37 protein-coding genes and 2 pseudogenes are annotated in these 42,808 nt (G+C 42.8%); 10 read left to right on the top strand and 29 right to left on the bottom strand.

Going from position 1 to position 42,808, the window contains the following annotated elements; genetic code table 11:
- Nucleotides 1-444: 444 nt before the first annotated feature.
- The 9 genes from BLS16_RS20640 to BLS16_RS20600 form a co-directional block, all read right to left on the bottom strand.
- Complete coding sequence (locus BLS16_RS20640) at nt 445-852, bottom strand: tetratricopeptide repeat protein (protein WP_092335515.1); 408 nt, start codon at nt 850-852, stop codon at nt 445-447.
- A 206-nt stretch (nt 853-1,058) separates the two neighbouring features.
- The gene (locus BLS16_RS20635) at nt 1,059-3,062 is read right to left on the bottom strand and encodes a sensor histidine kinase (RefSeq protein ID WP_092335514.1); all 2,004 of its coding nucleotides are present in this window, start codon (nt 3,060-3,062) and stop codon (nt 1,059-1,061) included.
- Nucleotides 3,063-3,076: 14 nt separating this feature from the next.
- A complete protein-coding gene (kdpC, locus tag BLS16_RS20630; protein ID WP_092335513.1) occupies nt 3,077-3,649 on the bottom strand; it encodes a potassium-transporting ATPase subunit KdpC in 573 nt (190 codons plus the stop codon).
- Nucleotides 3,650-3,754: 105 nt separating this feature from the next.
- Nucleotides 3,755-5,782 carry a potassium-transporting ATPase subunit KdpB gene (gene kdpB, locus BLS16_RS20625; RefSeq protein ID WP_092335512.1) on the bottom strand — a complete coding sequence of 676 codons (2,028 nt, stop codon included), beginning with the start codon at nt 5,780-5,782 and terminating at the stop codon, nt 3,755-3,757.
- 17 nt (nt 5,783-5,799) lie between these two features.
- On the bottom strand, nt 5,800-7,503 hold the full coding sequence (gene kdpA, locus BLS16_RS20620) for a potassium-transporting ATPase subunit KdpA (protein ID WP_207649783.1): 1,704 nt from the start codon (nt 7,501-7,503) through the stop codon (nt 5,800-5,802).
- 2 nt (nt 7,504-7,505) lie between these two features.
- Nucleotides 7,506-7,583 (bottom strand): potassium-transporting ATPase subunit F, encoded by a 78-nt coding sequence (locus tag BLS16_RS24915; protein WP_427846392.1) that lies wholly within the window; start codon nt 7,581-7,583, stop codon nt 7,506-7,508.
- Nucleotides 7,584-7,913: 330 nt separating this feature from the next.
- Complete coding sequence (locus tag BLS16_RS20610) at nt 7,914-8,615, bottom strand: response regulator (protein ID WP_092335509.1); 702 nt, start codon at nt 8,613-8,615, stop codon at nt 7,914-7,916.
- Nucleotides 8,615-10,204, bottom strand: a complete 1,590-nt coding sequence (locus tag BLS16_RS20605) for an ATP-binding protein (RefSeq protein ID WP_176786246.1) — start codon at nt 10,202-10,204, stop codon at nt 8,615-8,617. The genes BLS16_RS20610 and BLS16_RS20605 overlap by 1 nt, the downstream gene beginning before the upstream one ends.
- A gap of 304 nt (nt 10,205-10,508) precedes the next feature.
- Nucleotides 10,509-12,569 carry a methyl-accepting chemotaxis protein gene (locus BLS16_RS20600; protein WP_092335507.1) on the bottom strand — a complete coding sequence of 687 codons (2,061 nt, stop codon included), beginning with the start codon at nt 12,567-12,569 and terminating at the stop codon, nt 10,509-10,511.
- A gap of 432 nt (nt 12,570-13,001) precedes the next feature.
- Between BLS16_RS20600 and BLS16_RS20595 the strand changes: the two genes are divergently transcribed.
- Nucleotides 13,002-13,898: a helix-turn-helix transcriptional regulator gene (locus BLS16_RS20595; RefSeq protein ID WP_092335506.1), complete on the top strand. Its 897-nt coding sequence runs from the start codon at nt 13,002-13,004 to the stop codon at nt 13,896-13,898.
- A 356-nt stretch (nt 13,899-14,254) separates the two neighbouring features.
- Here BLS16_RS20595 and BLS16_RS20590 read toward each other — a convergent pair whose 3' ends face one another.
- The gene (locus tag BLS16_RS20590) at nt 14,255-14,845 is read right to left on the bottom strand and encodes a V-type ATP synthase subunit I domain-containing protein (protein WP_092335505.1); all 591 of its coding nucleotides are present in this window, start codon (nt 14,843-14,845) and stop codon (nt 14,255-14,257) included.
- Between the two features lie 201 nt (nt 14,846-15,046).
- Between BLS16_RS20590 and BLS16_RS20585 the strand changes: the two genes are divergently transcribed.
- From BLS16_RS20585 to BLS16_RS20555, 7 genes are all read left to right on the top strand, one after another.
- Nucleotides 15,047-15,739, top strand: a complete 693-nt coding sequence (locus tag BLS16_RS20585) for a response regulator transcription factor (RefSeq protein ID WP_092335504.1) — start codon at nt 15,047-15,049, stop codon at nt 15,737-15,739.
- A 3-nt stretch (nt 15,740-15,742) separates the two neighbouring features.
- Complete coding sequence (locus BLS16_RS20580; RefSeq protein WP_092335503.1) at nt 15,743-17,149, top strand: sensor histidine kinase; 1,407 nt, start codon at nt 15,743-15,745, stop codon at nt 17,147-17,149.
- A 322-nt stretch (nt 17,150-17,471) separates the two neighbouring features.
- Nucleotides 17,472-18,158, top strand: coding sequence for a response regulator transcription factor (locus tag BLS16_RS20575; protein ID WP_092335502.1), 687 nt, complete (start codon nt 17,472-17,474; stop codon nt 18,156-18,158).
- The gene (locus BLS16_RS20570) at nt 18,151-19,446 is read left to right on the top strand and encodes a sensor histidine kinase (protein WP_092335501.1); all 1,296 of its coding nucleotides are present in this window, start codon (nt 18,151-18,153) and stop codon (nt 19,444-19,446) included. The genes BLS16_RS20575 and BLS16_RS20570 overlap by 8 nt, the downstream gene beginning before the upstream one ends.
- Nucleotides 19,447-19,617: 171 nt before the next feature.
- The gene (locus tag BLS16_RS20565) at nt 19,618-20,649 is read left to right on the top strand and encodes an efflux RND transporter periplasmic adaptor subunit (RefSeq protein WP_092335500.1); all 1,032 of its coding nucleotides are present in this window, start codon (nt 19,618-19,620) and stop codon (nt 20,647-20,649) included.
- Between the two features lie 63 nt (nt 20,650-20,712).
- On the top strand, nt 20,713-21,387 hold the full coding sequence (locus BLS16_RS20560; protein WP_092335499.1) for an ABC transporter ATP-binding protein: 675 nt from the start codon (nt 20,713-20,715) through the stop codon (nt 21,385-21,387).
- Nucleotides 21,388-21,390: 3 nt separating this feature from the next.
- Complete coding sequence (locus tag BLS16_RS20555; RefSeq protein WP_092335498.1) at nt 21,391-22,554, top strand: ABC transporter permease; 1,164 nt, start codon at nt 21,391-21,393, stop codon at nt 22,552-22,554.
- A gap of 811 nt (nt 22,555-23,365) precedes the next feature.
- Here BLS16_RS20555 and BLS16_RS20550 read toward each other — a convergent pair.
- The 9 genes and pseudogenes from BLS16_RS20550 to BLS16_RS20510 all read right to left on the bottom strand — a co-directional run bounded on the left by BLS16_RS20550 (nt 23,366) and on the right by BLS16_RS20510 (nt 32,570).
- On the bottom strand, nt 23,366-23,845 hold the full coding sequence (locus tag BLS16_RS20550) for a hypothetical protein (RefSeq protein WP_092335497.1): 480 nt from the start codon (nt 23,843-23,845) through the stop codon (nt 23,366-23,368).
- 438 nt (nt 23,846-24,283) lie between these two features.
- The gene (gene pdxR / locus BLS16_RS20545; protein WP_092335496.1) at nt 24,284-25,726 is read right to left on the bottom strand and encodes a MocR-like pyridoxine biosynthesis transcription factor PdxR; all 1,443 of its coding nucleotides are present in this window, start codon (nt 25,724-25,726) and stop codon (nt 24,284-24,286) included.
- Nucleotides 25,727-25,921: 195 nt separating this feature from the next.
- Nucleotides 25,922-26,626, bottom strand: a complete 705-nt coding sequence (locus BLS16_RS20540) for a vitamin B12 dependent methionine synthase (protein ID WP_242876388.1) — start codon at nt 26,624-26,626, stop codon at nt 25,922-25,924.
- Nucleotides 26,627-26,688: 62 nt separating this feature from the next.
- Nucleotides 26,689-27,018, bottom strand: a complete 330-nt coding sequence (gene pylSn, locus BLS16_RS20535) for a pyrrolysine--tRNA(Pyl) ligase small subunit (protein ID WP_092335516.1) — start codon at nt 27,016-27,018, stop codon at nt 26,689-26,691.
- Nucleotides 27,019-27,021: 3 nt separating this feature from the next.
- Nucleotides 27,022-27,837 carry a 3-methylornithyl-N6-L-lysine dehydrogenase PylD gene (pylD, locus tag BLS16_RS20530; protein ID WP_092335494.1) on the bottom strand — a complete coding sequence of 272 codons (816 nt, stop codon included), beginning with the start codon at nt 27,835-27,837 and terminating at the stop codon, nt 27,022-27,024.
- 18 nt (nt 27,838-27,855) lie between these two features.
- Complete coding sequence (pylC, locus tag BLS16_RS20525) at nt 27,856-29,001, bottom strand: 3-methylornithine--L-lysine ligase PylC (RefSeq protein WP_092335493.1); 1,146 nt, start codon at nt 28,999-29,001, stop codon at nt 27,856-27,858.
- Between the two features lie 12 nt (nt 29,002-29,013).
- Nucleotides 29,014-30,102 (bottom strand): methylornithine synthase PylB, encoded by a 1,089-nt coding sequence (gene pylB / locus BLS16_RS20520; RefSeq protein ID WP_092335492.1) that lies wholly within the window; start codon nt 30,100-30,102, stop codon nt 29,014-29,016.
- 413 nt (nt 30,103-30,515) lie between these two features.
- A pseudogene (locus tag BLS16_RS24445) lies at nt 30,516-31,907 on the bottom strand (monomethylamine:corrinoid methyltransferase).
- Between the two features lie 3 nt (nt 31,908-31,910).
- Nucleotides 31,911-32,570: a cobalamin B12-binding domain-containing protein gene (locus tag BLS16_RS20510; protein ID WP_092335491.1), complete on the bottom strand. Its 660-nt coding sequence runs from the start codon at nt 32,568-32,570 to the stop codon at nt 31,911-31,913.
- A gap of 525 nt (nt 32,571-33,095) precedes the next feature.
- Between BLS16_RS20510 and BLS16_RS20505 the strand changes: the two genes are divergently transcribed.
- Both BLS16_RS20505 and BLS16_RS20500 read left to right on the top strand, forming a co-directional pair.
- Nucleotides 33,096-34,472 (top strand): uroporphyrinogen decarboxylase family protein, encoded by a 1,377-nt coding sequence (locus tag BLS16_RS20505; RefSeq protein WP_092335490.1) that lies wholly within the window; start codon nt 33,096-33,098, stop codon nt 34,470-34,472.
- Nucleotides 34,473-34,513: 41 nt separating this feature from the next.
- On the top strand, nt 34,514-35,431 hold the full coding sequence (locus BLS16_RS20500; protein ID WP_092335489.1) for a CobW family GTP-binding protein: 918 nt from the start codon (nt 34,514-34,516) through the stop codon (nt 35,429-35,431).
- A gap of 146 nt (nt 35,432-35,577) precedes the next feature.
- Here BLS16_RS20500 and BLS16_RS20495 read toward each other — a convergent pair whose 3' ends face one another.
- The 10 genes and pseudogenes from BLS16_RS20495 to BLS16_RS24090 all read right to left on the bottom strand — a co-directional run.
- On the bottom strand, nt 35,578-36,243 hold the full coding sequence (locus tag BLS16_RS20495; RefSeq protein ID WP_092335488.1) for an acetate uptake transporter: 666 nt from the start codon (nt 36,241-36,243) through the stop codon (nt 35,578-35,580).
- A gap of 486 nt (nt 36,244-36,729) precedes the next feature.
- Complete coding sequence (locus tag BLS16_RS20490) at nt 36,730-37,248, bottom strand: PadR family transcriptional regulator (RefSeq protein WP_092335487.1); 519 nt, start codon at nt 37,246-37,248, stop codon at nt 36,730-36,732.
- An 11-nt stretch (nt 37,249-37,259) separates the two neighbouring features.
- Nucleotides 37,260-38,087 carry a sialate O-acetylesterase gene (locus BLS16_RS20485; RefSeq protein WP_092335486.1) on the bottom strand — a complete coding sequence of 276 codons (828 nt, stop codon included), beginning with the start codon at nt 38,085-38,087 and terminating at the stop codon, nt 37,260-37,262.
- A gap of 477 nt (nt 38,088-38,564) precedes the next feature.
- Nucleotides 38,565-39,206, bottom strand: a complete 642-nt coding sequence (locus BLS16_RS20480) for a class I SAM-dependent methyltransferase (RefSeq protein WP_092335485.1) — start codon at nt 39,204-39,206, stop codon at nt 38,565-38,567.
- 191 nt (nt 39,207-39,397) lie between these two features.
- Entirely contained in the window at nt 39,398-39,847 is a 450-nt protein-coding gene (locus tag BLS16_RS20475) for a MarR family winged helix-turn-helix transcriptional regulator (protein ID WP_092335484.1), read from the bottom strand.
- A 144-nt stretch (nt 39,848-39,991) separates the two neighbouring features.
- Nucleotides 39,992-40,266 (bottom strand): annotated as a pseudogene (locus BLS16_RS24440) (CtkA family protein); the annotation flags it as partial.
- A 267-nt stretch (nt 40,267-40,533) separates the two neighbouring features.
- Nucleotides 40,534-40,689 carry a hypothetical protein gene (locus BLS16_RS24095; protein WP_207649784.1) on the bottom strand — a complete coding sequence of 52 codons (156 nt, stop codon included), beginning with the start codon at nt 40,687-40,689 and terminating at the stop codon, nt 40,534-40,536.
- Nucleotides 40,690-40,809: 120 nt separating this feature from the next.
- Nucleotides 40,810-42,072, bottom strand: coding sequence for a beta-propeller fold lactonase family protein (locus BLS16_RS20465; RefSeq protein WP_092335483.1), 1,263 nt, complete (start codon nt 42,070-42,072; stop codon nt 40,810-40,812).
- Nucleotides 42,073-42,254: 182 nt separating this feature from the next.
- A complete protein-coding gene (locus BLS16_RS23865; RefSeq protein ID WP_176786245.1) occupies nt 42,255-42,419 on the bottom strand; it encodes a ParB N-terminal domain-containing protein in 165 nt (54 codons plus the stop codon).
- Nucleotides 42,420-42,588: 169 nt separating this feature from the next.
- On the bottom strand, nt 42,589-42,808 hold a 220-nt coding region (locus BLS16_RS24090; protein WP_207649780.1), incomplete at its 5' end, for a hypothetical protein.

Genomic DNA, 42,808 nt, shown 5'->3' with positions numbered 1-42,808 from the left:
AAACCTGAAATAATAGGACATTTTTAAAATAGCCGAATCGCTTGTGCTCCAAGCGATTCAGCTATTTTTCACCCCTCTAACTTCTAAAGTCAGGATTTATATGTAATGCATAAATAAAACATAAAAATTCTATAGATCATTTATCAATACTTTCTGTATGCTACTATGCGAATTTTTAGCTCTAACTAGTGATAAATTAGAAGGATAGAAGGTAGAAAAGGACTGTAAGAAACTTTAGTTTCCTTACTGTCCTTTTTCTACTGCATGTAGTGCATTTGACTATAGTACAAGATCCTTCTTCCTAGAAACTTTTTTGAAGTTGTACTATTGATGATCTCATGTTTATTTAGTAACAACTATGACCTTGGCATCCTTAAAAAACTTGATAACAGCAATTAATATGACATAAATCTCAAGTCTGTACTTGCAGTTGTTTTTTTTATTTTACTGGCTCCTTTTTCTCAGATTCCCAATAGTCTCGTTGTCAAACTCAAGGGCATCGTTTATGCTTTGTTCCGGTTCCGATTCGGTCTTGTCGCCAAAATCCGGGTTCACATTCGCAATATTGTAGTAAAACGAGGTAATTCTCTCTAAATTTCTGCTTGCCGGTTTATAGGTCGGGTCAAGAGCATAAGCAGCCCGGTAATGCTTGCCAGCCAAGCTCAAATCACCTGTAAATTCTGCCAGCGCACCATAGAGATTGTGAACCTCGGGAGCACTATTATTCTCATTTTCAAACATAGCATATTTGAGATACTCCTGTGCGGCTGCATAGTCCTTTGTTTTCAAGGCTTTTACAGTCTGTTGAATCTTCTGTTCAAAGACACTCAGTGCGCCTTCGCTGCTTTTCATCACGTTCACCTCGTATTTTCTTAATACATAACTATCTGCAATTCATATTTTGACAGATAACATATAAAGACAGTGTTAAGAACACCCTAACCCGTATAAATTCTGTGTTAAGATTTTTTAGGCATAAAAAAAAGCCTTATACAAGGCTTTTTAAAGAACCATTTTTACTCGACTATTCGTCCGCCAGTCGATATCCCACATCAACCTCAGTCAGTTAATAGGGTTCGCCTCGCCTGTTCTGACAATTTGATCCTGTTAATTGCCATAGCAGTTAACCCGGCAAAAGCCTCTAATAAGCGAATACGCTCTGAGTCGAATTGCGCTTCTGTTGTATTAAAACAAATACCCAGAACCCCTTGAACTCCCTGTTCTGTGCTCAGGGGCAAATACAAAGCCGTAGCAGCGCCTAAAGTTTCCGTTCCTTTCCCCGCTTTTCGCCCTTTATCAAAAACCCAACTAGCAACTGCCAACTCGCTATCATTTAAGAAGTTATTCAATCCCGAGTCTCTTTGCAATATTAATTTTCCCTTTTCATTGGGCAGTAGCAATACAACTTGCCCCTCCAATGTGCTCGAAACATTATTTACAATACTCTCCAGCACATCATCTAATTGACTCACTGCTGCAATATCCCGACTTAGAGCATACAGAGCCGAAACCCTATTCTCTCGCTGCCGTGAATAATTGATTTGCTTCTTCAAGCGATCAGAAAGAGTTCCCGTAATGATGCCCACCAGCATAAAGATCGCGAAACTTAGCACATAACGGATATCAGCAACAGTAAACGTAAAAATAGGCGGAACGAAAAAGAAATCCAAGGTTATCACTCCCATAGCTGCTGTGATAACTGCAGGAAGTCTTCCCCAGCGGGCAGCACTGAATAAGACAGGTAGGAGAAAGAGCATGGAAATATTTACGATTCCAAGAAAGGAACTTATGGGGGTAATAATTGAAATCATCAATATCATTAGCAAAGGCGCTAAAATATAAGGCACTGATGAAGAATGCACTAATTGAGGACTGATCCCCTTTTTCCTTACCCTTTCTGCAGGGTAATTTCTTTGCCCTGTTTCTTGTTGACTCCCTGGGATAACGTGAATACTAATACCTTGACTATATCGTATCACTTTGTCAACGACCGAACCGTGGACAAAAGTCCAAAAGCGAGTATGCTCCGGTTTACCAATAATTATCTGTGATACATTGCGCTTTGCAGCTAAATGCAAAATCTCTTCGGCTATGTCATCCCCTGTAAGACCAATGATTTCGGCACCTAATTGTTCTGCCAAACGAAGGTTTTTGGCCATAGAATCTCTATCAGCTTCATTTCCGGAAAGGCGGTGAAGGTGAGGTTCCACATGTACCGCAAACCATTCCGCATTTTGACTTGCCGCCATCCTTTTGGCTACACGAATTAACTTAGCGGAAAAAGGGCTGGCACTTATACATACTAAAACCTTTTCCCCAGTAGGCCAGGGACCGGCGATTCCATGGACCCGCATATAAGATTCCAACTGGCGATCTACTTTTTTGGCAGTATAACGAAGGGCTAACTCCCTTAGCGCATTAATGTTCCCTGGGCGAAAAAAGTTTTTCAAGGCCTCAGTCGCCTGTCCGGCGACATAGACCTTACCATCTTTAAGTCGTTGAATTAACTCTTCAGGAGGTATATCAATAAGTTGGATTTGGAACGCGGTTTCTAGGATCTGGTCAGGAACAGTTTCCCGCACCGTTACTCCTGTGATCTGAGCTACTATATCGTTTAGAGTCTCTAAGTGTTGGATGTTTAAAGTAGTATATACGTTGATTCCCGCTGCCAACAATTCTTGAACATCCATGAAACGTTTTTTATGCCGGGAGCCTGCTACATTGGTATGGGCAAGTTCGTCAACCAAGGCAATTTGGGGACGTCTTGCTAAAATGGCATCTAAGTCCATTTCATAAAAAGTCTTGCCTTTATAATCCTGAGGTTTTGTGGGAATTACGGGTAACCCTTCAAGCAGCGCCTTAGTTTCCGCTCTCCCGTGAGTTTCTGCCAAACCCACAACTACATCCATTCCTTCTGACAACTTTTCCTTAGCTGCTTCGAGCATAGCATAGGTTTTTCCGACCCCGGCGGCTGCTCCCAGGAAAATCGTAAGTTTCCCGAGACCCTCCTTCTCAAGGCTGGCCAGCAGCTCATCGGGGTCTATTCGTTTCTCCTTTTCCATTTAACATCACCAACTTATAAAGAATCTAAAGCGATGTTTATTTTTAACACGTTTACCCGTGGTTCACCTAAAAATCCGAACTGCCTACCCTCAGTATACTGGTCTACAAGTGCCTGAACCTGTTGAACACTTAAATTCCTAGCTTTGGCTACCCTAGCTATTTGAATTTGAGCAGCATCTGGACTAATATGCGGATCCAAGCCGCTAGCTGAAGCTGTAATCAAGTCTCCAGGAACGGAAGCATTCGCAGATAACTCGTTCTCTGTTCTCACCTTTTCTGCTCGTTGGGCTACAGAGTCTAAAAACGCTTTGTTCGTTGGTCCTAAATTAGAACCACTTGAACTGGCTGCATCGTATCCATCCTTGCCTGCCGCTGAGGGACGACTATAGAAATAGCGAGGATCGCTAAAGTTTTGCCCGATTAGGACAGAACCTATAGGTTGACCATCTTTATAAACCAGAGATCCCTCAGATTGTTTAGGAAAGACCACCTTCGCTAAGCCTGTTACCCCTAATGGATAGACAATCCCCGTCAACAAGGTCATTGCCAGCAACAACCTAAAGGCCCTGCCCATTGTTTTAAACATAAATATTCACACCCTTCCCTAATATCCAAGACTATCGATTATGGTATTCAAGCCCCAGTTAACTCATAGACTCCGGCTTCCGGCCTCTGACTTCTGATCTCCGTTCTAGCTTAAACCCAGCATAACCAGCAGCATGTCAATCAGTTTAATTCCAATAAAGGGAACAATTAGACCACCTAAACCGTAGATTAAGAGATTGCGCCTTAAGATTACATTAGCTCCCAAAGGACGGTAGGCAATCCCACGTAAGGCTAGAGGCACCAAGGCAACGATAATCAACGCGTTAAAAATCACCGCTGAGAGGATGGCGCTTTGAGGTGTCGCTAGTCCCATAATATTTAACACGCCTAATTCGGGATAGGTCACTACAAACAAAGCTGGGATAATCGCAAAGTACTTGGCTATGTCATTTGCGATACTAAATGTTGTCAGCGATCCCCTGGTCATTAACAACTGTTTTCCGATTTCCACAATCTCAATAAGTTTTGTTGGGTTACTGTCCAGATCCACCATGTTGCCGGCTTCTTTGGCTGCCTGGGTGCCACTGTTCATAGCCACTCCTACGTCAGACTGGGCCAAGGCAGGAGCGTCATTGGTTCCATCCCCGGTCATAGCCACTAATTGGCCTTTAGCTTGATACTCTCTAATTAGTTTTAGTTTTTGTTCCGGTGTTGCCTCCGCCAGAAAATCATCCACCCCGGCCTCTGCAGCAATAGCAGCTGCAGTTAATGGGTTATCCCCGGTAATCATCACTGTCGCAATACCCATGCGGCGAAGTTGAGAAAACCTTTCATTAATTCCACCCTTAACAACGTCTTTAAGGTAAATGACGCCTAACGCTTGATTTCCCTCTGCCACAACTAGCGGAGTGCCACCTTTTTTAGCGATCCCCTCAATGGCTGTTTTCACCTCAGGGGCCATTTCTCCCCCTTTTTCACGCAAGTATTTTTCAATTGTGTCCATAGCTCCTTTGCGGATTTCCCGACCCTGTAAATCAACCCCACTCATCCGGGTTTGGGCGCTGAAGGGAACAAAATTTGCTCCTAAATCAGTGATGTCTCGTTCTCTTAGGTTAAATTTTTCCTTGGCCAAAATTACAATACTTCGGCCTTCAGGGGTCTCGTCCGCGAGAGATGACAATTGGGCGGCATCGGCTAACTTTTCCGGTGATACACCTGGAGCGGGTACAAATTCCGTGGCCATCCTGTTCCCAAGGGTAATAGTTCCGGTCTTATCCAGAAGCAATACTCCCACATCACCAGCCGCTTCCACTGCCCGGCCGGACATTGCTAAGACATTTCGCTTTAACAGACGATCCATTCCGGCTATACCAATAGCACTGAGCAAGCCTCCGATGGTGGTAGGGATCAAACAAACCAGCAGAGCAGCAAGCACAGGGATGGATAACGTTGCTCCGGAGTAGATGGCATAAGCCTCTAAAGTAGCAACTGCCAGTAAGAAGACAATGGTCAAACCGAGCAACAATATGGTTAAGGCTATTTCATTCGGAGTTTTCCGACGCTTAGCCCCTTCGACCAGGCTGATCATGCGATCCAGAAACGTTTCACCCGGATTGGCTGTAATCTTCACCTTGATCCAGTCCGATAGAACCCTAGTGCCGCCGGTGACGGCATTGCGGTCACCGCCCGATTCCCGGATCACGGGAGCAGATTCGCCGGTGACCGCACTTTCATCGACGGAAGCAATGCCCTCAATAATTTCCCCATCGCCAGGGATCATCTCCCCTGTCTCAACAAGAACGATATCACCCTTAGCTAATTGCGAAGCAGAAATATTTTCTACTTTTTCTCTGACCAACTTTTTAGCGATGGTTTCACTCCTTGTTTTCCGAAGGGAATCAGCCTGTGCCTTCCCTCTTCCCTCAGCTAGAGCTTCTGCAAAATTGGCAAAAAGAACAGTAATCCATAACCAGGCTGCGATCTGCACGTCAAATCCAAATGTTTTAGACTGCAAAGCAATATCTCTAAGGGTAAAATAAGTGGTCAATACCGCCAAGATTTCTACCACTAACATGACGGGATTAGTCCATAAGACCCGAGGATTTAATTTTGTAAATGATTCTTTAATAGCCCTTGCTAAGATTGAACGGTTAAAACTTGAACTTGTACTCATAGTTTGCTCACTCCTCCTTAAAAGGCCTTGCCAGCCAACATTAATAGGTGCTCAACGATGGGCCCCAGAGCTAGAGCGGGAAAAAAGGTCAAGGCTCCCACAATCAAAACCACACCTGCCAAGAGACCGGAAAATAAGCCTCCCGTTGTCTGAAAAGTCCCAGCACCAGCTGGGGTTATTTTTTTGCCGGCCATACTACCCGCGATGGCCAAAACCAGCACAATTGGGCTAAAGCGGCCTATGAGCATACATACGCTAAGGATGATATTGTAAAAAACAGTGTTGACGTTTAGCCCGGCGAAGGCGCTCCCGTTATTGCCTGTTGCAGAAGAAAAAGCATAAAGCATTTCACTTAAACCATGAGGTCCGGGGTTGAGGATGGAAGAGGTACCTGCCGTAATTAGCACAGCCAAGGCGCTGCCTAATAAAATGCAGGCCGAAGGAATAAGCACAGCCAGGATGGCCATCTTCATCTCAAAAGACTCTATCTTTTTGCCTACGTATTCCGGCGTTCGGCCGACCATAAGACCAATTATAAATACCGTCAAAATCACAAACAGCAGCATAGCATATAAACCTGACCCGACACCGCCGAACACAACTTCACCCAACATCATCTGAAGCATAGGCGACAGTCCTCCAAGAGGAGTAAGGCTATCATGCATAGCATTGACCGCACCGCAGGATGTCGCAGTGGTTATAGTGGCCCACAAGGCCGAGTTGACAACTCCAAACCGGACTTCCTTTCCTTCCATTACAGAAGAACCAGTTATTCCAATCTTGCTAACCAAAGGGTTGCCCGCTATTTCGGCACTATAGGTCGTGCCCAGGGTTAAGACCAACAAAATCAACATCGCCCCAAAGATGACCTTCCCCTGCTTGGCATCCTTTAACATCTTGCCAAAGGAAAACGTTAAGCCTACCGGGATAAGCAGCAATAACAGCATCTCTACAAGATTGCTAAAGGGGGTAGGGTTTTCGAAAGGATGCGCCGAGTTAGCGTTCATGAATCCGCCACCATTGGTACCTAACATTTTGATCGCTTCCTGAGAGGCCACCGGCCCCATAGCTAAGGTCTGATTCGCTCCTTGAAGAGTTTTGACTGTGAGATAGGGAGATAAGTTTTGAATCACCCCTTGTGAAACCAATAACATTCCTCCCACCAAGGATATCGGTAATAGTATCCACAATATAGTACGAGTTAGATCTGCCCAGAAGTTACCTATTGTTTTAGCTTGGTGGCGGCTTAGACCCCGTATCAGAGCGACCACAACAGCTATTCCGGCGGCAGCCGAAACAAAGTTATGAACCGTTAAGCCAGCCATTTGACTCAGATAACTCATTGTGGATTCACCGCCATAGGCCTGCCAGTTGGTGTTAGTTGTGAAACTCACTGCTGTATTCCAGGCTAAATCCCATTTCAGCCCTCCAAACCCTTGTGGGTTAAGAGGCAAGTACCCTTGACCCAGTTGAAGGATAAATAGAGTGAACAGACCAACAAAACTAAAGGCCAAAAGGGATAAAGCATACTCCCACCAATTCATTTCCTTTTGGGCATCAATTCCACATATTCGGTAGATAAACGCTTCCAACGGTCCCATGATCGGATCCAAAAAGGTCTTCTCACCCTGGAATACCTTAGCCATATACAGACCAAGCGGAATGGCCAAAGCAAAGAGAACTACAAAAAACACGATCAGTTGAATAAAATCGTTACTCATCATTACAATTCCTCCGCTTTCATCAGTGTGTAACTTAGATATATTAAAAGACCTATAGCTACAATGCCGCCCAAGATCATATCCCCCATGGCTCTCCCTCCTTCTGAAGTTATAGCAAATATGCTTATTTGCTTTTTGTATGACCTTACTCGAGAACTTGTTATTCTAATTGCACCCTTATTATAGAACTATAGTTCGTAAAAATAGTGATAAATAAACATTGATAGCTATAAAAAAACCGTAAAGATTTTCTTCCCAAAATAAATAATATCTGCATTTCATATTTTGACAGATAACCTATAAAGACAGTGTTAAGAACACCATAACTCGTATAAATACGGTGTTAAGGTTTTTAAGCATAAAAAAAAAAGCCTTTATACAAGGCTTGTTATAGAACCATCTTTATTCGACTATTCGTCCGCCAGTCGATATCCCACCCCAACCTCAGTCAGTATATATCTCGGTTGAGCTGGATCCCTTTCAATTTTTCTGCGGATATTCGCCATAAAGACCCGAAGTGATTGCGTGTCATTCCCCGAAAATGTACCCCAAATTTCTTCCAGAATAAATTTATGAGTTAAAACCCGTCCTGGGTATTTGACCATGAGCGTTAATAGTTTATATTCCATAGGTGTTAAGTGTATTTCATCGTCAGCAAGAAAAACACGGCGTTTTTCGAGGTCAATCTTTAAGTCCTTCATTAAAAAAACAGAAGCAGATGGATCTTCAGGTTGACGACCTTGATTTGAATGTCTAAGTGCTACTCTGATCCGGGCCAAAAGCTCTATTACACTAAAAGGCTTTGTCAAATAGTCATCTGCGCCACAATCTAAGGCTTCAACTTTTTCCCGTTCATGTCCACGTGCCGATACGACAATGATTGCTGCTTTAGTAAGCGGCCTTACCATTCCAATTACCTCGATACCATCAATGTCCGGAAGTCCCAGATCAATAATGATAATTTCGGGATTATGCGCAGCTACAAGGGAAACAACTGTTTTACCGTGCTGTGTATCAATGCACTTATAGCCCTGAGCTTCAAGGGATACACACATAAAATTGCGAATAGGCTTTTCGTCCTCAACTACTAGAATTAGTGGTTTGTTTTTCATTAATATCCTTCTTTCAAAGGTAGTGTAAATCTAAACGTTGCGCCACCAGATGGATTATTACATGCAGATATTTCTCCACCATGGGCAGTTACAATTGATTTACAGATCGCCAGCCCCAGCCCTGTGCCACGCCTGCCCATATTTATCGTTGGAGCAGTATAGAACCTGTCAAAGATAAAAGGTATGTCTGCTTCCTGAATACCATTTCCGTTGTCAGAAACCTCGAAGATAGCCTTTTCTCCCTCAATCTGAGTTTTAATTCTTATGCATGCGCCATGTGGGGTATACTTTAGCGCATTGTCAACAAGGTTAATAAGCACTTGCTCAATAAGGATCCCATCCATCGGCAGAAGGATTAAATCAGCAGGGATATCTATCTCAATAATATGATTTGATGCGAATTTTTTAATCCTTGATATTGCTTCGGCGATAATTTCCTCTACCGCTTCCATATTCTTTTTCAGAGCAATTCCTTCATCAATCCGAGTGATATTCAACATATTTTCTACAGAATGAATAAGCCAACTCGCCTCTTCTTGAACGCTCTGCAGAAGCTCTCTTTTAACTTTTTTGTCAAGTACCTCGTCGTTATCAAGGATTGTAGCAGTAGAGCCCAATATTCCGGTCAAAGGGGTTCTTAGATCATGGGATATCGCCCTTAATAGATTGCTGCGCAATCGTTCCCGCTCTACGTCCAATTTAGCCTTCTGTTGTTTTTCTGACAAGCGTTCCCGTTCCATAGCCAGGGCAATTTGTGTCGTCACTGCCTCTAACAGTCTTACTTGCTCGTCTGTCAGGAGTTTCCCAGCAAAGCAAGAAACACCAACAACACCGAGGGTACCGCTTTGTCCTCTAATCGGTAGATAATAGGCGGAACTGTCAGCATATTTCTCGGTACCGATTCCCACCGGACTACCTGTTTCAAATGACTCTGCTGCCGCCCGTCTTTCCTGGAAGGATTTGAAAATAGCGGCACGGTCATGATTATCATAGGTGTAAATAAAAGGTTCATTCAGATTATTTAATGAATTAGCAGTTGCCATGATGACCGAACAGTTAAATATCTTAGCAAGTGCCATTCCTCCAACCTCAGATATCTGATTAATGCTTCTAACTTTTAACAGCCCTTTGGAAATTTCATAAAGGACTTGCGTTCTTTTTTCGCGTAGAGATGATAGCCTTGCCTCTTGTTTAGCCTTGGCGGTTAACGTACTTGTAATGCTTGCTACTATGAGCATAATCAAAAAGGTCACCGGATAATCCGGTCTGTAGGTTGCAAAAGTGTAATAAGGCTCTGTGAAAAAGAAATTAAAGGACGAAACCCCGATCACAGATGCTAAGATACCATAAATATAACCGTCTGTTTGTTTTGCTACGATTAACACACCCAAGATATAGGCCATGATAAAGTTGGATTCGTGAAAACCTATATACCTGAAGTAAACGGATAATAAGGTTGCCAATGTCATAATGCCTAAGGTTACGATCACATTGATGATTGCTGACCTCACTCTATCCTGCTTAGTAGGATTAGAATATTCCTCTTTCCCTAAAATGTCCATGGAATTATTGATTTGTCTCTTGTTCATGCAGTTCTCCCTCATAGACAATAGAAACCTCTCCATGGTTTCTTCTCTCACTGAAATTCCACTCTTCATACAACACACCTTAACCATTATACTACGTTTTAATGGTTAAGGTGTGACATGCTGAAAGCGGGTATCAATTTATGAAATTTAAAAGAACCCAAATGAATTTTTGCTTTAGGATAGTAGAAATCTCATTTTTCTGATAGACATTAAGCCACCTTAATTTTCTTGTTATATTAAAGGTTTTCGATTATAGTTACCTCGCACGATATTGCAAGGGCATTTAAGTCTCCGTGACAGATAGTTATAGTTTAAACATTGTGACACTACCTTGAAAGTCTGTTGCCATTTGAGCCAGAGAATTTGCCGCCCTACGGATTTCCTCCATAGAAGCACTCTGTTCTTCTGTCCCCGCCACCACATTTTCCAGACTCCCTGCAATTTCCTTAGGAATGTTTGCAACCTCCATGATTGAGGTAACAATTGTCTCAGTACTTGCCCCGACTTCCTGAACTACGTCAGCAACGGCCTGGGCTTGTTTTGAAAAGTCGTTGACTCCCTGCAAGATATCTTGGAAAGCTTCACCCGCGGAATTAATCATGTCAATCCCCTCTTGGGCCGCAACAGTTCCATTGTTCATGGTGTTAACTGCCTTCGTAGTTTCCTTTTGAATCTCGTTAACCAATCCACTAATTTTTCCGGCTGCATCACTGGACTGTTCGGCAAGTTTTCGAACTTCGTCAGCAACCACCGCAAACCCTCGTCCTTGCTCCCCTGCCCGTGCTGCTTCAATCGCCGCATTTAGAGCCAGCAGATTCGTTTGGGAAGCAATATTGGTGATAAGTGCTACTATCTGACCAATCTCTCCGGATTTTACTCCCAGATTATTGACAACATCAGCTGCTTCCTTGACGGTACTACTTATCGCTTGCATCTCGTCAACGGCTTTCCCAACGACACTATTACCTATGGTAGCCTTCTCGGAGGTCGCACGCGCTCCTTCTGTAACTTTTTGGATATCCAGAGTTATAGTGTGCATATGCGCAGAAACTTGTTGAGCTGAAAATACCGTAGCATCGACTCCCGTCAGCTTTTGTTGTACTCCGTCGGAAACTTCCTGAATGGATCGCACAATTTGTTCAGTCGTTTTGCCACCCTCGTCGGCACTGGCGTTTAACTCTTCTGCTGAAGCAGCTAACTGCTGTGAACTGTTGACAATTTCCAGGATAATTGTCTTGAAATTTCCCATCATAATGTTAAGGTTTTCTGTCATCTGGCCAAACTCATCTTTAGATCGAACCATAATGCTGTGGCTCAAATCGCCTTGTACGAGAGCCTCTGCAAACTGGTTCACCAATTTAATATTCTTAACGATATAGCGGCTATATAGAAAAAGAGCTGTACTGGCAATTAAGATTGTTAGTATAAATATGATGAGCATCTGATATAACAAAGCATTCAAAGGAGCTAATAAATCAGCCTCTGAAACATCAATAGCTAGTGTCCAGCCGAATCCTGGAACAGGTGCATAATAAACCTGTCTTGCCCCGTCTCGTGAGTATGTAAACGATCCTTCTTGACCACTTAACATGGTTTTGGCGGCATCGCTCAAGCTTTTGTTAGTGTCCTCCGTAATCTTCCCCGTCATTACTTTCGATGGGTCTGGATTGGCCAGATACTGCCCCTCTTTGTTCAAAAGGTACACGTCCGCCTTTATATTTAAACGGATCTCACCAATTAGTTTTTGCAAAGTAACAAAATCAAGATCTCCTGTAGCTACCCCTATAAAAGCTCCTTGCTTATCGTACAACGGTGCGACGGCAGTGAGCATTGTGACCTTTGTAACATCATCAAAGTATGGATCTGTCCATGCAATCTTTTCTTTTGAGTTCTTACCGGTTTTATACCAGTCTTGGCTAGGGTAGTCATATTTATCATCACTATATTCATCTGTATAGATCACTTTATCTTTTTCCTTATAAACATAGGGGCCATAATACTTAACGTCTTCCCTGTAGGCATAAGGCTCATAAAACACGCCCATCCCAAAGGTTACGTTACCGGATGCGATAGTTTTCTTGAATAAATCAGTATACTGCTCTTGGCTTAGACTACCACCGACAGAGTCTACGGTACTGACCATACCTTGAACTAAAGTACCATGTTCCGTTAATTGTTTCTCGATACCCTCTATTGTTCCCTGTAATTTAGCGCTCATCTTATTTTGGATCTCATTACTAAGCAGTGATTCAGAATACTTGTAACTAATCCCGGACATAGCTACGAAGGTTAATACGATTATCGGTAAAATTGTAAGCATCGTCTTGCCTCGAACACTATAAACATCGAAAATCCTTTTAAACACTAGATCAGCTCCTTCATAGCTGTTTTTTAGACATATTTTTTTAAAATAGTATTTTATATCCTTCATATTACCAGAACATTGTTAAGCCATTATTATTACAATGTAAATTGTACGTTACTTGCAAAATATTCGACATTTCTGGATTCTGAGTATATTTGATCTTGCTTTTAAGAGATCTTGGAAATATTACATCTTTTCATTGGTTTTTCCCTCCATGCACCAGCTCGAATCTCCGACAAAGGCATTTCACCTTATCTCCTCAAAAAGAAAAAGAGCCTTAGTGGCTCTAATAATCTTTATTTTTTCGGCCATTGCCCATCATTCAAAAACAAGTTACTTCTGTAATCTTTTGTAGCAGGCAGATACAGTTACCAAATAACTTGACATACTATTGTCAGGTTATCTGTTTTATAATGTGATTGGGGTGATCAAATGCAGATAAACAGACTATTTGAAATCATATATATTTTACTTAACAAAAAGTCGATAACTGCCAAAGAACTGGCTGAACGCTTTGAGGTATCCGTAAGAACAATTTACCGTGATATTGATACCCTGTCTTCAGCAGGGATCCCAATTTACGCAAGCCAGGGTAAAGGCGGCGGTATTTCATTGCTCGACGATTATGTGCTCAATAAATCAGTTCTTTCAGAACGGGAACAAAACGAGATATTATACGCATTGCAAAGTCTGTCAATCACGCTGACTCCTGAAACGGATAAAGTTCTGGCAAGACTGAGTAGTCTGTTCAACAGAAACACAACAAATTGGATTGAAGTAGATTTCAGTCCCTGGGGCAGCAACGAAAAAGGAACCTGCCAATTTACAATGATTAAAAACGCCATTCTAAGCCGCCAAATCATTGAATTTAATTATTTTGGCTCTTCCGGTGAAAAAAGCATCCGCAAAGTCGAACCGGTAAAACTTATCTTCAAAGTAAATGCCTGGTATCTGCAAGCCTTCTGCTTAACCAGAAACACATATAGAACCTTCAAAATTACACGAATGTCTGATCTCCAGATGACGCCGGAATCTTTCTCAGAGAGGGATTTTGAAGGAATCAAAGAAAATGAACAGGCGCAAACAACTCAAATCGATGTGTGCCTAAATATATCTGCCGAAGGTGCATATCGGGTATACGATGAGTTTGACGAGGAAGATATAACCAAAAATAACGATGGCTCCTATATGGTTAAGGCCTCTCTGCCGAGGGGTGATTGGATATATAATTATCTATTTTCTTATGGACCCCTTCTTGAAGTAATAGAACCTAAAGAACTACGGCGGGAGATGAAGAATCGGATTAAAGTCATGACCAATAAATATTAATACTTTAACCTGACGTACTGTCGTCAGGTTTTGTTCTATATAATTACCCTGGCCTCTCTGTGTTATGAGGTGAAATAGCAAAACATTTCACGCACTGATTAATTAATCAGTGCGTGCTTTTTTCGGAACAATATCATCCCGGTAACATCATATTCAGTATAGCTTTTATAACCTGACACACTGCTGTCAGGTTATAAAAGCTATACTGAAGTTGTAAATAAAACTCAAAACAGGAGGTTTCATTGATGGAGAATAGGGGAGGCAAGCGGAGCATACAATTGACGGCGGCATTGTCCGCATAATATAACAGAGAGTGCTGAACAGCCTGCTTAAGTTGATGGGGAATGAAAAGCAGATTATAGTAAATTATTCATTTCCTGCAGAATGCTGTTGATCTGGTTAAGTATGTCTAAGCGGTTGGTCTGGATGGAAGTTATTTCAGCAAAGGTCGTATCCATGGCAGCATAATCCTCTTCTTTGATCAAGCCTTTGTATTCCTCTCTAATATCTTTGATTTGGCCTTTTGTATCTTTTAACGAGTTCGCCAGTTCAGCGATTTGTGCCTTGTAAGCTTTTAACTGCGTGGCTGTTTCTTCCGGAACTACTGAGCCACTGTCTTTTAACGCTTCTAGCTTTTGAACCAGGGTTAAGCGGAGTTGATTGTTTAGCTCGACAACGCCGAGGTTGTTTTCACGATTTTCAAGTACCTCCTGCCTGTGCTCTGCTAAATCCAGTTTGAACCCTTCGAATCCCTCTTTCTTGGTTGCTAGCTTTGACTGTTTTTCCAGATTGCGGGCTTTGATTTCTTCAATCTTCTGCTGCTTTTCCTCCAATTTTAGAATGCGTTTGTCTAATTTGCTTCCGTCACCCGGAGTGGCGGCAAATACTGAAGTACTCGTAACAAGGGTAAGCATTAAAGCTAGTACGGTTACCGTTATTTTTTTCATTTTTAAAACCTCTTTTCTTTATTATGGGTTTGGGATATTAATTCCTCACTTGATACACCCGGTTTTCCGCAATTTGTTACCTCCCTGCTTTATCTTAACGTTTTTCGTTTGCGCAAAACAAAGGTTAAACTGTGGCAAAGCTGTGGCAATTCTTTTTATCTGGCAAAGAATAGTCTACAATAGGGGCAAGGAAGTGATACAATGAGAAAATTAATCTACTTGGCGGATGATGATGAAAATATCCGCGGCTTAATTAATATGTTTCTGTCTAATGAAGGATTTGAAGTGAGATCTTTTGCCAATGGGGATGACTTACTGGCGGCGTTTTTGCAAAAGCCTGCCGATTTAGTCATTCTTGACATCATGATGCCGGGGACTGACGGACTTTCTGTATGTACACAGATTCGAAATTGCAGTAATACCCTGATTATTATTGTGTCCGCAAGAGACAATGAAATCGACCGGATAACTGGGATTACACTTGGTTCGGATGATTACATGACAAAACCTTTTTCTCCTATGGAACTGATGGCCAGAGTCAAAGCATTGTTCCGTAGATTGGAATTAGATACAGGCGGCACTTCCAAGCACATTTTGACAGCCGGCAATTTGAATATCAATGCCGCCACCCGAGAAGCAAAGGTAGATGGAAGTCAGTTTGATCTGACTCCAACAGAGTTGGCTTTAATGGTATATCTAATGCAAAACAGCACACGTGCCGTATCCCGGGATGAGCTCTTGAAAAATGTTTGGAAGTTTGATTTTGAGGTTGACTCCCGGGCCACAGATGATGTGGTGAAACGTCTGCGCAAAAAGCTTGCCGCAGTCAGGTGCAGTGCAAAAATCGAATCTGTCTGGGGATTTGGATTCAAACTAAGCGAAGGGGGAGAATAATTTGTGAAGCCGATTAAAAACGCTATTGTTACTCCCTTTGTCATCATGATCACGGTCTTTCCACTCATAACACTGCTCTTATTCAATCTCTCAGTTAAATATTATTTAGATCGCAATGCCAGGACTGAACTGCGCGGTGTTGTGAAGACCATGGAAGGCGTGGTGAAAAAAGAACTGCCGGATATCCGAAACACTGCCTCGGCAAATTTGGCTGCTCCTTTTGCCAAACTCTACAGAGCTCTGCGTTCTTCTCAATTAGCAGCGAACACTGAGATGCTTTTCTACAGTCAAAATCAGGAGCTTTTCTCTCCGCTCAGGGATGGGTACATTTCCGGTAGTTTTATCAACAATCAGTTATTGAAACGACTCAGTGGGAAGTTACCTTCGATGGAGGATAACCAAGTATATACCATCCGCATCGGAGGAGATAAATACTTTGTCCTGTCATACCCGATCACAAATGCCGGGAGTCCGGCTGTTGTTTTTGTATCCCATGGGGATAAGGAGATCGCCTTAGTCCGTTTTATCAATCTTATATTAATAAGCATTATGCTGATCGGAGCCTTACTGGCTGTGTGGCTGGCTCATCGTTTATCACTCCGGATTACACGCCCCGTCAGCGAGCTGTGCAGACTAACCAGAGACATCGGTTCGGGGGACTTCTCCGCTCCGCTTCAGACCAGTAATCATGATATTCTTGAACTGCATATGCTTAAACAAAGTATTGGGGAGATGTCCGCTCAGCTTGTAACCTATGATAAATCGCAAAAAGCATTCCTGCAGAATGCTTCTCATGAACTGAAAACTCCTCTTATGTCTATCCAGGGATATGCAGAAGGTGTTATTAACGGGGTGCTTCCAGATGTAAAACACGCCTCTCAAATCATTCACAGCGAAAGCCAACGGCTGGGTAAATTAGTCGAAGAACTCCTGACACTGTCACGGATTGAAAGCCAGACGTACAGCAAAGAACTCAGCCAAGTTGACTTGGGGAATATCCTCAAGGAATATGTCCAGCGTCTCGGCGGCCTTGCTGCAAAACATCAATGTGAACTGGCACTTGTCCTGCCAAATAAGCCTGTATACGTACCGGCGGATGATACCCTTTTATCACAAGCAGTAATTAACATCGTATCGAATTGTCTGCGTTACGCCAAATCTACGGTGCGCATAACTTTACTGGAAGATGAAAATTCCGCAGTCATTCGTTTAGAGGATGATGGTGACGGCATACCGGAAGCGGATTTACCCCATATTTTCGAAAGGTTTTATAAGGGTAAAGGAGGAAATTTCGGTCTCGGGTTAGCCATTGCTAAATCTGCCGTAGAGTTTATGGGTGGAAGCATCCGGGCAGGTAACGGTCAAACAGGAGCCGTATTCGAAATAACACTAAGTAGCAGCCCCGGCTAACCAGTCAGCCCTGTTTAAACACTGGTTAAGAAAGAGCTTAAGCCCTTTCGATGCAGTTTACTTTGTATAGGAACAACAATAGCAGCTTTATAGAGGAATATGGCTACTATTAACAATGCAAGTATCCACACTTTTGAAGTCGGTAAATATACATCGAAATCAATGGTTTGACTATGGTTGATGCTAAAGTGCTAACGGCCGACCAGAATTGTCCCTTCAATTCGAATACCAATGAGAATAATTTCCACTCAACCGCGCATGCTATACAAAACATTTTGAAAGCAAAGTAGCCGGTTTAATATCGGTGCGGGAGAAATAGCCTATGCGCGTACTTGTTGTCGAAGACGACCGCGTTCTATCCAATACTATATGTGGGAGTCTGGGCAGTGTGTTTGACTATGACCAGGCTTTTGACGGCGAGGAAGGCCTGTATTTGGCAGAACAGGATATTTATGACGTTATCATTCTTGATGTCATGATGCCCAAAATGGATGGCTACCAGGTTCTGTCTGAGCTAAAGGAAAAAAGTGTTTCCACGCCGGTCCTCTTGCTGACGGCCAAAGACAGTATCGATGATAAGGTGAAGGGCTTTAAGCTGGGAGCGGATGATTACCTGGTCAAGCCCTTTTACCGCCAGGAACTGCTGGTGAGACTAGAGTCACTGATCCGGCGCTCCGGGGGCGCTTTAAAAGAAAATACCCTCAGCTTTCGCGACCTCACTTTAAATCTAAGCAACCGAAAGGCCTCAATCGGTCAAGAGGAATTATCGTTTGCCGGGAAGCAGTTTGATGTCCTGGAATACCTGGTCCGTAACAAAAACAGCATAGTGCTGAAGAAGCAGATTTTCGACAGGATTTGGGGGTTTGATTCGGATACCACGCTGACCGTTGTGGATGTCTATACCAGCAACATCCGCAAAAACCTGCAAAAATGCGGCTATGATAAATACATCAAAACGATCCGGGGACTGGGATATATGATGACAGACAACGGGGATGCCGATGAGTGAACCGAATATTATCCGCAAACAACAGTTAAAAAATATGCTCTATAACTTGGTGGCCTTTGCGCTTATCTTTACCGCGTTCGGTTTGATCGTTTTCAATCAGGTGCGGCTTTCCCTCTATTCCAAGCTGGATAGTGAGCTGACCGTGTCACAGAAGACGATGGAAAATCTATTGCAAAACCAGACCATTGACTCGGTGCAAAAGCCCACGCCGGAAAACAGGCCGAGCGGCGATAATTTAATTGACCCCAGGAGCCCGAGAGTAATCCCCATCTTGAGGGACCTGGAAGGCCGGATCATTAACTTCGGCAGTGTCAACGATGTTTATTATACACAGTACCTGCAATTCTTGTCTTTTAACCAAGAAGAACTGAATAAAATAGTTTCTTTAAAAATCCAAAACCAGTACGATTTCCGGAGTCTGCTAGTTTTCCTGCAAACTTCAAAGAACGAAAAGATGTATCTGCAGCTGCTGATTAACGCGGACAGCGAAAACGCTTTAGTGCAGCAAATGTCTTATATTATAGCGGTCTCCATCGTCTTATTCACCGCTTTATCCATCTTGGCCAGCTATATTTTATCTCAAAAGGCGATGAGGCCGGTTAAAAAAGCATGGCAAAAGCAGGTGGAATTCGTGGAAAACGTCTCGCATGAACTGCGAACCCCCCTGACCATCATCCAAAATTCCCTGGAAAACCTGTTGATTGCGCCTGAACAAAAAATCATTAGTCATTCCGAAACCTTGGCCATGGTTTTAAACGAGATTTCTCGGCTGTCCAGGCTGGTAACCGATATGCTGACCCTGGCCCGCTCGGACGGCACCATGACAGAGTTGTCCCCGCAACTTTTTTCGCTGGACATGCTGGTCAAACAGGTCAGCGAACCCTACCTTGAACTCGCTGAAAGCCAGCAGAAGGACTTTCAGCTGGATCTGAACTACCCGGGCAATATCCGGGCCGATAAGAGCCGGATCCACCAATTGCTGGTCATCCTTTTCGACAACGCCCTGAAGTATACCGGTCCGTCAGACCGGATTATGGTGCAAACCGAATTGAAAGAGAATAAGGCCTATCTTAACGTGGCCGACACGGGGATTGGCATCAGTGAGGCAGCCCGGGAGAAGATCTTCGACCGTTTTTACCGGGAAGACAGGGCCAGGGCCCACGACAGAAACGGAACGGGCTTGGGTTTATCTATCGCTGCTTGGATTGTAGACAAACATAACGGCGTTATTAAAGTAAAGCCAAACCAACCAAAAGGTTCAGTCTTTATTGTCAAACTTCCGAAGTGAACTCGTTCAACTAACGTTGAGCATCGAGTCTTCGGTAGATAAAAGATTTCCATTATTTAACTATCGTTTTTATGGTTATTTTAATACTCGCTTTATAATTGTTTAAGACTTCTTCCGTATAATTGCCCTTGTCAACATCGCAGCAAGCGAAAATGAAAGGGGCAATTTTTTATGAGTTTACAGAGTTCACCAAGAAAAAGTAAGAAAAAGACACTGGTTATCTTAAGCACCATTCTTCTCCTGGCCCTGGCGGGAGCCATAGCCGTTCCCCGTTATCTCAACGCTCAAAATACTAACAAAATAGACCCGAGCGCGGGCGAGACCCGAACGGTTACGGTGGGAACTCAGGATATCCGCAAAGTGATTTCCGGTTCGGGTCAAATCGTAACCGGCGACGAAGAGACGCTGACCCTCGACGAAGATAAGACGGTGGACGAAGTTCTGGTTGCAGTGGGAGAGGCCGTAAAAACAGGCCAAGCTTTAGTCACTTATACCAATGGGACGGAATTGGATTCCACGTGTAACGGTGTAGTGGGAACCATAGCCATCTCAGACAGCAGCGCAAGCAGTACAGGCAACGGGTCGAATTCCGGCAATGCTGCCGCCGACGACACCATCACCATTCAGAGTACTGATACCCTGGTTACCCAGCTCTCCGTAAATGAAACCGATCTCCAGAACCTAAAAATTGACCAGGCGGCGGAGATCACCATTAACGCCCTGACTGATACGACGTATACCGGAAAAGTGAGCAAAATCAGTGAAACTGGAACCTATGCCAACGGCAGCTCCACCTTTACCGTAACCATCACCCTGGATAAGACGGAGAATGTGAAAATTGGGATGTCAACTGATGTTGAAATTGTTACTGCCAGCGTGACAAGTGCTGTAGCTGTGCCCATTGAAGCGGTCAGCGGTTCCGGTGACAAAGCCGTCGTGACTGTCGTCAAGAGCGACGGTACCACAAGTGCTGTTTCCGTTAAACTTGGCCTGGCCAATGATGCCTATGTGCAGATTACCAGCGGCGTGGTTGCCGGCGATACTATCCAATATACGGTGAAGACCAGTGCTGCCTCAGGAAATGCAGGCGGATTCGGCGGCTTTGGCAGCGGCGGCACGGGTATGCAGGGTATGGGGGAAAATATGCCGGAGCGCAGCGGCAACAGTGGCAATCAACCCTCCAGAGCAAACCAAGCCCAGTAGTATGTCAACCAGAATCCCAGAATCCTAAAATCCCCTTAATCTACCGAGAGGAGTGACGAACGCATGATTGAAATGAAAAATGTATCCAAGACCTATATGATCGGAGATACCGAAGTCAAGGCTCTGGACCAGATCCATTTTCAGATCGGCAAAGGTGAATTTGTCGCCATCGTCGGTCCGTCCGGATCCGGTAAATCTACGCTGATGAACATGCTGGGCTGTCTGGATGTCCCTGACGAAGGGGAATATTTTCTGGACGGTATCGATATCAATAATTCTTCAGATAACGATCTTGCCCAAATCAGGAATACGAAAATCGGCTTTGTCTTTCAGAACTTTAATCTCCTGTCCAAGCTGAATGCCTTGGAAAATGTCGAAGTGCCTATGATGTACAAGGGGGTGTCGGCCGGAGAATCCAAACGCTTAGCGTCTGCCTATCTGGAAAGAGTCGGCTTACAAGACAGAGGGAAGCATACCCCCAAAGAGCTTTCGGGCGGGCAGCAGCAGCGCGTGGCCATTGCCCGGGCCTTATCCTGCGAACCCCAGATTATCCTAGCCGATGAACCCACCGGCGCCCTTGACCAGAAAACAGGACGGGAGATCATTTGCCTGCTTAAAGAACTCAACGCCCAAGGGCAAACGATTATTCTGATTACCCACGATAACAATATCGCCCAGCAGGCCAACCGGCAGATCTGTATTATCGACGGACAAATTTCTGAGGAACCGAGGTTATAAGAAATGAAAATAATGCGGACCATCAGACTGGCATTGAAAAACATCAGGAGTAACAAACTGCGCTCCGCGCTCACCATGCTTGGCCTCATCATCGGAATTTCCTCGGTCATTGTGTTGGTGGGCATCGGAACGGGAGCAACCACGAACATCACTTCCGAAGTGGCCTCTCTGGGAACGGATATTCTGACCGTCTCCGTTAACACCGATCAGGGTTTAACCTTGGACGAGGTGAGTGAACTGTCTGAACTGTCGGGTATCAAGCAAGCCGCTCCCTTTGCCAATGTCAGTGCCACCGTCTCTAAAGGTGCTTCGACAGGCAGTATGCTCTCCGTCCTCGGGGTTGATGGGAATTACCTGGACGTCAGGAATTATACCCTGTCCGCAGGCCGTGAGATATCCTTCATCGACCTGGATAATCAGAGCAAGGTCTGTATCATCGGCGCCGACGTCAGCCAGGACTTATTTAACAATGAAAACCCGGTTGACCAGACAATTAAAATCGGCGGGGACAATTATACGGTCATCGGAACCTTGACGGAACAGGGTTCCTCAATGGGGACCAACGCCGACAGTATGGTGCTGATGCCGGTTACCACCGCCCAATCTCTTGCGGGAAGCGGTGATATCAAATCACTGTATGTTCAAACCGAGAATGAAGATGCGGTCAATTTCACCCAGCTGGCGACCGAGAATTATCTGAAAACCACGCTGGACGCTTCCAGTGACGAGATCAGCGTCACCACCCAGCAGTCCATGCTGGACACCATGAGCAGCGTTCAAGACACCCTGATTCTTCTCTTAGCCGGAATCGCCAGTATTTCGCTGCTCGTCGGGGGCATCGGCGTCATGAATGTCATGCTGGTTTCGGTCACCGAGCGAACAAAAGAAATCGGCATCAGAAAATCCCTGGGCGCACGCAAAAGCAATATTCTGGTTCAATTTCTTATCGAGGCCCTGATCCTCTGTCTCCTGGGCGGAATCACCGGAATTTTGCTTGGGTTAGGGGTTGGCAGCGCAGCCGAACTTTTAGGCTATACCTTCACTTACTCTCTTAATATAGTGGGGATTGCTTTCGGATTTGCTGCAGTCATCGGGCTGGTATTCGGAATTTTCCCGGCCTACCGGGCATCCTGCCTGAACCCGATTGAAGCTTTACGGATGGATTAAGATGTGACTATCTCTAACAAAAAAATAAAATCTTCTTCTCTATCCTAAATGTAACAGTTATATTTGTAACCTTGAAGCTAACCGATTCCGATATATAAAGGGGCGTCTTCTCTAAGCGGAGACGCTCTTTCTTTTGTCCGTGCCAAGCGGCAGATACAGCCGGATTGCACAACCAACAGATACAAGAGGTCAATTGTGTTTCTTTTGAGGCAAGCTATTTTCTCAACGCCAGATATATTAAGAGGGGGTCTTTTCCCAATTTTCTTAAATACGCAAAATTCTCTTCCTTTACGCGAAATTGTATACTTTTGAGTAAAAGTAAGACCCCCTTAAATAAAAATTCCCGTGAAACTCTCCCCCACAGGAACATACAACACACTGCAATATTCTCTTGAAAACGCCGGACCCGCTTGATATCAGGCTATTCCCTCTCTATCAAAACGCAACACTCAACGTGACCTGTCTCTGTGACATAAAAATGTAGCTAAAAACTTACATCGAATTAACGCCAACGTGCCTTGTGACAATAAAAAGAATATTCCTTTTGTGTTGAAAAGAAATATTCTTTTTATTAACCTATTTCAGACATACCAATAAGCCCCCCGATGTTTCGGAGTTAACCTTCAGCAATAATTCCATAATTCTCGCTCCATGCAAATATTTCCTGCATAAATCGATATTTACCAATAGGGATATCACTCATTCCAAAATCTCCAGGTCCATTTTTCAAGTAGAAACCAAACAGATACCGCCTTACCTGTTAACCCCTAGACGTCTTTGTCATCAATTTGCCATTACCAATCGTATCTTGTTACATAAGTCCAACTGCTTCATATGAGCACCTATCGAGAATACTTGATTTTTTGTTAGCAGTGTCAACAAATAATTTAGCCATCTTAAGTGCAGATTCCAGCGTATCGAAAAGTAGTAAAGTGTACCGAAACAATACTTTATTGTTTACCTGTTGAATAACATGGGGAATTCCGCTTTCCATTGCTAGTGACCTTAGCACAGGCTTTCTGCCTACTCTCATTAAGATGCTCAGAGCCTCTAACGAAACACATTTACATGGCATGCCAGATGCTATGGCTATCTGCATGTTGCATTTACTGGGAATTGCCGCATTTATATCGTTCGTATAGTTTTTGTGCTCATCTTCCCATTCCTTAGACATTTCTCTGAACAGGTCGCTAACCCCCTCTACTCCAAGAGTGTATTTACCAATAAATAGCTCAGGCATGTTCTCGGATTCAAAAGTGGTTACACCAATCATTATATTTCTTTTAGCCACTCACTTTCACTCCTTTATATAATATTTTATACAAGAATGGAGAGCTTACTATTTTGTCAATTGAATCACCGCTATCTAATTGATGTTGGTGAATTCTATATATTCTGTATATTATGTATATTCTAACTATACACTAACTTGATATAACTCAGAAATACAAATGCTCAATCATGCTGTTAATAAATGATATACCTACTTCTAATATTTGGATTATATCTACTATCCGGTCTTTACGTGCATTTGTTTAAAAGATTAATTTTAATAGTAACCGCCAAGCCAAGTCTATGAAATAATCCGAGAAAGACAAAAAAGGCCAGACCGTCCAAAACGATCTTACCTTATTTATTCAATACTTATCCCAGGTCAACTTTAGGCATGCCCAAATAACTACAGTAAAAATTAGCTAATTACTGAATATGTTCCGGTAGTTGAGTATCACTACACAGTGTTGCCCTCATTACTAGTTACCGCGCGAAAAGTTTCAATAACTTCCTTCAATGCACAAGCAAACTCGATGCAAGCTCCTTCTAGATCTTCTTCTGGTATAGAATTAAACCCAAAGAGGAAGATGTTTTCCGGTGCTTTTTGCTGGTTCCGCCAATAGACTTTCGTCCCATAAATTCCAAAGCCTCTTAATCTCATCTTCGTGATCAAACCTTCTTGACTCGTGCATCCCGGAATTTGTATTAAGGTATGAGTACCTGCCGGCGCTGGGAAAATCTTAACGATACCTGCCAGATGTTCTTTTATCACCCGGTTAAATATTCCGTATTTTCTTCTGTTGGACAGCGACATCTTGCGTACATGTCTTTCGAGATGTCCATCTCTGATAAAATAGGCCAATGCCTTCTGATTATAAGTCGGAAGCGCCGAATAATAATACTTGTATCTATCTTCATATATTTCCATTAGTTTGTATGGCAGGACAAAATACGCACACCGAAGAGATGGGGAGAGAACCTTCGATAAGGTGCTCAAATAAATCACATTCTGCCCAGTGCTCAAAGACTGAATAGAGGGAAGGGGTTTTTCTCCATATAAAAATTCATTGTCATAATCATTTTCAATAATATAGGCCCGATTTTTTTGCGCCCATTCTAAAATCTGTAAACGTTTTGTCAAGGATGTAGTGACTCCGGTAGGAAATTGATGGGATGGCGTTAAGTAAAGTAGATCACACATGGAGTTTTCTAGGACATCAATATCGATTCCCAGATCGGTCATGGAAAGGGATTTGATGGAGTATCCTTTATTAGTAACTATTCTTTGCATTCCAATAAAGCTGGGATCTTCCACACCTATCGTATATACTTTCTCGTGCAATATATCGGTAATAATATCCATAGCATATTGTGTGCCGGCGGAAATGACGATTTGCTCCCAACTGCATTTTACCCCCCGGCTGTTATTGATGTAATCGCACAGACTTTTCCGTAATTCTACATTTCCTTTGTTGCATTCGTAGGTGATTTTCGCGGAACAGGATTCCTCCAACATTGCGTCCTGCATATACTTTCTCCACTTCGTCCAGGGAAAAAAACTTGACTCAATGCTCTCATAATTGAAATCATACTTCAGCGGAAGAATAGACTCTCGTACTACCTCTTTTTGTCCCTCTCTATATAACACGCTCGATCTCGGTAAAGTTAACAAGTTCTCCACATAATAGCCGCTTCCCTGAACCGACCGGATATATCCTTCCGCCAGTAGCTGCTGATATGCCCTGCTCACGGTATTGATGCTGATGTGCAGTTCTTCCGACAATACCCGAATCGGCTTAAGAGCGTCGTTTGTTTTGAGATCACTTTGTATAATACTCTGCCGTAACGTCTCAAATAATTGTTCATACAAAAACGGTCCATTCTTATCCAGCAAGAGCATGGAAATCCCCCTCTTTCCCATTCCGGATATAAAAAAAATAACGCTCTTCTAGGAATAGGTTAAGCCTACCCAGGAAGAGCGCCGTTGCTCAGAGAAAATATCTTACGAATAAGTCATTCATAAAGCACGATGCATTTCTTCAATTAACTTACCATCACAATATATGAGGATTTTTCCCTTGTCAATAGTTTTGAACTATTGAATATTGTATTTTGCCAGCTTTCTTCCCGCCTTACAGTACATACAGGTTTTTCCTGAGGATAAGCAGTTCTCGCAATCATTTCCGACGAAGTTTTGTCGGCTGTTTGTGACCAGAAAGAACCCAGCATAACTCTTTGTGGGCGACATAAAACCACTGTCGAGCAATTTTAAACTGATTTTCTCGCCATCCAATATGGCAAAAAATTGTTCCAACTGTGATACATCCATACCGAAAAATCCCGGTCCAAAATTATCTGAAACATATCTGTCTGTATTGCAACTTAATCCCTGCAAATATTGTCTTAATATTTCTTGCCCGGCGTCCATATAAGCGTTTTGCCACATATCATAGTAAACTTGATTCAGAATACTGGCTTCGCTCAAACCTAGTTCTCCAACTGTTAACAGGTAGATGTATATTCCCTCAATTTCCTCGCTGGGAATCTGAGCAAGCGCATTGCAAATAAAAAGCTTTCCGTCCAGCAGCATATTTATTCCATCAACACAAGTTTTTTCGTATTCTGAGATCAGGGCCTTAATTTCCAGCTGATGGTACACATCATTCAAACTTCTTAATGATCTGTCAATTATTTTCTGGGGTACAGGTTTTCCCCTGTTATACCCGCACATGTCTTTAAAATTCTTTTCGGCGATTTCCTTTCCTTGATCCTTATCTAAAGAAATTATATGGTTTTTCATACCTACCTTCTCCGTCAATCGGTTTTTTTGAATTTCCGTAAATTCTATACTCATACCCTCACCTATCTTCTGGCATCCGTAAATACCGTCTGGGAATATTTCATGAGTTTCCATTCCGGAATCTTGCACTTTTTACAGGGATTTTTATACCAACGATTGCGCAGCCATCTTGCGCTCCGGCAATTTTTCGAATCCCACACGACAAAGGATTCTCCACAGTGTGTTGTTACCACCATGGTTTTACTTCTGTTTTCTATTGATTTTACGCCGTGAAGCATTCCGGACCGGGACGGCCATAGTTTGACCTTATTGATCAAGAGGAATAGCCTCTGATTTTTGAAGATATACCTTACGACTTTTTGTTTTTTAGCTTCCTTTATCTTTTGATCCATATCTTAATCCTCTAACTGTTTCATACAATCAAAATACATGGTTATGATGCCAATCTCCAAGGGATTATGGATTACCATGGCTTTTTCTCTGGCTGCAGCCGTCGCTCCGCAGGGCATACCTGGTGCCGCAATGATTGTTTTTTCGGTGACGTCTTCTTCCGTAATAAAATCCCCCGTAGTACCGGCATCGATGATATAGGTAAACTGCCGGATTGGAGCCGGCGAAGAAACCCAGGCGGATTGATCTAAAGTTGCGGCCAAGGAAGCCGCTTTGTTATCGTCCAAATCGCAGATCACCGGTATCCCCTGTTGTTCTGCGATGTAATGGGCCGCTGCTTCTCCCACCGGGCCGGCTCCGATTATCAGCACCCGTTCCTGCAGCGGATTTATCCCCTGTTTCCTCATAGCCTCGATGATTGCCGCTGCAAAGCCCCTTCCCGTAGACCAGCTATTGTCGGAGTGCACGGCACTCCCAATCCCCAAGGCCGCGCACACGTAATCGTCGGCCAGAAATGCGATTCCGCATTGTGACAGATAGGCTTGTTGGAGACCGGCAACGTCGGTTTTCTCCGCAATCAAGGTTTCCACTCGGAGATGACGAAGAATGGCTCCCACCGCTTGTGAGTATCCGGTGATCATGCCCAGTCCGCTCGTAACGGAAATGACTGCGGTCTTGACTCTCTTTGTATTTTCCCTTAAACCCACCGCTTTTTGAGCAATTTCCTCCATGGTACAGCCTGTTTGTCTGATAAACAGATCTTCATAATCCTGAAGTTGTGTTTCAATCAAATCAATATCAGATTCCAGCAGTCTCGACATACCTCCGAACTCCTTTCATCATTCAATATACTCCCAGTCCTCGATTCCCAACTCTTTCTTCAATTGTTGAATAAACTTAAGAAATGTTTCCTGGGCTTGCTGTTCGGTTTCCCCGGTAACGATAATAATTCCTTTCCAGTCCCTGCTGCCTTCTTCATAGTCGGTGATGGCTTCTGTGCAGCCAAAGAATTGTTTGCGAACCTTCAATTGGCGGCAAGAGCCAATGATATGTTCTCCTGTGACTTTAATTATTCCGTCACAAACCTGTATCTGCTGGTACAGACAAACCTGTTTTGCCGGAAGAATCCGGATGCTCTCGGGGTTTCCTAATGCCAGCGCGGTCATCATTTCCACCATATTCATCCCCGTTGAATGATATACGCTGATCGGGGTCTGGCTTGGCAGCCTGGCATCGATTTCTAGTATTTTCAGTTTTCCCGCCTGGCTGATCACTTCAATGTCGAAGATGCCCTTAATTTTCAGAATTTCCGCAAGCCTTTGACCGATCTCCAGCATCTCTTGCTTTTCCTGCCCTGCCAGATTGGCAGGAGCAACGATTCGTTTGCAGTCATAGTCCTCGTCTACTATAACTTCTGTAATCTGAGGAAAATAAAAACGTTTCCCGTCCCCGATCACTTCCAGAGAATAAGAGGCACCCTCCACATATTCCTGAATGACAGTATCAATGTTTTTATGGGTTTCCAGGTATTCTTCTACCTCGTGACGACAATAAGCCTTCTTTACATGCTTGCTGCCACTTTCCTCGTCCGGCTTCAAAATAACAGGGAATCCACAATCTGGGTATATTGCGGGTATCGGCAGTCGGTTTTTTTGAAAAAGTTCAAGGGAGAGATGTTTGGAACGGGAAATATTGTAGGCATTAACATCAAACATGATTCTAGTGCCCGTTTTCCGTCCGTACTCCTCCACTTTGGTAATGACTTCATGATCCTCGATTGCCGGCAGCACGACATCCGCTTTCAAAAACAGCGGGAGCAGCTCTTCTTCATCAAAGACCTCCGCTTTGATGAATTCGTCTGCCAGGTCTCTGCCGGGAGCATCCCCATTGTGATCCAAAGCCGTAACCTGATACCCGGCCTTTTTGGCCAGATATATCCCCTCAACTCCTTGCAATTTTGCACCGATGACCAGTATCTTTATCATGAAATCCCCACCTTAACCGCGAATATAATCCCCTGCACATTTTCTGGCGGCAGGCTTATCAATAGTTCTTCTGTCTGCAACCCAACGGCTATATTCCTGGGCCGTGGCATTCTCTAAATTACATTTCTTCAATGTATTCTGAATCCCCGCTACCGTACGGAAGCCCTCATCAATGTCATTTTTACAGTTTGCCACCCCCGCGAACCCCTGCCTCGGCGGAATGATAGAGGTCACGATGTTTGCCCCAGCCATCAGTCGCTTTTCAAGGCCGCCCAAGCCTTCTACATCCAAGGATGCCGGGATCAATACATCCGGAAATAGCAGCCTCATAACTGCGATATTCAGCAGTTCGTTTTGATATCCCTGATTCCCCACACCTGCAAAGGGTGCTCCTTCTTGCGGGACAAAGGTCATAGTCCTTATTTGCCTTGCTCCCAGTTTTTTCATTTCTCTGAAGGAATGAACCCTGTCCTCTAACGTGTCACCGATTCCGGTCAGCAAGCCTTCCTCAATGAGCATCCCCAGATCTCGGGCATATCCTTTGGCAATCATCCGTTTTTCGTAACTTTGCCCTTGCCGCAGCTGTTCAAACAAGGTTCGTTGATGTGTCTCCTGATACAACGCATACCAATCGGCCCCCGCCCCCTCAATCAGCTCTAAACCCTGCTCGTCCAACACTCCCGGTGATACCATGATAGGCAGACCGGTTGCGTCTTTTACGGCTTTCACAATTGAGGCCAGTCTCTCCGGATGCTCTGTATAAAACCTATCGTCTCCCGTCGTCAAATCAATCAAATGCACTCCGGACTTCTTTAATTCCAAAGCTATGTTAACCACTTCCGGCAATGTTTTGCGATACCGAGGAGAATTCAAGTTTTCTTTCCTGAAATAACAAAAGGTGCAGCTGTTCTGACAGTAGGTTGAAAAATAGACGAAACTATAGAGAAAGACTTTATTCCCGAATACGGCTTGCCGAACCTTTCTTGCTGCCGCAAAAATCCGTTCCATTTCACTTTCATCCCGACATCTCAATAGGTAGACAATTTCCTCGAAGGATATTTGATTTCCTTGATGGCATTTCCTGAGTATTGTTTCAAGCATTCCGTAAGCCTCCTGCTTAACTTTTTCTTTCCTGTATCTTTAATCTTGTGCCAAAAGGCAGAAAAACAAGCGAACATAACATATGCACCATCCCCAAACGTATGAATTTAGATATACATTTTTGAAATAAAAAAATATAGGAATCCGCAAGTGCTAAACATACTTCAACGAGACATACCCGAATGTTTAGACTTTCAGACACCTATATACCGAAATGCATTATGGCGAAGAGTCCCGGAGTCGCACCCGGCTGTACGGATTTAGAGTCCGTAAGATCACTACGATCCACCCTCCATATAGTCATCTGCCAACAGTCCGCCGATCGAACTTAAGGACCACTCTGTGTCAATAAGCGTAAAATCCACAGGCTGCCGACAGATTAATACAGTAATAGTAGTTATGCCTGATTGAAATTAATCATTCCAATATGTCAGGCCTAAATCAGTCATAATTTTAACAGCTTCATCGTAAACCTGGATATATTCCTCCGTCGGAACCAGTTTCTTTACATCATAGCATTCCTGGAAGGTTTTCCCCTCAGGTGCCGTTTTATAATCCTTTTCATATAAGGAAACAAGTTTATCCAACAGAATGTTTACTTCATGAAGATCCATTCCCGCAACTGCATGGGCTACCTCACCCATGAAACGTGCTTCCATGGCTGTAAAGAGATCGGTGACAACTCCTTTACCGGAAGCGACACCGGACAAGATCTCTCGTCCGCTGACTGTATCCGTAATAGCCTGAGCTGCCGTCTCCAGTAAGCACATGACTGTGCAGGGACCTGCTAATGTGTAATACTGATTTCCCAAGATCAGATGGGTATTCTCTTCAATGGCACGAGCTGCGTGGCCAGCAACGGCAAGAGCCTCTCTCGTCGTTGTTATGCCCCAGCGCACGTGCACCGGCCCATCCAGATGCCAGGTGGCCTGTAACATTACAAATGAGTTTAAAGTTGTAGCGACATCAACGATGGTGGTCTCTTCCAGGCCACCTGCGTATCCGCCGAAGATAGGCATCTGTTCTACCATTACGATTACACCAGCTGTAGCGTAATGTGCTCCAACAACCAACGCACCTACGTCGATTTTGAGCTCATTCAGCTGAGAAACCTCATGGGAATCAGATGGCCTCATGCCGCCTTCAAAGTCAGCAGATATGACCCCTGCGGCACTTAATGATGTCTCATTGCCCTACGTTCCCATGCCTTTGCGTCCGGCTCTGAGCTGTGCCTCGCGCACTTGTATAGCCTCTGATCGTACAGCCAGTATCTCCCAGGGAGAACCGGGGGACGGGTCCTTACCCATGACAGTCTGCAGCACACCGTCAACCATCGCATCTATGATTCGTTCTTGGGCATAGGACTGATGGATTGCCAGGAACAGTTCCTCAGAACAGGGAGAGCCTGTTGGGCCACCCTGAATAACGGGAGCTTTCGGCGAATTATAACTCCTTGGCACCACATTTATGGCCTCTTTGCCTTCACCGTAAGTGAAATGGTCCGGTGCGGCTTTAATGGCATGAAGCACCTCATCCTTTGTGTACTTGATTACCCGCCCGGTATCCATGCAGTAAACTCCACACTCAACCAGCATCTCCAAACCTGCATTAAACAGCTTGTCGATAAGTTCTTTGTCCTCCGGAATAATTGTTTTTTTGTCCATCTTTATTCCGTACTTATCTTTCAATTTTCGGGCGGTCTGCGGTATTAATTTGAAATCCCAATCTTTTTCTTCCATTTTGGGCCCGCTCTTGGCCCGATCATATACGTCAAACACCGTAACGTTTTTCCCTATGGCCTTCATTAATTAGGCACCTCTTTTCTTGGCAATCAAGTCTTTAGCCATGGCAGCTACCTCTGCGGCAGTATCGGTGTAACCGTCTGCTCCGATTTCACTACACCACTTTGCTGATACGGGAGCGCCTCCGAACATGACGATGTATTTATCACGAATTCCGTCTTCCTTGAGAGTATTGATAATTTCCTTCATCGACGCCATTGTTGTCGTCATAAGAGCGGAACCGCAGATAAGATCTACACCGTATTCTTCAGCCTTTTTGATTACTAAAGGAACCGGCACATCACGTCCAAGGTCAAATACTTCAAAGTTGTTTGCCGACAACATGACACTTACTATGTTCTTGCCAATATCGTGAATATCGCCCTGCACTGTGTGAATAATAACTTTTCCACTGGAAGATTTGTGTTTCTCCTCGACAGACAGTGCACTTGTCAAAATATTGATTGCGGTTTCGAAGGCCTCGGAAGCCATCATTAAATCAGGAACAAAAGCTTCGCCTACATCGAACAAATCACCCATAACCGCCATGCCTTTCGAGAGCCCCGAGCTGATACACTCCAACGGATCAAGGCCTGCTGCAATTGCCTCATTAGCTGCTTCTTCTGCTAAATCGGTATCCATTTCCACAATCGATTTTTTGAGTTTAGCATAAATCTCTTCGCTCAAGTGTGTTTCTCCTCCTTTGGTAGAACTTTCTTTTGCCTAGAATACTGACTCATTACAGACATGCTAACGATATGATTGATTTGGCACAAGATTGTTTAACAGCGATCAATTCTCCCAAAAGCGATAATTGACAACAAAAAAAGGAGTCATAAGTATTTGCGACCCCATTGTCTGCTTAGCACTACGTCTCGTCCGTCTCATGTGCCGAATCTATATGCAAATTATAAGATACCGTTCCTCAGCATCAAAGATACAATTTCAGAATTTTTTCGGGATACAATTCCCTTTGCTATATTTGGACGATTTCAACGCCGAAGAAATTGTATCCTGAAAATCCTTTCAAATTGTAGCTTCACAATTTTTAGACCATGATTTATACTTCTTTAAAATCAACAAGTAACTCATCACAGCAAAGACAAAGACGCTTTACCAGCTTAGCGGAAGCGTCTCTTTGTATACATTGCCCTTGCATTTGACCCGGGGTTTGGTGGATGAATCATTTCAAAACGTCAGGAGGATACAAAAATGGGTAAAGAATTGCTAATGAAGGTGTTGAATCACGAGGATACTAACGGACAGCTTCCCTGGATTCCTTTCGCGGGTGTCCATGCAGGAAAACTAAAAGGGTATTCAGGAAGAGAAGTCTTAACTGATTCCGCCAAATTGATCGAAAGTCTGCGGGAAGTATACAAGCTTTATCAACCGGACGGTATGCCAATTACCTTTGACTTGCAACTAGAAGCCGAAATTCTTGGTTGTGAGCTTATGTGGGCTGATTATAACCCTCCCTCTGTTGTGTCTCACCTGTTTGACAAGGAAAAAGGGATTCCCTGTAAATGCAAATTCCCGACACCGGAATCCGGACGGATACCCGTTGTCTTGGAAGCAATGCGCGTGATGAAAGAAGAAATTGGCAATGAAACCGCGCTTTACGGTTTGATCTGCGGACCATTGACACTGGCCTCCCATCTGCGCGGCAGCGACTTTTTTAAAGATATTAGAAAAGATCCTGATTACGTGGTACAGCTCACGTCCTTTTGTGCCGAGTATGCGCAGAAAATGGCCGACTTATATATCGAGGCCGGCATGGATGTGATCGCTGTAGTCGACCCGTTGGTCAGCCAGATTTCTCCGAAGGCATTTGCAAGTCTGATGCACGAGCCCTTCAAAGCTGTCTTTGATTATATCCGGCTAAAAGGCGTAAAGTCTTCCTTCTTTGTCTGCGGGAATGCTTCTTATCAAATAAAAGTGATGTGTGATACCTATCCGGATTCCATGGCGGTGGACGAAAACGTCGATATGGTTGCCGCCAAAGAGATTACGGATCAGTATAACATTGCGCTGAGTGGTAACATTCCCCTGACAACCACCATGCTTTTTGGTACCCAACAGGATAATATTAAGGGCGTTCTGGACTTGATGGACAGCATCGACAACAAACACAACCTTATAATCAGTCCCGGCTGTGATATGCCCTATGATGTGCCTCTGGAAAACACAGTTGCCTGTGCTTTGGCTGTCCATCATCCTGATGAGGCCCGTGCCATGGTTGTCGACTATTCCGCAAGCGACTTTGACCAGATTGAAATTGAGATTCCCAATTACTCAGGCATGGATAAAGTCTATATCGAACTGTTCACGCTGGATCCGGAACAATGTGCCGCTTGCACCTATATGGTGAAAAGTGTCACCGATATTTTTGATGAGATTAAAGATATGGCTGACTATATTGTATATAAGTATTTTATCAAAGAAGACATTGCCAGAACTGCTAAAATGGGACTGAAAAATCTTCCCACTATGTGCATTGACGGGGAAAGTGTGTACATTTCCATCATTCCCGATGGAGATGAATTGATCGCTGAGATAACCAAACGCTACAATGCTAAGCACAACAAATGAGAATGTGCCGATAAAATGTCAGAGAGAAAGAATGATGCTTTATGACACAACTGATCCTGCTTACAGGCTTTCTGGGTACGGGAAAAACCACGCTTATGGAGCGCTTGCTTCATTATTATAAGGACAGCCCTGTGGGGGTTATCGTCAACGAATTCGGCGAAATCAATATCGATGCCCGTTTGCTGGAAAAAGACGGGACTATTATGCGTGAGTTATCCAACGGCTCAATATTCTGCTCCTGCATCAAGGAGAACTTTATCAAGGCTCTTATCGATATGTCCTCCCCAAACTTCGAATATCTGTTTATCGAAGCATCCGGACTGGCGGATCCCGGTAACATGCAGCAGATTCTGGAGGTAATCGAGAAATACACTGTTCATCCGTACCACTATTCAGGTTCGATATGTGTTTTAGACGGCGAAGCTTTTCTCGAATTGAAGGATCTTCTTCCGGCAGTAGGGAACCAGTTGACCCAGGCGGGGGTTGTTCTTGTAAATAAAGAAGATCTGATTTCTCCCGTAATTAAGGACGAAATCCAGGCCGAAGTACGTAAGGCCAATATCCATGCCCCTATCTTTTTTACCAGTTACTGCAATATCAATATCAATACATTAGTGATGAATTTACAGCCCTCAAAATCGGCGAGCCAAGACTGCACCAATACCCCAGAAAACAGGCCACAGACATTTATCATCAAGGTACTACCTTCTGTTACGATCAACGAACTTCAGGGTTTTCTGAACTTCGTTGCGCCCTATACTTATCGTATAAAAGGTTTTGTAACTGTAGGAGATAGCAATTATTCTGTGAGCTGTGTGCGCTCTCATCTGATGATCATGCCATGGTCCAGGGATATTCCAGCTTCCGAAATAGTACTTATTTCCGCTGTTGGGATAGGCTTGACAGGGGCCATAGCTAAGGCAATAAAAATGAAGGCCCCCCAATCAATAAAGCTATGAAGAATATTACGCCTTACCTTTGCCGTGTGGCTTTGACTCGCTACAATTTGGTTAGCTAAACCTTGTTTTGGCGGGATTCCCACCCGCTAAAAAGATCGAGCAATGCTCGATCTTTTTATTTACACTAAAATTTTGATGCAATTATCTTAGACACCTTTAGTTCTAGCAACAGGAGCTGGAGCAGGAGCAGCTTTTTTTATCAGACCCATTGGTGCGCCCATAGGTAATATATCACGACCGTAGAAGTTCTTGAAAAATATTCCCCCGACAGAATAGAAACCAACTAAGGAGATCAAAAACTCTGTCCAGCCAGCGATTTGTGCATACAAAGCGATAGGACCCCATTTAAATGATACGCAAGCAAGGGTGATAAATAGAACGTCAATGAGAAGTAATATTATAATAAAAGGAACGTTGGTTTCGAAAGAAGCTACCGTAATAAACAGAGAGAAAATAAGATAACCAACAAATACGACACCCAACTGTTTAGGATCAGCTGCAGCTTTCATGCCTTCACCTAACATACCATTCAAAGTTGCCCAGGAAAAAGCCATTCCGACCCAGAAAAAGCCATAAGCACCTAAAACTGTGCCGCCAAATACGTTACCCTTTTTAAAGTCAATCAATGCAGCTATAATTTGAACAAGCCCTCCCAACAATGCAGCCCAAATAACCAGTAAACCTGTTGCTTTAGGATCAGTAAAGCTTAATTTAGAAGATGAAGCCACAAAACATATCAACGATAAACCCATAACTCCAAAGGCTGTAGGATCTGCACCTGTATAAGCTACTTTTACTTCTTGTACACTCATCAATTTTTCCTCCTTAATTTTAACTTGTAAGAGGTAATAGGTACTCGTACTAGGTAATAGGTAATAGGTAATAGGTAATAGGTAATAGGTAATATTAGAATAAATCCGCGTAAATCACTAAATTTATCAATTCCCCCCTCTCTAAAATGTTCTCTCCAGAGTACCTATATCATTATACCTCAAAATTACTGTTCTGAATATATAGAATTTTCTCTTTATTTTGCGCCAAACATTCACCTGTGCTATTAATGAAAGTGATTTTTGCATGGAGAGTTTTTCGGTGGTGCTAATATGTACCGACTCAATTATCCCATTTCTATAGGGCTTCCTTTGGCTACTTGGGGTCATTGGAATTTGTAAAAGATGATCATAATTAGATGACTTAAAATCTTTACAGGACGGCTTTGGCCGTCCTGCTTTTAATTTCTTTTTCAATATTAGAATGGACATTTAACGCTTGAGCTAGTTTACATGTAGGTTGAAAAATTATAGACAATCCCCATCCTTTAAGAGCGAAGTAAACCATTCTAAATTTACCAAATGGTGCGAAACCGAGTTCTCTAACATCTTTCTAAAATGTATTGGGAGTTGATGTTCACTTTCCAAGGCATCCTTTAATAATCGAATTTTTGCTTCAGTCTGCTCAATTTGTATTTTAATAAGCTTGATCATATTATCGCTTTTGTACTCCTTTGCAAATAAAAGCGCGGCATAAAAGGACAGGTTAACATACTCTGTTTTTGTACCGTACTGGTACATCAACTTTTCAAACTCGGCTTTCCCAATTTCCGTGATAACATAATGGTGACTTTCCCGACTTTGTTCCGATTGAATAACCTGCTGTATTAAATTTTTTTCTTCTAGCTGCTGAAGATTATAGTAAAATGAACCCTTCGTGAAATTTACGATATATTTGTAGTGTCTTTCATCCATTTGTGCCAGGAGCTCGTATCCGTTTGATCCTGGATTTTGTATTAATAGTCCTAAAATCAGCAATGGAATCATAACTATCCTCACTATTCGTTGATAAGTTCTTCATAAGAAATTTTTCCAAGTGCAAATTCCATTTGTTTCACAAACATCAATTCAGTTGGTGTTTGGATTCTAGCGATAAATCTATCCAAAAGCTCAACTTCATGGCTTAGTGGTGCCAAAACATGAGTTTTTTTATCAAAGGCTTCAAAGTAGCGCAGACCAAAATATCTTTGAGATAATGAATTCACATGAATACCATCTGGATTCGCTGTCAGCCCCTGCGCAGACACAAAATAACAATGTGCTTGCTCAAAAGCAAATTTTTGTAAGCAAGCGTTTATACGATCATACTCGACGCAGTACTGCCCGAATCCTGTTTTACCTAAATAGTCTCCTAAGCCGCCAATAATGAAGGGTATTTCTGGAACATTAAGGATATCTCTGAGGTTTTGTACGATTACCGATAACTTGTCATAATACACTTTGTATTTGCCATCTGAACTATCACTTTCTCCTTGATGCCACAAAATACCTGTCAAGGTGCTATGCTTCATAGCAAATTTGGCTTCGCTGACGGCATGCTGAAAAAGCTCGCCATCAACAGACCAGTCATCTAGGGAGCTTCCTCCTTCGGCACATGGTATTAGGCCAATCGTATCTTCCGGATACTTTGAACACCATGCATCTGCAAATGATGCCGCCAAACTTACACCGGAAACAGGACGATCATAGTTTACAGGTTCTATCATCATTTGCCATCTGCCATTGCGCAACATTTGGATACGTTCGTTTATAATTAGGGGCACATCATTCAAAAAGCCTCTACCGGCCATATTAGATTGACCTATCATCAAAAAAGATTTAATCATCATGCCCTCCATTCCAAGCAATTACTCTAAATCAGTAGCAATTACTTATCTTAAGACATATAGTCCAATTAGACTACCATATTGATTATAGTCTAATTAGACTATATGTCAACAAAATTACTACTTACATTTATTTGCAAATTAAACGATTTTATAAGTCCCTTTTTAATACAATTTTTTCACTTACTCATAGGGATACCTATTAAGTATCGCAGCGAAAGACCCATAAAACGCAAAATGCACCGCTTCAAGCGATGCTTCATTTGCCCTAAAAGCCTGCAATTGACAAGTTCTATGCATTTTTAATAGGCAAAAGGCCCTGGAAGGTGAAAGAATGCGCTCTTCTGGTGTGTGGTGGCGGGACGGACTTAAGCACGTATGACGGCTTTGTCAAATCCTATAAGACGATGGCAGATTTCCTGAAGTGGAAGGACAGCGGCGTAATTATCGTACCTGAACTTCACGATAAAGACGAGATTAACATCTTTCTATTGGCTGCTTTTCGCCATAGGCAATAAAAATGCTTATACTCGCGTTATCACAACCAAGTTTAGAACTTGCGCAACAATTTCCACCTACACAGTCAATAGAGACGTTCTTCAAACCTGCTTTTAGTAACCATTGTTTTACATCTTCACGCATAAAACCCATCCATCGGTCATGATGTTCCTTTCTCAAAAATTCGAAATTGTGTTGATCTAAATCAGTGAGAACCAACTTTCCTTCTGGCTTTAAGATACGTACCATTTCTTTAATTGCTATAAAGGGGTCTTCCACATGATGTAAATACATATTAGCCATGGCATAGTCTACTGTATCATTATCTATGGGCAACTTTTCGGCTTCTCCCTGGCGGTAATCAATAGTATTAATATCTGCAAATTTTTGTTTCATTTGATTTAGCATTGCTTCAGAACAGTCAACTGCAATAACCCTTAAACCATTATGAATCAAACCTTCTGCGAGATATCCAGTTCCAGTTCCTATATCTGCAGCTAATTTTCCTTCTTCAACTGCGGCAAGACTATAAGCTTTCTGTCTTGCTGCATCAGAAAAGAAACCTTGGCTCATTGTATCCCATTGATTGGCTACTTCTGCGAAATAAGCTTTACTCCCCATATAACAACCTACTTTCTAACAACAGAACTTATACTTCTTTTTAATACTCTGTTTGCATTCCATGTTACAAAAGTCATTCATTACTTTTTCTCTGTTATCTGTACCAAGAAGTTCCATGATAGCAATAGCTGTAATAAATAGAATTATGAACAATAAAACAGACAACATAAGAAAACCTTCCCTTCCATAACTCAATTTCTTAATTGTTCGTTTATCCCTACGGCTTCAAGTAATATCTGTAAGCTTTCAAGTACTTGCTGTTTTTTATCTTCAGGAATTGAATTATATACCTTCTTAAAATATTGATTCATTTCCTCTTCAATACCTTTAAATAGTTTATCCCCGTTTTCAGAAAGTGAAATTGTTACATACCTCCTGTCTTGCGGGTCAATCTCTCGTTTAACCAATTCATTCGTTACTAAATTATTAACCGTCCGACTCATAGTACTGTTTTCAAGGTTCAATTGTTCAGCCAGTTCGTTTAAAGAAATATCTTTTATACGACCGATTTCAACCAAAGCGTGGCACTGTGCCATTGATATTCCGCAACACGAATACTGATTGTCCTCCAAAACACCCAGCTTTCTTTCCAGTAGTCTAATCATTTCCCGCAACTGCATTGAAGGATCTGAAAAGTTCATAACATTCACCTCTTGCAACTATTGTATCATGTAATAGTTCGCAATTGCAACTATTTGTTAAGGTTTTTTGACCCTTCCTTCCCCGCGCTAAAATTACGAGGAAACACATAATTTTTTATCCATAACCGCAACGCAACATATAGTGGCCACTACCACTTTTTCCTTCCCCCGTGGATCAGTATAGGTACCGAACAGGGTCTGCTGGGTTTTGAATCCGAGGGATGCAAAGATATAGAGGCAAGATATTCACTGATACATCCGTTGGTGTAACTCATGGTTTTATTGCGGCTTGGGACAGGCGGGAATTTAAGCATATAGCTATTGCCCTCATAAAGAATATTGATTTTATTCCCATTTGCCCCACCGTAAGCTCTCAATTTATTTACTTTACACAATGTAAAATCAATTATTAATACCATCCTGCCCCCCCTGTGCCCAGATATTTTACACGCAGATAGCTTGCCTGTTCCTCAGTAATTAAGCCAGCCCAAAGGTCGGCATTAATGGCTCCATGTAGTAACAACATAAGCCAGGGGCCTTTCGTTGAAAAAATATTTACTCCCCTATATTTTATATAAAACCATTTGCACGTCTGTAACTCAAACTTAAGGTATCAACTTGCCATTAACCTCACTCTGGCATCGAAAGATAAGCATTCGGTTTCCAGCAAGCTTTTCCTCATTCTTTTATGTCACTTTATCTACTATAAATACCTTGTCGTCGAGCTTATAGTTCGATTGGAAGAGTAGTTGATTCGTAATCAGCTTGCGGGTTCGATTCCCATCACCAGCTCCATCTAATGCAACCAAAGTTGGTTGTTTTTTTATTATGCGGTTCTTCAAATGATATTGTTAATCACTCCTCTAAAATAGAAAAACAGGCCTAATGGCCTGCTTCATTTATTGCTCTATATTACCAATCACAACATATACATTTAGTGGGTCGTTTTACAGAGCCTCCTGCTAAGGATTGACACCTATTGAAAATGGACGCATTCCTACCGTTACGGTAGCAATCACCGTATTGGTTACTCCGTCAATTACGGAAACAGTATTATCGTCCTGATTTGTTACATAAATTCGATTAGTTAATGAATTGGCTCCTACTCCATTTGGATTATCTCCGACAGTAATAGTATCAATCACAGTGTTTGTTAATCCGCTAATCACGGAAACATTATCCGTATCTCGATTTGGTACGTAAATAGCATTCGTAAACGAATTAACTCCCACTTCTGCCGGAGTAGTTCCGACAGGAATGTTATCAATCACAGTATTGGTTACTCCATCAATCACGGAAACAGTATTACTAGTGAAATTTGATACATAAATTCGGTTAGTAGCTGGATTAACCCCTACTCTGAATGGATTTACTTGGACCGGAATATTAGTAATTACTGTATTGTTTTCTCCATCAATTACAGAAACGATATCACTATTAAAATTTGCTACATAAATTCGATTAGTTAATGGATTGACTCCTATTCCAGTTGGAAAGGGATTACCTCCGGCAGGAATAACGGTAGCAAACACGGTATTGTTCAACCCGTTAATCACGGTAACATCATTACTATTAAAATTTGCTGTATAAATGGCATTGGTAGCTATATTTACCCCTGCGTCCCCTGGTCCATCCACGACTGGAACGGTAGCAATCACCGTATTAGTTACTCCATCAATTACAGAAACACTATTACCATTTACATTCGCTACATAAATACGATTGGTTAATGGATTAACATCAACTCCTGCTGGATTAACTCCAACTGGAATGGTAGCGATCACCGTATTAGTTGCACCATCAATGACAGAAACATCGTTACTATTAAAATTTGATACATAAATTCGATTGATAGATATTTCTTCGGGGATTCCATTAGGCTTTATTGGATCAAGTTCTGCAGGTACTAAACGATGAGCTGCGACCAAATTCCCAGATGCATCTTTCCCCCATGCAGAGATCTCAACAGCCTCAGAGCTGGCGAGGAATTGAAATTCAAACTCATCAAACTGAGCAAAATAGATTCTTGCTGCTACCTCACCAGGAGCCAAAGTTAATAATTCTAAGACATACAACATTTTCGTGGTCCCTGTCACGAAAAACCCTTCAATTTGAACACTAGCAGCAATTGAGTCATCATTGGTGATTTTTACGGTAAACGTTGATGTTGGTCTTACACCTGTGACCGGGGTATTTTCGATCAGTCCAGTAGTTAATGATGCCATTCCCCTACTCCTCTACGTTATATTTGTATAAACTGTTTGTTAATACATATTAATCTTCTTAAATATTTGCTCGATATAATTACTGAGAGTATTGAAGTCGTTATAATGCCAGAATTTCGTTTATCAAATAAACTCGTTACTGACTAAGCTGTTGATTTCTGCCAAATATATATGCTTATATATTATATTGGCCATGCTATGTTTGGGTTACTCCATTGAAGTTCCCTATAAAAATTTTCGATACTCCTTCGGATTTTCTCATACTCTACGTCGCCGATCTTCAGGTCTTTGCGAGGATTGTATTTTGCCGCTTTCAATTGTTCGGCTGGTATTTTCTGAATATACATGTTTTCCTCCAACGAAATAAGGAGCCTCTTTCGAAGCTCCTAAAATAATTGTTATTTAACCTTTTACAGCCCAAACGTAGGAAAACTTACTATTGCTGACTTTTAATTTTTTAAATGTATCAAAAATTGAGTTATGATTTTTTATGGAGGTAGGGGGGTTCCTATACAATTACGCAAAATACAGCTTGCTGAGGTTCTTCGTTAGGAACTCGGTACGGTCGATGCGAACAAGCGGTAGTTTTGCTGCGCCCTCAATGACTGAGGTGAATAATAATTGTTGAGCCATAATATTCTCTCCTTGTAAGATAAATATAGGGTTCAGGTTACAAAACGAACCCGAACGTTCCTTGATAATTGACTCCAAATTGTTCAGATGAATTAGTTGACAC

The sequence above is a fragment of the Desulfosporosinus hippei DSM 8344 genome, from assembly GCF_900100785.1.
In the GTDB taxonomy this organism is placed as follows: Bacteria; Bacillota; Desulfitobacteriia; order Desulfitobacteriales; family Desulfitobacteriaceae; genus Desulfosporosinus; species Desulfosporosinus hippei.
The sequence above is the reverse complement of the archived record's forward strand: the minus strand, read 5'-3'. Positions and strand labels throughout refer to the sequence as shown.

Bases quoted from the DNA above. Each gene is read 5' to 3' on its own strand.
- BLS16_RS20640 (WP_092335515.1), bottom strand. From the start codon at position 852: ATGAAAAGCAGCGAAGGCGCACTGAGTGTCTTTGAACAGAAGATTCAA.
- BLS16_RS20635 (WP_092335514.1), bottom strand. From the start codon at position 3,062: ATGGAAAAGGAGAAACGAATAGACCCCGATGAGCTGCTGGCCAGCCTT.
- kdpC (WP_092335513.1), bottom strand. From the start codon at position 3,649: ATGTTTAAAACAATGGGCAGGGCCTTTAGGTTGTTGCTGGCAATGACC.
- kdpB (WP_092335512.1), bottom strand. From the start codon at position 5,782: ATGAGTACAAGTTCAAGTTTTAACCGTTCAATCTTAGCAAGGGCTATT.
- kdpA (WP_207649783.1), bottom strand. From the start codon at position 7,503: ATGAGTAACGATTTTATTCAACTGATCGTGTTTTTTGTAGTTCTCTTT.
- BLS16_RS24915 (WP_427846392.1), bottom strand. From the start codon at position 7,583: ATGATCTTGGGCGGCATTGTAGCTATAGGTCTTTTAATATATCTAAGT.
- BLS16_RS20610 (WP_092335509.1), bottom strand. From the start codon at position 8,615: ATGAAAAACAAACCACTAATTCTAGTAGTTGAGGACGAAAAGCCTATT.
- BLS16_RS20605 (WP_176786246.1), bottom strand. From the start codon at position 10,204: ATGAACAAGAGACAAATCAATAATTCCATGGACATTTTAGGGAAAGAG.
- BLS16_RS20595 (WP_092335506.1), top strand. From the start codon at position 13,002: ATGCAGATAAACAGACTATTTGAAATCATATATATTTTACTTAACAAA.
- BLS16_RS20590 (WP_092335505.1), bottom strand. From the start codon at position 14,845: ATGAAAAAAATAACGGTAACCGTACTAGCTTTAATGCTTACCCTTGTT.
- BLS16_RS20585 (WP_092335504.1), top strand. From the start codon at position 15,047: ATGAGAAAATTAATCTACTTGGCGGATGATGATGAAAATATCCGCGGC.
- BLS16_RS20575 (WP_092335502.1), top strand. From the start codon at position 17,472: ATGCGCGTACTTGTTGTCGAAGACGACCGCGTTCTATCCAATACTATA.
- BLS16_RS20570 (WP_092335501.1), top strand. From the start codon at position 18,151: ATGAGTGAACCGAATATTATCCGCAAACAACAGTTAAAAAATATGCTC.
- BLS16_RS20565 (WP_092335500.1), top strand. From the start codon at position 19,618: ATGAGTTTACAGAGTTCACCAAGAAAAAGTAAGAAAAAGACACTGGTT.
- BLS16_RS20560 (WP_092335499.1), top strand. From the start codon at position 20,713: ATGATTGAAATGAAAAATGTATCCAAGACCTATATGATCGGAGATACC.
- BLS16_RS20555 (WP_092335498.1), top strand. From the start codon at position 21,391: ATGAAAATAATGCGGACCATCAGACTGGCATTGAAAAACATCAGGAGT.
- pdxR (WP_092335496.1), bottom strand. From the start codon at position 25,726: ATGCTCTTGCTGGATAAGAATGGACCGTTTTTGTATGAACAATTATTT.
- BLS16_RS20540 (WP_242876388.1), bottom strand. From the start codon at position 26,626: ATGAAAAACCATATAATTTCTTTAGATAAGGATCAAGGAAAGGAAATC.
- pylSn (WP_092335516.1), bottom strand. From the start codon at position 27,018: ATGGATCAAAAGATAAAGGAAGCTAAAAAACAAAAAGTCGTAAGGTAT.
- pylD (WP_092335494.1), bottom strand. From the start codon at position 27,837: ATGTCGAGACTGCTGGAATCTGATATTGATTTGATTGAAACACAACTT.
- pylC (WP_092335493.1), bottom strand. From the start codon at position 29,001: ATGATAAAGATACTGGTCATCGGTGCAAAATTGCAAGGAGTTGAGGGG.
- pylB (WP_092335492.1), bottom strand. From the start codon at position 30,102: ATGCTTGAAACAATACTCAGGAAATGCCATCAAGGAAATCAAATATCC.
- BLS16_RS20505 (WP_092335490.1), top strand. From the start codon at position 33,096: ATGGGTAAAGAATTGCTAATGAAGGTGTTGAATCACGAGGATACTAAC.
- BLS16_RS20500 (WP_092335489.1), top strand. From the start codon at position 34,514: ATGACACAACTGATCCTGCTTACAGGCTTTCTGGGTACGGGAAAAACC.
- BLS16_RS20495 (WP_092335488.1), bottom strand. From the start codon at position 36,243: ATGAGTGTACAAGAAGTAAAAGTAGCTTATACAGGTGCAGATCCTACA.
- BLS16_RS20490 (WP_092335487.1), bottom strand. From the start codon at position 37,248: ATGATTCCATTGCTGATTTTAGGACTATTAATACAAAATCCAGGATCA.
- BLS16_RS20485 (WP_092335486.1), bottom strand. From the start codon at position 38,087: ATGATTAAATCTTTTTTGATGATAGGTCAATCTAATATGGCCGGTAGA.
- BLS16_RS20480 (WP_092335485.1), bottom strand. From the start codon at position 39,206: ATGGGGAGTAAAGCTTATTTCGCAGAAGTAGCCAATCAATGGGATACA.
- BLS16_RS20475 (WP_092335484.1), bottom strand. From the start codon at position 39,847: ATGAACTTTTCAGATCCTTCAATGCAGTTGCGGGAAATGATTAGACTA.
- BLS16_RS20465 (WP_092335483.1), bottom strand. From the start codon at position 42,072: ATGGCATCATTAACTACTGGACTGATCGAAAATACCCCGGTCACAGGT.
- BLS16_RS23865 (WP_176786245.1), bottom strand. From the start codon at position 42,419: ATGTATATTCAGAAAATACCAGCCGAACAATTGAAAGCGGCAAAATAC.